Origin of the sequence: Arthrobacter sp. NQ7 (assembly GCF_029581595.2) — a bacterium.
GTDB classification, from domain to species: Bacteria; Actinomycetota; Actinomycetes; order Actinomycetales; family Micrococcaceae; genus Arthrobacter; species Arthrobacter phenanthrenivorans_B.
In genome coordinates, this window is sequence record NZ_JARFXU020000005.1 from 112650 (window position 1) to 169778 (window position 57129).

At 66.6% G+C, this 57129-nt stretch carries 54 protein-coding genes and 1 tRNA gene (1 of these 55 cut by a window edge); 36 read left to right on the forward strand and 19 right to left on the reverse strand.

The window, feature by feature from the left end:
- The 16 genes from PUN71_RS08145 to PUN71_RS08220 form a co-directional block, all read left to right on the forward strand.
- Positions 1 to 595 carry the 3' portion of a DedA family protein gene (locus PUN71_RS08145; protein WP_277798001.1) on the forward strand. 131 nt of this gene lie to the left of the window's left edge, so the window shows 595 of its 726 coding nt (coding positions 132-726); the start codon falls outside the window, past its left edge; the stop codon is at positions 593 to 595.
- A 53-nt stretch (positions 596 to 648) separates the two neighbouring features.
- Complete coding sequence (locus tag PUN71_RS08150; protein WP_277798002.1) at positions 649 to 1785, forward strand: adenosine deaminase; 1137 nt, start codon at positions 649 to 651, stop codon at positions 1783 to 1785.
- Positions 1786 to 1846: 61 nt separating this feature from the next.
- Complete coding sequence (locus tag PUN71_RS08155) at positions 1847 to 2419, forward strand: MazG nucleotide pyrophosphohydrolase domain-containing protein (protein WP_277798003.1); 573 nt, start codon at positions 1847 to 1849, stop codon at positions 2417 to 2419.
- Positions 2420 to 2537: 118 nt separating this feature from the next.
- Positions 2538 to 3818 carry a phosphopyruvate hydratase gene (gene eno / locus PUN71_RS08160; RefSeq protein WP_277798004.1) on the forward strand — a complete coding sequence of 427 codons (1281 nt, stop codon included), beginning with the start codon at positions 2538 to 2540 and terminating at the stop codon, positions 3816 to 3818.
- A 138-nt stretch (positions 3819 to 3956) separates the two neighbouring features.
- Positions 3957 to 4637, forward strand: coding sequence for an FtsB family cell division protein (locus PUN71_RS08165; protein WP_277798005.1), 681 nt, complete (start codon positions 3957 to 3959; stop codon positions 4635 to 4637).
- Positions 4638 to 4664: 27 nt separating this feature from the next.
- The gene (locus tag PUN71_RS08170; protein ID WP_277798006.1) at positions 4665 to 5336 is read left to right on the forward strand and encodes a DUF501 domain-containing protein; all 672 of its coding nucleotides are present in this window, start codon (positions 4665 to 4667) and stop codon (positions 5334 to 5336) included.
- Positions 5333 to 6280, forward strand: a complete 948-nt coding sequence (locus PUN71_RS08175) for a Ppx/GppA phosphatase family protein (protein ID WP_277798007.1) — start codon at positions 5333 to 5335, stop codon at positions 6278 to 6280. Before PUN71_RS08170 ends, PUN71_RS08175 begins: the two co-directional genes overlap by 4 nt.
- A 4-nt stretch (positions 6281 to 6284) precedes the next feature.
- Complete coding sequence (locus PUN71_RS08180; RefSeq protein WP_277798008.1) at positions 6285 to 7694, forward strand: S8 family serine peptidase; 1410 nt, start codon at positions 6285 to 6287, stop codon at positions 7692 to 7694.
- A gap of 34 nt (positions 7695 to 7728) precedes the next feature.
- Positions 7729 to 9189, forward strand: a complete 1461-nt coding sequence (locus PUN71_RS08185; RefSeq protein WP_277798009.1) for an NAD(P)/FAD-dependent oxidoreductase — start codon at positions 7729 to 7731, stop codon at positions 9187 to 9189.
- 115 nt (positions 9190 to 9304) lie between these two features.
- Positions 9305 to 9378: transfer RNA gene (locus tag PUN71_RS08190), tRNA-Leu, on the forward strand.
- A gap of 242 nt (positions 9379 to 9620) precedes the next feature.
- A complete protein-coding gene (locus PUN71_RS08195; RefSeq protein WP_043450501.1) occupies positions 9621 to 10853 on the forward strand; it encodes a branched-chain amino acid ABC transporter substrate-binding protein in 1233 nt (410 codons plus the stop codon).
- 156 nt (positions 10854 to 11009) lie between these two features.
- Positions 11010 to 12017 carry a branched-chain amino acid ABC transporter permease gene (locus tag PUN71_RS08200; RefSeq protein ID WP_043450499.1) on the forward strand — a complete coding sequence of 336 codons (1008 nt, stop codon included), beginning with the start codon at positions 11010 to 11012 and terminating at the stop codon, positions 12015 to 12017.
- A complete protein-coding gene (locus tag PUN71_RS08205) occupies positions 12014 to 13261 on the forward strand; it encodes a branched-chain amino acid ABC transporter permease (protein ID WP_277798010.1) in 1248 nt (415 codons plus the stop codon). The genes PUN71_RS08200 and PUN71_RS08205 overlap by 4 nt, the downstream gene beginning before the upstream one ends.
- Positions 13258 to 14205: an ABC transporter ATP-binding protein gene (locus PUN71_RS08210; protein WP_043450496.1), complete on the forward strand. Its 948-nt coding sequence runs from the start codon at positions 13258 to 13260 to the stop codon at positions 14203 to 14205. The genes PUN71_RS08205 and PUN71_RS08210 overlap by 4 nt, the downstream gene beginning before the upstream one ends.
- Entirely contained in the window at positions 14192 to 14905 is a 714-nt protein-coding gene (locus PUN71_RS08215; protein WP_043450494.1) for an ABC transporter ATP-binding protein, read from the forward strand. Before PUN71_RS08210 ends, PUN71_RS08215 begins: the two co-directional genes overlap by 14 nt.
- A 151-nt stretch (positions 14906 to 15056) precedes the next feature.
- Positions 15057 to 15956 carry a Bax inhibitor-1/YccA family protein gene (locus PUN71_RS08220; RefSeq protein ID WP_043450493.1) on the forward strand — a complete coding sequence of 300 codons (900 nt, stop codon included), beginning with the start codon at positions 15057 to 15059 and terminating at the stop codon, positions 15954 to 15956.
- A gap of 89 nt (positions 15957 to 16045) precedes the next feature.
- Here PUN71_RS08220 and galK read toward each other — a convergent pair whose 3' ends face one another.
- Both galK and galT read right to left on the reverse strand, forming a co-directional pair.
- The gene (galK, locus tag PUN71_RS08225) at positions 16046 to 17227 is read right to left on the reverse strand and encodes a galactokinase (protein WP_277798011.1); all 1182 of its coding nucleotides are present in this window, start codon (positions 17225 to 17227) and stop codon (positions 16046 to 16048) included.
- A complete protein-coding gene (gene galT / locus PUN71_RS08230) occupies positions 17224 to 18378 on the reverse strand; it encodes a galactose-1-phosphate uridylyltransferase (protein WP_277798012.1) in 1155 nt (384 codons plus the stop codon). Before galT ends, galK begins: the two co-directional genes overlap by 4 nt.
- Positions 18379 to 18479: 101 nt before the next feature.
- Between galT and PUN71_RS08235 the strand changes: the two genes are divergently transcribed.
- The 4 genes from PUN71_RS08235 to PUN71_RS08250 are packed head-to-tail and all read left to right on the forward strand — an operon-like array spanning position 18480 to position 22675.
- The gene (locus PUN71_RS08235; protein ID WP_277798013.1) at positions 18480 to 19442 is read left to right on the forward strand and encodes an aldose 1-epimerase family protein; all 963 of its coding nucleotides are present in this window, start codon (positions 18480 to 18482) and stop codon (positions 19440 to 19442) included.
- Positions 19443 to 19478: 36 nt separating this feature from the next.
- Positions 19479 to 20810 (forward strand): AI-2E family transporter, encoded by a 1332-nt coding sequence (locus tag PUN71_RS08240; protein WP_277798014.1) that lies wholly within the window; start codon positions 19479 to 19481, stop codon positions 20808 to 20810.
- A gap of 3 nt (positions 20811 to 20813) precedes the next feature.
- Positions 20814 to 22052 carry a threonine ammonia-lyase gene (gene ilvA / locus PUN71_RS08245; protein ID WP_277798015.1) on the forward strand — a complete coding sequence of 413 codons (1239 nt, stop codon included), beginning with the start codon at positions 20814 to 20816 and terminating at the stop codon, positions 22050 to 22052.
- Between the two features lie 8 nt (positions 22053 to 22060).
- On the forward strand, positions 22061 to 22675 hold the full coding sequence (locus PUN71_RS08250) for a rhomboid family intramembrane serine protease (RefSeq protein ID WP_043454989.1): 615 nt from the start codon (positions 22061 to 22063) through the stop codon (positions 22673 to 22675).
- A gap of 127 nt (positions 22676 to 22802) precedes the next feature.
- On the opposite strand, the gene greA is transcribed toward PUN71_RS08250, so the two are convergent.
- Complete coding sequence (gene greA / locus PUN71_RS08255; RefSeq protein ID WP_043454990.1) at positions 22803 to 23297, reverse strand: transcription elongation factor GreA; 495 nt, start codon at positions 23295 to 23297, stop codon at positions 22803 to 22805.
- Positions 23298 to 23448: 151 nt separating this feature from the next.
- Positions 23449 to 23907 carry a DUF4307 domain-containing protein gene (locus tag PUN71_RS08260; RefSeq protein ID WP_043454991.1) on the reverse strand — a complete coding sequence of 153 codons (459 nt, stop codon included), beginning with the start codon at positions 23905 to 23907 and terminating at the stop codon, positions 23449 to 23451.
- A gap of 129 nt (positions 23908 to 24036) precedes the next feature.
- Between PUN71_RS08260 and mca the strand changes: the two genes are divergently transcribed.
- A complete protein-coding gene (gene mca / locus PUN71_RS08265; protein ID WP_043454993.1) occupies positions 24037 to 24942 on the forward strand; it encodes a mycothiol conjugate amidase Mca in 906 nt (301 codons plus the stop codon).
- 97 nt (positions 24943 to 25039) lie between these two features.
- Positions 25040 to 25396 carry a hypothetical protein gene (locus tag PUN71_RS08270; protein WP_277798016.1) on the forward strand — a complete coding sequence of 119 codons (357 nt, stop codon included), beginning with the start codon at positions 25040 to 25042 and terminating at the stop codon, positions 25394 to 25396.
- 104 nt (positions 25397 to 25500) lie between these two features.
- On the opposite strand, the gene trhA is transcribed toward PUN71_RS08270, so the two are convergent.
- A complete protein-coding gene (gene trhA / locus PUN71_RS08275; protein ID WP_436976214.1) occupies positions 25501 to 26244 on the reverse strand; it encodes a PAQR family membrane homeostasis protein TrhA in 744 nt (247 codons plus the stop codon).
- A 148-nt stretch (positions 26245 to 26392) separates the two neighbouring features.
- Between trhA and PUN71_RS08280 the strand changes: the two genes are divergently transcribed.
- Both PUN71_RS08280 and phoH2 read left to right on the forward strand, forming a co-directional pair.
- The gene (locus PUN71_RS08280; protein ID WP_043455018.1) at positions 26393 to 27154 is read left to right on the forward strand and encodes an isoprenyl transferase; all 762 of its coding nucleotides are present in this window, start codon (positions 26393 to 26395) and stop codon (positions 27152 to 27154) included.
- A gap of 239 nt (positions 27155 to 27393) precedes the next feature.
- Positions 27394 to 28812: an RNA 5'-3' helicase PhoH2 gene (phoH2, locus tag PUN71_RS08285; protein WP_277798017.1), complete on the forward strand. Its 1419-nt coding sequence runs from the start codon at positions 27394 to 27396 to the stop codon at positions 28810 to 28812.
- A gap of 256 nt (positions 28813 to 29068) precedes the next feature.
- Here phoH2 and PUN71_RS08290 read toward each other — a convergent pair whose 3' ends face one another.
- Both PUN71_RS08290 and PUN71_RS08295 read right to left on the reverse strand, forming a co-directional pair.
- Complete coding sequence (locus tag PUN71_RS08290) at positions 29069 to 29716, reverse strand: GNAT family N-acetyltransferase (protein WP_277798018.1); 648 nt, start codon at positions 29714 to 29716, stop codon at positions 29069 to 29071.
- Between the two features lie 42 nt (positions 29717 to 29758).
- On the reverse strand, positions 29759 to 30571 hold the full coding sequence (locus PUN71_RS08295; RefSeq protein WP_277798019.1) for a hypothetical protein: 813 nt from the start codon (positions 30569 to 30571) through the stop codon (positions 29759 to 29761).
- A gap of 60 nt (positions 30572 to 30631) precedes the next feature.
- Here PUN71_RS08295 and PUN71_RS08300 point away from each other — a divergent pair, with 60 nt between their 5' ends.
- Both PUN71_RS08300 and PUN71_RS08305 read left to right on the forward strand, forming a co-directional pair.
- On the forward strand, positions 30632 to 31177 hold the full coding sequence (locus PUN71_RS08300; protein ID WP_277798020.1) for a prepilin peptidase: 546 nt from the start codon (positions 30632 to 30634) through the stop codon (positions 31175 to 31177).
- 74 nt (positions 31178 to 31251) lie between these two features.
- The gene (locus PUN71_RS08305) at positions 31252 to 31722 is read left to right on the forward strand and encodes an NUDIX hydrolase (RefSeq protein WP_277798021.1); all 471 of its coding nucleotides are present in this window, start codon (positions 31252 to 31254) and stop codon (positions 31720 to 31722) included.
- 182 nt (positions 31723 to 31904) lie between these two features.
- On the opposite strand, the gene PUN71_RS08310 is transcribed toward PUN71_RS08305, so the two are convergent.
- The 5 genes from PUN71_RS08310 to PUN71_RS08330 form a co-directional block, all read right to left on the reverse strand.
- Positions 31905 to 33587 carry an MDR family MFS transporter gene (locus PUN71_RS08310; protein WP_277798022.1) on the reverse strand — a complete coding sequence of 561 codons (1683 nt, stop codon included), beginning with the start codon at positions 33585 to 33587 and terminating at the stop codon, positions 31905 to 31907.
- Complete coding sequence (locus PUN71_RS08315) at positions 33584 to 34255, reverse strand: TetR/AcrR family transcriptional regulator (RefSeq protein WP_277798023.1); 672 nt, start codon at positions 34253 to 34255, stop codon at positions 33584 to 33586. The genes PUN71_RS08310 and PUN71_RS08315 overlap by 4 nt, the downstream gene beginning before the upstream one ends.
- Before the next feature lie 151 nt (positions 34256 to 34406).
- Positions 34407 to 35834 (reverse strand): class II fumarate hydratase, encoded by a 1428-nt coding sequence (locus PUN71_RS08320; protein ID WP_277798024.1) that lies wholly within the window; start codon positions 35832 to 35834, stop codon positions 34407 to 34409.
- An 87-nt stretch (positions 35835 to 35921) separates the two neighbouring features.
- Positions 35922 to 36536, reverse strand: coding sequence for a carbonic anhydrase (locus PUN71_RS08325; protein WP_043454963.1), 615 nt, complete (start codon positions 36534 to 36536; stop codon positions 35922 to 35924).
- Between the two features lie 9 nt (positions 36537 to 36545).
- Complete coding sequence (locus PUN71_RS08330; RefSeq protein WP_277798078.1) at positions 36546 to 37226, reverse strand: DUF4245 domain-containing protein; 681 nt, start codon at positions 37224 to 37226, stop codon at positions 36546 to 36548.
- 225 nt (positions 37227 to 37451) lie between these two features.
- Here PUN71_RS08330 and glpX point away from each other — a divergent pair, with 225 nt between their 5' ends.
- On the forward strand, positions 37452 to 38474 hold the full coding sequence (glpX, locus tag PUN71_RS08335) for a class II fructose-bisphosphatase (protein ID WP_205622291.1): 1023 nt from the start codon (positions 37452 to 37454) through the stop codon (positions 38472 to 38474).
- Between the two features lie 90 nt (positions 38475 to 38564).
- Entirely contained in the window at positions 38565 to 39620 is a 1056-nt protein-coding gene (locus tag PUN71_RS08340; protein WP_277798025.1) for a lipid II:glycine glycyltransferase FemX, read from the forward strand.
- Positions 39621 to 39696: 76 nt separating this feature from the next.
- Here PUN71_RS08340 and manA read toward each other — a convergent pair whose 3' ends face one another.
- From manA to PUN71_RS08360, 4 genes are all read right to left on the reverse strand, one after another.
- Positions 39697 to 40935, reverse strand: a complete 1239-nt coding sequence (gene manA, locus PUN71_RS08345; RefSeq protein ID WP_277798026.1) for a mannose-6-phosphate isomerase, class I — start codon at positions 40933 to 40935, stop codon at positions 39697 to 39699.
- 63 nt (positions 40936 to 40998) lie between these two features.
- Entirely contained in the window at positions 40999 to 42648 is a 1650-nt protein-coding gene (locus PUN71_RS08350; RefSeq protein ID WP_277798027.1) for an LCP family protein, read from the reverse strand.
- Between the two features lie 10 nt (positions 42649 to 42658).
- Entirely contained in the window at positions 42659 to 43243 is a 585-nt protein-coding gene (gene purE, locus PUN71_RS08355) for a 5-(carboxyamino)imidazole ribonucleotide mutase (RefSeq protein ID WP_277798028.1), read from the reverse strand.
- A complete protein-coding gene (locus PUN71_RS08360) occupies positions 43240 to 44436 on the reverse strand; it encodes a 5-(carboxyamino)imidazole ribonucleotide synthase (RefSeq protein ID WP_082007119.1) in 1197 nt (398 codons plus the stop codon). The genes purE and PUN71_RS08360 overlap by 4 nt, the downstream gene beginning before the upstream one ends.
- 173 nt (positions 44437 to 44609) lie before the next feature.
- On the opposite strand from PUN71_RS08360, the gene PUN71_RS08365 reads away from it, so the two are divergent.
- Positions 44610 to 45170: a GtrA family protein gene (locus tag PUN71_RS08365; RefSeq protein WP_043454949.1), complete on the forward strand. Its 561-nt coding sequence runs from the start codon at positions 44610 to 44612 to the stop codon at positions 45168 to 45170.
- Between the two features lie 123 nt (positions 45171 to 45293).
- Here PUN71_RS08365 and PUN71_RS08370 read toward each other — a convergent pair whose 3' ends face one another.
- Positions 45294 to 45995 (reverse strand): TIGR03089 family protein, encoded by a 702-nt coding sequence (locus tag PUN71_RS08370; protein ID WP_277798029.1) that lies wholly within the window; start codon positions 45993 to 45995, stop codon positions 45294 to 45296.
- A 390-nt stretch (positions 45996 to 46385) separates the two neighbouring features.
- Here PUN71_RS08370 and PUN71_RS08375 point away from each other — a divergent pair, with 390 nt between their 5' ends.
- Genes PUN71_RS08375 through PUN71_RS08385 form a run of 3 tightly spaced genes read left to right on the forward strand, consistent with a single transcriptional unit; the run spans position 46386 to position 52037 of the window.
- The gene (locus PUN71_RS08375; protein ID WP_277798030.1) at positions 46386 to 46919 is read left to right on the forward strand and encodes a WhiB family transcriptional regulator; all 534 of its coding nucleotides are present in this window, start codon (positions 46386 to 46388) and stop codon (positions 46917 to 46919) included.
- A gap of 29 nt (positions 46920 to 46948) precedes the next feature.
- The gene (locus PUN71_RS08380) at positions 46949 to 50323 is read left to right on the forward strand and encodes a glycosyltransferase family 2 protein (protein WP_502860306.1); all 3375 of its coding nucleotides are present in this window, start codon (positions 46949 to 46951) and stop codon (positions 50321 to 50323) included.
- Complete coding sequence (locus PUN71_RS08385; protein WP_277798031.1) at positions 50316 to 52037, forward strand: DUF5719 family protein; 1722 nt, start codon at positions 50316 to 50318, stop codon at positions 52035 to 52037. Before PUN71_RS08380 ends, PUN71_RS08385 begins: the two co-directional genes overlap by 8 nt.
- Positions 52038 to 52078: 41 nt before the next feature.
- On the opposite strand, the gene PUN71_RS08390 is transcribed toward PUN71_RS08385, so the two are convergent.
- Positions 52079 to 52591, reverse strand: a complete 513-nt coding sequence (locus PUN71_RS08390; RefSeq protein ID WP_043454944.1) for a metallopeptidase family protein — start codon at positions 52589 to 52591, stop codon at positions 52079 to 52081.
- Positions 52592 to 52707: 116 nt separating this feature from the next.
- Between PUN71_RS08390 and PUN71_RS08395 the strand changes: the two genes are divergently transcribed.
- The 4 genes from PUN71_RS08395 (at position 52708) to PUN71_RS08410 (ending at position 56246) form a co-directional block, all read left to right on the forward strand.
- Entirely contained in the window at positions 52708 to 53094 is a 387-nt protein-coding gene (locus tag PUN71_RS08395; RefSeq protein ID WP_043454943.1) for a DUF3499 domain-containing protein, read from the forward strand.
- A gap of 79 nt (positions 53095 to 53173) precedes the next feature.
- Positions 53174 to 53401 carry a Trm112 family protein gene (locus PUN71_RS08400; RefSeq protein WP_043454978.1) on the forward strand — a complete coding sequence of 76 codons (228 nt, stop codon included), beginning with the start codon at positions 53174 to 53176 and terminating at the stop codon, positions 53399 to 53401.
- A gap of 75 nt (positions 53402 to 53476) precedes the next feature.
- Positions 53477 to 54943 (forward strand): adenosylhomocysteinase, encoded by a 1467-nt coding sequence (ahcY, locus tag PUN71_RS08405; RefSeq protein WP_043454941.1) that lies wholly within the window; start codon positions 53477 to 53479, stop codon positions 54941 to 54943.
- 64 nt (positions 54944 to 55007) lie between these two features.
- Complete coding sequence (locus PUN71_RS08410) at positions 55008 to 56246, forward strand: L,D-transpeptidase (protein ID WP_277798032.1); 1239 nt, start codon at positions 55008 to 55010, stop codon at positions 56244 to 56246.
- A gap of 1 nt (position 56247) precedes the next feature.
- On the opposite strand, the gene PUN71_RS08415 is transcribed toward PUN71_RS08410, so the two are convergent.
- Entirely contained in the window at positions 56248 to 57048 is an 801-nt protein-coding gene (locus PUN71_RS08415; RefSeq protein ID WP_277798033.1) for an RDD family protein, read from the reverse strand.
- Positions 57049 to 57129 lie beyond the last annotated feature (81 nt).

The window sequence follows — 57129 nt, forward strand, 5'->3', positions numbered from 1 at the left end:
GGCCTTTTCGCGGCACAGCGGCGAACCCAATCTCTGGATTCTCGGCCTCACCGCCCTGATCGGCGCCATCTGTGGTGACAACATGGCCTACATGCTGGGCCGCAAGATCGGCTTGGACCGCTGGGGCTGGATGCGCCGCCCCAAGGTCCGGAAAGTCTTTGCGTGGGCCCGCTATGAACTGGAAAAGCGTGGCGCGGTACTGATCTTCACCGCCCGGTACATTCCCTGGGGCCGTGTGGCGGTCAATTACGTGGCAGGCAGCACCGGATTCTCGCACCGCAGGTTCTTCGTCTTTGACGCCTTCGCCTGCGTGACCTGGGTGGGGTACTCCCTGGGCATTGGCCTGCTGGCCAGTTCGTTCCCGTGGCTGCACCACAACCCCCTGCTGAGCGCCGGTATCGCCGTCGTGTTCGCCATCGTCCTCGGGGTGGTCATCGACCATTTGCTGCGCTGGTGGCACAAACGGCTGGGCCGCCACGACGCATCCGAAGCGGACAGCTGGAACGGGGAATCCTCCGGCCCCGGCCAGGACAGCCGGCCCGGCACCCAGGCCCTGGTGGTGCCCTCGGCGGAAGCCGGCCCAGCCGTCAAGTAGCGGCCGGCCGTGAACGGCTGGCTTTGAACTGCGCCCCACCCTAAGGTGGGAACGTGACTGAGCCCATTGTTGACGCTGCCCCTGCCATCGATTTTGACCTGAAGAGCCTGCCCAAGGTCTCCCTTCATGACCACCTGGACGGAGGACTCCGTCCGGCCACCATCATCGAACTGGCGGAGGCCGTGGGCCACACGCTCCCGTCCACCGACCCCGTGGCCCTGGGCCAGTGGTTCCGCGAATCCGCTGACTCAGGCTCGCTGGTCCGGTACCTGGAGACCTTCGACCACACCGTGGCCGTCATGCAGACCTACGACGGCCTGTTCCGGGTGGCGAAGGAATTCGTCGAGGACCTCGCCGATGACGGCGTGGTGTACGGCGAGGTCCGCTGGGCACCCGAGCAGCACCTGCAGAAGGGCCTCAGCCTCGACGAAGCCGTCGAAGCCGTGCAGGAAGGCCTCGAAGCCGGCGTCGAAGCCGTGTCCGAGTCAGGGCGCGAGATCCAGGTGGGCCAGCTGATCACGGCCATGCGCCACGCGGACCGCGGCCAGGAGATCGCTGAACTGGCCGTCCGCCACCGCAACAAGGGCGCCGTGGGCTTCGACATCGCCGGGGCCGAGGACGGCTTCCTGCCCAGCCGCTTCAGGGACGCCTTCACCTACCTCGCCCAGCACAACTTCCCGGCCACCGTGCATGCAGGCGAGGCCGCAGGACTTGAGAGCATCCAGTCCGCGCTGGTGGACGGACGGGCCCTCCGGCTGGGCCACGGCGTACGCATCGCCGAAGACATCATGGTGGAATTCGACGACGACGAGGAAGCAGGAGACACCGTGGGCCTTGTAACCCTCGGCGACCTCTCCAGCTGGGTCCGCGACCGCGGCATCGCCCTGGAAATCTGCCCGTCCTCCAACCTCCAAACCGGCGCCATTGCCGAATTCGGCGAAGGCATCGAGAGCCACCCCCTGGACATGCTCTACCAGCTGGGCTTCAACGTCACCATCAACACGGACAACCGCCTGATGAGCGGCGTTACTCTCACGGATGAGTTCAACCTGCTGGTGGAAACCTTCGACTACGACCTCGACGACCTGCTGGAGCTGACCCTCAACGCTGCCGAGGCGTCCTTCCTGCCGCTGGAGGAAAAGGAAGCGCTGGTGGAGTACATCAACGACGCCTACGCCAACCTTGGCTGAGCAGCCGCCCGTCGAGAGGCTGGTTCAGGTGATAGGGCAGCTGCGCGAACACTGCCCGTGGATGGGTGCGCTGTCCCACCGCTCCCTGGTGGAATACCTCCTCGAGGAGGCCTACGAGGTCGCCGAAACCATCGAGGAAGGCCACCCGGACGCCGAACTCCAGGAGGAGCTGGGTGACGTGCTGCTCCAGGTGGTGCTGCACGCCCGGCTGGCCGAGGAACGCGGCGCGTTCACGTTCGACGACGTCGCACGCGGTCTGGGTGCCAAAATGGTCCGCCGGAACCCGCATGTCTTCAGGCCCGACGGCTCGCTTCAGGACAGCTTTCCCGCAACCGTGGAGGAAATTGAACAGAAGTGGGATGCGGTCAAGCGCGCCGAACGGCCGGAGCGCCGCACCGCCTTTGAGGGTATTCCGGACGCTCTCCCCGCGCTGGCAAAGGCCCGGAAATCGCTGGACCGTGCCGCCCGTGCAGGACTCGGGCTGCCCGCGGCCACTCCCGTCCCTGGAAACGAGGAGGAGCTCGGAGACCTGCTCCTCGCCGTCGTACGGTCCGCCCGGGACCACGGCATGGACGCCGAACGTGCCCTGCGGGCCGCAGTCCGCCGCTACCAGGACGGCCATGCGCCATCATGACGTCCGGGCCTTGACCCGTTTGAGTAACCCGGAGCACTCTCGACTACGCTAGTCCCTGACGAGTACGTCGAGTTTTCTGCCTGATTCCCCCCGTTAATCGCCCATAAGGAGCAAATTCATGGCGCTTATCGATGCCATCCACGCCCGCGAGATCCTCGATTCCCGCGGCAACCCCACCGTAGAAGTCGAAGTCCTGCTCTCCGACGGCCAGATCGGCCGCGCGGCTGTCCCCTCCGGTGCTTCCACCGGTGAGCACGAGGCCGTCGAACTGCGCGACGGCGACAAGGGCCGCTACCTGGGCAAGGGCGTGCAGAAGGCCGTCGACGCCGTCATCGACCAGATCGCCCCGGCCCTGACCGGCTTTGACGCCACCGACCAGCGCAGCATCGACCAGGCCATGCTGGACCTGGACGGCACCCCCAACAAGGGCAAGCTGGGCGCCAACGCCATCCTCGGCGTCTCCCTGGCCGTCGCCAACGCGGCCGCCGCCTCGGCCGACCTGCCCCTGTACAAGTACCTGGGCGGCCCCAACGCACACGTCCTGCCCGTGCCGCTGATGAACATCCTCAACGGTGGATCCCACGCCGACTCCGACGTCGACATCCAGGAATTCATGATCGCCCCGATCGGCGCCGAAACCTTCTCCGAGGGCCTGCGCTGGGGCGTTGAGGTCTACCACAACCTCAAGTCCGTCCTCAAGGAAAAGGGCCTGTCCACCGGCCTCGGCGACGAAGGCGGCTTCGCGCCCAACCTGCCCTCCAACCGCGCAGCACTGGACCTGATCCAGGAAGCCATCAAGAACGCCGGCTACACCCCGGGCAAGGACATCGCCCTGGCGCTGGACGTCGCCTCCTCCGAGTTCTACAAGGACGGCGCCTACCAGTTCGAAGGCAAGGCCCTCTCCGCCACCGAGATGAGCGCCTACTACGCCGAGCTCGTGGACGCCTACCCGCTGGTCTCCATCGAGGACCCGCTGGACGAGAACGACTGGGACGGCTGGAAGACCCTCACCGACACCATCGGCGACAAGGTCCAGCTGGTGGGTGACGACCTCTTCGTCACCAACCCCGCCATCCTGCAGCGCGGCATCGACACCAGGACCGCCAACTCGCTGCTGGTCAAGGTCAACCAGATCGGCTCCCTGACCGAGACCCTGGACGCCGTCAGCCTGGCCCAGCGCGCCGGCTACACCACCATCACCTCGCACCGCTCCGGCGAAACCGAGGACACCACCATCGCCGACATCGCCGTGGCCACCAACGCCGGCCAGATCAAGACCGGTGCTCCCGCCCGCTCCGAGCGCGTCGCCAAGTACAACCAGCTGCTCCGCATCGAAGAGGAACTGGACGACGCCGCACGTTACGCAGGACGCAGCGCGTTCCCGCGTTTCAAGGGCTAGTAACCGCCTAAACCCCGCCGCGGTGGCTATGGTTGAAAGACCATAGCCACCGCTGTTGTTTGCAGCAGCAGTGTTCGTCAGCTTTGTTCGTCCAGCACAGATCGTGGCGGCCCCGGCAGGCTGCGTTTCAGGAGTGTCATGGCTACCCGCCGCCCCAAAGTTCCCAAGGTCGCCCCCACCCGTCCAGCCAAGGAAACGGCCGACGACGGATCCTCCGGCGGCGCGGAGGTCATCAGGGCGGATTTCCGGCCGGGCAAGGGCACGGCAGCGCAAGACACCGCACCCGCACGAGGCAACCACGGCCGTGGAACCCCGGGCCAGGCCCCCACGGGAAAGGCCAAGGACGGGAAAGACGCCAAGCCGTCCACGGGGCGGAAGGGCAGCAGCCCGACCGGGGCGCAGGACGAACGGACGGACGAGGGCGGGCACCACCCCGTCCCCGCCAAGGCGTTCTCCGGCCGCATGCTGGCGCTGGCCGTGGTGATGATTGCCATCACCATCATGCTCGCGCCTACCGTGAAGATCTTCTTCGACAAAAAAGCCGAAATCGACGCGCTGAATGCCGATATCGCCGCACGCCAGGCCGAGGGCGACGCCCTCCGGCAGCAGGTTTCGCGCTGGCAGGACCCCAACTACGTCAAACAGCAGGCCCGCGACCGCATTAACATGGTTATGCCGGGCGAAACCGGCTACTGGGTTTTTGGCAGCGATGAGCCGGCCGGACAAAACAGTAGCCCCGCCGCAGCATCACAAGACCCCGCCGATCTGCCGTGGGTGGATTCCCTGTGGGAGTCCATCAGGCGCGCGGCCACAGACTGAACCGCACAGGAAGGACGGCCCGCGACAGTGGAACACAACACGGCAGCCGCCCGGGATGAGTCCCGCCAACCAACAGCACACGACCTTGAAGTACTGAGCAGGCAGCTGGGGCGCCCCGTCCGCGACGTCGTGGAAATTCCGGCGCGCTGCGTCTGCGGGAACCCGCTCGTCGCCGCCACTGCCCCCCGCCTCAGCAACGGAACTCCGTTCCCCACCACCTTCTACCTGACCCACCCGGTGATCACGTCCGCGGTTTCCAGGCTTGAAGCGGCGGGTGTCATGAACACCATGAACGAACAACTGGCCGCTGACCCAGCACTCGCCACCGCTTACCGCGGGGCCCACGAAGAGTACCTGGCCGCCCGCGATGCCATCGGGCAGCGGTCCGGGATCGGTGCGGTTCCGGAAATCGACGGTGTCTCGGCCGGCGGGATGCCCACGCGGGTCAAATGCCTGCACGTCCTGGTGGGTCACTCCCTGGCCGCAGGCAGCGGCGTGAACCCCCTCGGCGACCAGGCCCTGGCGATGATCAGCGAGTGGTGGACCGCCGACAAGTGCTACTGCGACGGTGCCTGGGACACCACCGGGGAGGCCCCTTCCCGGGACCTGAGCCGGCACGGGCCGCAGGGCCTGCCGGACATCGTTGGCCGGCCCGCCCCGGTACGGAAGTCCGCCGCCGCCACGGAGGCCCCGGAATGACCCGTGTGGCCGCCATCGACTGCGGCACCAACTCCATCCGGCTCCTGATCGCGGACATCGACCGCAGCAACGGCAGCCCGGCACTTACGGATGTGGTCCGGGAAATGCGCGTGGTCCGGCTGGGCCAGGGCGTGGACGCCACGGGCGAGCTGGCTCCGGAAGCACTGGAGCGCACCCTTGCCGCCACCGCCGACTACGCCCGCCTGATCCAGGAGCACGGGGCCGAACGGATCCGCTTCGTGGCCACCTCCGCCAGCCGGGACGCCCGCAACCGGCATGTCTTCGTGGACGGCGTCAGGCATTTGCTCGGCGTGGAACCTGAGGTTATTTCCGGCGACGAGGAAGCAGCATTGTCCTTCGCCGGTGCCAGCAGCGTCCTGCCCATCCTCGACGGGCACCAAGTGCTTGTGGTGGACCTCGGCGGCGGAAGCACCGAATTCGTCCTCGGCACCGCAGCCGGTGTCACCGCCGCCAAGTCCGTGGACGTCGGCTGCGTCCGACTGACCGAACGGCACCTTCAAAGCGACCCTCCCACAGCCGAACAAATCGCCGCCGCCGAAGCCGACGTGGACGCGGCCATGGAAAAAGCCCGGCTCGAGGTGCCCCTGGAACGCGCCACCGCCGTCGTCGGTGTTGCCGGGTCCGTCACCACCATCACCGCGCATGCGCTCCGCCTGCCCGCCTACTCCCCGGAAGCCATCCACGGCACCGTGCTGCCCATCGCGGACATCCGCGCCGCCGCCACCGACCTGCTGGGAATGACCCGGGACAACCGCGCGGCGCTGCCGTACATGCACCCCGGCCGCGTCGACGTGATCGGCGCCGGGGGACTGGTGTGGCGGCGGATCCTGGAGCGGATGGGGGAGCTGAGCGGCGGAAAGATCACCGGGGCAACCGCAAGCGAGCACGACATCCTCGACGGCATCGCACTGAGCAACGGCTAGGTTCATGCACCCGACTCCAGCATCCACCCCGCCCGTGCACCGTGCCCTGGCGGCCGTTATGTCCGTTCTCCTGGCCGCATGCTGCGTATGTGCCGGCATCTTTACCGCGCCCGCCGCCCAGGCTGACGAATGGCGCGACAAAGAATACTGGCTGGCCGACTCCGGCATCACCAAGGCCTGGGAAGTGTCCAAGGGCGCCGGCGTGAAGGTGGCAGTCATCGACAGCGGAATCGATGCCAAGCACCCCGATCTCAAGGGCGCGGTTGCAGGCGGATACGACGCGTCCGGCTCAGGCCAGCCGGACGGCCAGAAGAGCGTGGGTTCCAAACCTGAGCACGGCACCCTGGTGGCCACCATGCTCGCAGGCCGCGGACACCAGCCGGCCAGCGCCAGCCCAAGCCCCAGCCCCGGACCGGCAGGAACACCCCCGGACGGCATCATGGGCGTGGCGCCGGAAGCCCAGCTCATGTCCGTTTCCACCTGGCTGGGCTCACCCAACCCCTCCGGCAAGAGCGACCAGGACCAGATTCCCGAAGCAGTCCGCTGGGCCGTGGACAACGGCGCCAAGGTCATCAACATCTCGCTTGGCAGCACCACGCCCCAATGGCCGCAAAGCTGGGACGCCGCCTTCCTCTACGCCGAGCAAAAGGACGTGGTCATCGTCGCCGCTGCCGGCAACCGGGTGGGCGGCAATACCCAGGTAGGTGCCCCGGCCACGATCCCCGGCGTCCTCACGGTGGCCGGCCTGGACCGGAAGAACCTGGCCAGTGTGGATGCTTCGTCCCAGGGCATCAGCATCGGCGTGGCCGCTCCTGCCGAAAACCTCCTGGGCGGGCTGCCCGGGGGCGGCTACGCGGAGTGGGCCGGCACGTCCGGTTCCACGCCGATCGTTGCCGGCGTCGCCGCACTGATCCGTTCCAGATGGCCGGACATGAGCGCCGAACAGGTGATCAACAGAATTGTTTCCACGGCAAAGGACGCCGGCGCCCCGGGCAAGGACCCGTTGTACGGTTACGGCATCCTCAACGCCGAGGCAGCGCTCAAGGCCGACGTCCCCGAGGTATCAACAAACCCGCTCGGCACCATCGCCGAATGGATCCGGGTACACCGCCGGGGCAACGCCGCTCCCGCCACCCCGCTGCCCACCGCCACGTCAGTGCCCAGCGCGGCGCCGACGCTGCCCGAAGCCACGGTGCCGGCAGCCAAGGCGCCGTCGCAGCGGGACAGTGCCATTGGCGCCGCCGTCGTGATCGGTTTTGGGGCACTCTTCGTGGCGATCATCGCGGCCGCTGCTATCCAGATCCGGAGGGCCGCCCGCAACCCATCCCTTGCCAGGGAAGAAGCCGACACGGGAGTGGTGGACCGGGTGCAAACGCGCCGGAATCCGCAGATTACGGACCACCGGCCTAGTTAGTGAAGATTTTCACAAACTGCGCTATCCTTAAACTATGGCAACCACCCCACAGCTCCAGGACCGTCCCAGGGTACTCGTCGTCGGCGGCGGGTACGTCGGCCTGTACGTAGCACTGAAACTGCAGAAGAAGATCGCAAACGCCGGTGGCATCGTCACCGTCGTCGATCCGCTGCCCTACATGACCTACCAGCCCTTCCTCCCCGAGGTCGCCGGCGGCAACATCGAAGCCCGCCACGCAGTGGTGTCCCACCGCCAGCACCTCAAGCAGACGGAGCTGATCCAGGGCCGCGTCACCTCAATTGACCATGAAAACCGCACGGCTGTGGTGGCTCCCGCCGACGGCGGCGAAAACTTTGAAATTCCCTACTTTGACGTCGTGCTCGCAGCCGGCGCCATCACCCGCACCTTCCCGATCAAGGGCCTGGCGGACAAGGGCATCGGCCTGAAGACCATTGAGGAAGCTGTTGCACTGCGCAACAAGCTGCTGGAGCGCATCGAGGTTGCCTCCACCATGACCGACCCCGCAGCGCGCGCCAAGGCCCTCACCTTCGTGGTGGTCGGCGGTGGCTTCGCCGGGATCGAATGCATCACCGAAATGGAAGACCTCGCCCGCGCCGCGGTCCGGAACAACCCCCGCATCAAGCAGGAGGAAGTCCGCTTCGTCCTGGTCGAGGCCATGGGCCGGATCATGCCCGAGGTCACCGCCAAGCAGGCAGACTGGGTGGTTGAGCACCTGCGCAGCCGCGGCATCGAAGTCCTGCTGAACACCTCGCTGGACAGCGCCGAAGGCACCCTGAAGCTCATCAACCTCCCGGACAAGACCCCCGCCCAGGAATTCGAGGCGGACACCCTCGTCTGGACCGCCGGCGTGCAGGCGAACCCGATGGTCCGCTCCACCGATTTCCCGCTGGAGCCCCGTGGCCGCGTCCGCGTCCTGCCGGACCTGCGGATCGCCGGCGATGAAGGCATCATTGAGAACGCCTGGGCAGCCGGCGACATCGCCGCCGTCCCGGACCTCACCGGCAAGGGCCTGCCCGACGGCACCTGCGTCCCCAACGCCCAGCACGCCCTGCGCCAGGCCAAGCGCCTCGCCAAGAACCTGTGGGCCTCGCGCTGGGACAAGCCGCTGACGGACTACAAGCACAAGAACCTGGGTGCCGTGGCCGGTTTCGGCGAGTGGAAGGGCGTTGCCAACATCAACCTCCTGGGCCGCATCGGCCTCAAGGGCGGACTCGCCTGGCTGGCCCACCGCGGCTACCACGGCATGGCCATGCCCACGTTCGAGCGCAAGTTCCGCGTCATCCTGAACTGGATCATCGGTTTCTTCGCCGGCCGCGACACCACCCAGCTGATGGACCTGGACAACCCGCGCGGCGCCTTCGTCGCAGCAGCCACCCCGGCTCCGAAGCCGGCAGCCGCGGCTGCTCCGGCCGGCGGCTCCGGCTCGACCGCTGTTTCCGCTCCCAAGGAAACGGTGTCGGCCAACGCCAAGTAGCGTTTGCCCGCTCCACGGAGCTTTACAGCGTCCGACGGCGGCCGTCCCCTCTCCGGGGCCGGCCGCCGTCGGCGTTTCCAGCCAATGCGTCCCGGGCAGGTACCATTGACCCGGCGCCCCAGTAGCCCAATTGGCAGAGGCAGCGGACTTAAAATCCGCGTGTTGTGGGTTCGAGTCCCACCTGGGGTACACCTGTCCCGGCCGCCGCGCCACCTTCCCGGACATCCGAAAGCCGCCTGTGAGCAGGCGGCTTTCGGCGTTTAATTCCCCACAGAAAACTACTGTTATAAGGCTGTGACCTCAGTCACTTAGTTTCGCTGGCATCTATGCACTAGCTTGAAGCTGAATCAGGAATTCCTGGTCCATTCCGGGCGCCGAAGCGCCCCATTGATCCGCACGCATCGCATGGCCCTGTTTCGGAAGGCAGACAAATGTACCGAAAGAAAGTCCTCACCTCGCTGGCGGCAGCAGCCACACTCAGCATGCTGCTGTCGGCCTGCGCCAACCAGTCGGGCACCGGCACCACCGAAAGCTCGGGCTCGTCCAGCAAGGTGAACATCCCCGCCATTTCGAAAGTTGATGTTCCTGCCGGTGCGGTGAAACCGGCCGGCGACGGCAAGGCTACCTGCCCCTCAACCACCACGCTTGCCTACGCCGGCGCCCAGACCGGTCCCAACGCCCAGCTCGGCGTCAACATCTTCAACGGCATCCAGCTGGCCATCGACCAGCACAACAAGGCCAACCCGGGCTGCCAGGTCCAGTTCAAGAAGTTCGATACCGAAGGTGACCCCAACAAGGCCACCGGCCCGGTCACGCAGCTCGTGAGCGAGCCGGACATCGTGGGCGTCATTGGCCTTCCGTTCTCGGGCGAGTCCAAGGCCACGGGCAACATCTTCGAGCAGAAGGGCCTGGTCCACATCACGCCGTCGGCCACCAACCCCAGCCTGACCCAGAACGGTTGGACCACCTTCTTCCGGGGCCTCGGCAATGACGCCGTCCAGGGTCCGGCGGCCGCCAAGTTCCTCACCGGAAAGCTCGGCGCCAAGAAGGTGTACCTCGTGCAGGACGACTCCGATTACGGCATTGGCCTGGGCACCTCCACCTCCGCCGGCCTCGGCAGCGCACTGGCGGGCACGGAGAAGGTGACCACCGGCCAGAAGGACTTCTCGGCCGTTATCTCAAAGATCATGAACGCCAAGGCAGATGCGGTGTTCTACGCCGGCTACTACGCCGAGGGTGCACCGTTCGACCAGCAGTTGGTCGGGAAGGGCTTCACGGGCACGTTCGTGGCACCCGATGGCGTGAAGGATGACCAGTTCATCAAGCAGGCCGGCGACGCGTCCAACAACGCGTACTTCACCTGCCCCTGCATCCCCGGTGAGCTGATCACCGATTTCGCATCGGCTTACAAGGACATCTCCAAGGGTGCAGAACCCGGAACGTACTCGATCGAAGGCTACGACGCCGCAACTGTTCTCCTGTCCGGCATCGACGCCGGCAAGCAGAGCCGCCCCGACCTGCTGGCCTGGGTTAAGGCATACGACAAGGACGGCCTGAGCAAGCACTACAAGTGGGATGCCAAGGGCGAGCTCCAGGCTCCGACCGTATACGGCTACAAGGTGGAAAACGGGAAGATCGTTCCCGTCGGTCCCATCGGCGAGTAGCAGCCCGGCACGAGGCAACGGCTGTGGGGGCCAGCATCAGCAGGCCCCCACAGCCTTTTCTTCGCTTGGCAGCAGCCCAGGACCACGTAACGTCACTAGACACAAGTCCCACGGCCGGGCCCAAAAGGCCGCGTTCAACTGGATCGAGATGTTTCCATGCTTCCCTCACTTGTCCCTTTACTTCCCACCGAAAACGACTGGATCACCTTCGACATTCCGTCCCTGGTCGAGAACTTCTGGAGCGCAACCTTTGACGGCCTCACCTTCGGGGCGATCTACGCGCTTGTAGCGCTCGGCTACACCCTGGTTTACGGCGTGCTGAACCTGATCAACTTCGCCCACTCGGAAGTCTTCATTGTCGGCTGCTATGCCGTCTTCTTCACCCTCAGCAGCCTGGGCTTCGGGCCCTCGGTTCCCAGGCTCGATATTTGGGCCATCATCCTGAACCTGCTGCTTGCGCTGATCCTGGCGATGGTTGCATCTGCCGTGACCGCGTTCCTGCTGGAACGGATCGCGTACAAGCCACTGCGGCAACGGAATGCGCCCCGCCTGGTCTTCCTGATCACCGCCATCGGCGCTTCCTTCACCATCCAGTACCTCATCTACCTGTGGCGCGGTCCCAGCCCGGAGCTTGCCCTGACCATGTTCCGGCCGACGCCCATCTTCGACGTCTTCGGCACCATCATCGACAGCCAGCAGCTGGTCATCATCATCGCGGCCGTGATCATGATGGTGGGCATCGACAGGTTCATCAGCAAGTCCCGCACCGGGCGCGGCATCCGGGCCGTCGCCCAGGACCCGGACACCGCAACATTGATGGGCGTCAACAAAGAGCGCATCATTATTACCACCTTCGTCATCGGAGGCCTGCTCGCAGGAGCCGCCGCATTGTTCTACGTTATGAAAATCCCGTCCGGTGTCCAGTACAGCGGCGGCTTTGTCCTGGGAATCAAGGCGTTCGCAGCGGCGGTGCTCGGCGGTATCGGAAACGTCCGCGGGGCGCTGCTGGGCGGCCTGCTGCTGGGCCTGATCGGCAACTACGGCCAGATCCTGCTCGGCAACTCGCAGTGGACCGACGTCGTGGCGTTCGTGGTGCTGGTGCTCGTGCTGCTGCTGCGGCCCGAAGGCATCCTGGGAACCTCCCTTGGAAGGAGCAAAGCATGAGCATGACCGACGGCCCGACGCCGCTGCAGACAGCAGCCGCGGAACAGGCAGCGGAGGAACGCGAAGCCTCAGCGAAAGCCGCAGGCAAGAGCGCGCTCCGGCAGCGAGGGGGGCGCAAAGGCGGATATTTCTCCGACCGCTGGCATGCCTTGTCCCGGCAGCAGCAGTGGGCATTCCTGGTCATCGTGGTGGTCCTGGCCTACCTGCTGCCGTTGATCAACCCGCCCATCATCACCACGGAGCCCGGCAACAACTTCGCCCTGGCCTGCTTTGACATGGCCCGGTTCGCGCTCATCGCCGTAGGCCTGAACGTCGTGGTGGGATACGCAGGCCTGCTGGACCTGGGATACGTGGCCTTCTTCGCGGTGGGCTCCTACTGCGCGGCGATGCTGACCAGCCCGGACTCGCCCTTCCTGCACATCCCGTACCTGTGGACCATTCCCGTGGCCATGGCCGTGACCATGTTCTTCGGCGTGGTGCTGGGCGTGCCAACCCTGCGCCTCAGGGGCGACTACCTTGCCATCGTGACGCTCGGCTTCGGCGAAATCGTGCGCATCCTTGCCACGATCATCCCCGCGATGAAGGGCCAGGTGGGCTTCCAGAACGTGGGCCACCCGCCGGGCACCGAACCTGACGGAACACCGATCTTCTCCAACTCGAACGGCGTGCCCTGGTACTGGCTGACGTTGACTATCATCATCATCGTCACCCTCCTGGTGGGCAACCTGGAGCGCAGCCGTGTTGGCCGTGCCTGGATCGCCATCCGCGAAGATGAGGACGCCGCGGAAATCATGGGCGTGCCCACCTTCAAGTACAAGGTCTGGGCCTTCGCCATTGGCGCTGCCATCGGCGGCCTGTCCGGTGCCTTGTTCGCCGGCCAGGTGGGCTTCGTCAACAACCAGAAATTCGACGTCACCACGTCCATCCTGTTCCTGGCCGCCGTCGTCCTTGGCGGCGCCGGCAACAAGGTCGGCGCCATCCTTGGCGGGGCCCTGGTCAGCTACATCCCCCTGAGGTTCACGGCCATCGCCGAGTACAAGTACCTGATCTTCGGGGTCGCGCTGGTGCTCATCATGATCTTCCGGTCCCAGGGGCTGCTCCCGGCACGCCAGCGCCTGCTTGCGTACGGCCGCACGGCAATGAACAGGGTCATCAGCCGCGATACCTCGGGAGCCAAAGACACTGACAAGCCCGCAGCAGGTCCCGATGCAGGCGCTGCAGCACAGAGAGGGGCGGAGGCATGAGCTCCGAGGACAGGCACAGCGGCTCCAGCAGCGTGGAGGAACAGCCGGCACAGGACGGTTCCGCGGCTGTTGCGCCCGAAATCGACATAGAGGCCCTGGCCGAGGCCGGGGTGGACCAGGAACTTGCCGAGAAAGTGGCGCCGGACCGCGACATCGCGGTCGCAGTTGGCGACAACATCGTGGAGGTGCAGAACCTCACCATCAAGTTCGGCGGCCTGGTGGCACTGGACAACATCAGCTTCAACATCAAGCGTGGTGAGATCCTGGGGCTCATCGGCCCCAACGGCGCCGGAAAGACCACCTGCTTCAATGCGATGACCGGCGTCTACAAGCCCACCAGCGGGAAGGTGGTCCTGGAAGGCCAGGTCCTGAACGGAATCAAGCAGCACAAGATTACCCGGCTGGGCCTGTCCCGGACCTTCCAGAACATCCGCCTTTTCGGGGAAATGACAGCCCTGGAGAACGTGGTGGTTGGCCTGGATGCCCGGCACCGCACCAGCGTCGGCGGGGCATTGCTGCGCCTGCCCACGCACATCAGGGAAGAGAAGTCTGCCATCGAGCGCGGCATGGCCCTGCTCGATTTCGTGGGCATCAGCACCCACGCGCATGTCCTTTCACGGCAGTTGCCGTACGGGTACCAGCGCAGGCTTGAAATCGCACGGGCACTGGCCACCGATCCGAAGGTGCTGTGCCTGGATGAGCCCGCTGCCGGCTTCAACCCGGCGGAGAAGGAAGAACTGATGGCCCTCATCCGCACCATCAGGGATGAGGGCTACACGGTGCTGCTCATTGAGCACGACATGAAACTCGTGATGGGAGTGACAGACCGGATCGTCGTGCTGGAATTCGGGAAGAAGATCGCGGATGGTTTGCCCCGGGAGATCCGTGAAGACCCCCGCGTAATTGCCGCCTACCTAGGAGAGCCCGAAGATGACGTTGCTTGAGCTTGAGAACGTTTCCGTCCACTACGGCCGGATCCAGGCGCTGCGGGACATCTCCTTCACCGTGGAGGAAGGCGAGGTGGTGGCCCTGATCGGTGCCAACGGTGCCGGCAAGACCACCACCATGCGCACCATCTCCGGCCTGCTGAACTGCTCGGAAGGCAAAATTACTTTCGCCGGGCAGGACATCACCAAGATGAAGGCCCACATCCGGGTGGTTCACGGAATTTCCCAGGCGCCCGAGGGACGCGGGATCTTCCCGGGCATGACCGTGATGGAAAACCTCGACATGGGAACTTTTGGCCGCAAGGACAGAAGCGGTGTTGCCAAGGACCTGGACCGCGTCTTTGACCTCTTTCCGCGCCTGAAGGAGCGGGAAAAGCAGTTTGGCGGAACCATGTCGGGCGGCGAGCAGCAGATGCTGGCCATCGGGCGCGCCCTGATGTCCAACCCGAAGCTGCTGCTGCTGGACGAGCCCTCCATGGGACTGGCCCCGCAGTTCATCCGCCAGATTTTCAGGATCATCAAGGAGATCAACAACCAGGGCACCACCGTCCTGATGGTGGAGCAGAACGCCAACCAGGCCCTGGCCGGGGCGCACCGGGCCTTCGTGCTGGAAACCGGCGAAATCACGCACAGCGGCAGCGGGAAAGAGCTGCTGGAGGATCCCTCCATCAAGGAGGCCTACCTGGGCGTGGGGTAGCCGGCCCGGCGGGGCCCGGTGCAGATCCGGACGAAACGGTCACGGTTCGGTTGCAACCGGGCCCCCTGGGAACTTCTCCAGCAGGCCCCTCGTGGGAATTGGTAGCGTAACCACACAACCATCACCCACACCCACATGGAGGAATCCCGCAATGGCACTTGGCGGCAACCCGATCTTCAACGGAAAGAATTTCCGTGGAGCCACCCAGGCACCGCCTGTCCCGCAGGCTCCCTATGGCGCGTCGTACGGCCAGGGCCCTTACGGCCAACAGCCTTATGGCCAGGCACCATACGGTCAGCAGGGCTGGGGCACCCAGCCGCAGTCCATGACGGACGAACAGCTGCGCCAGATGTACAGCCAGCCGTCGGCAGGCCCGGCGGACACGGGCCGGATGACCTTCGACGACGTCATCATGAAGACCGCAGCCTGCCTTGGTGCAGTGCTGGTAGGCGCGGCCATCACCCTCACGGTCGGGCTGTCGCTGGCCTCCATGCTCATGATTGTCGGAGCCCTGGGCGGCTTTGTCCTGGCCCTGGTCAATACCTTCAAGAAGCAGCCCTCACCGGCCCTGATCCTTGCCTATGCAGCCCTCGAAGGGCTGTTCCTCGGCGGCCTGACCCGGATCCTGGATACCCAGTACCCCGGGGTCGGCCTGCAGGCAGTGATCGGCACGCTGTCGGTATTCGCCGTCACCCTGCTGCTCTTCAAGAGCGGCAAGGTCCGCGCCACGCCCAAGGCGATGCGCTTCTTCATGATTGCCCTTGCCGGCTACGCCCTGTTCTCGGTGGTCAACCTGGTCATGATGCTCACGGGCGTCACCAACGAACCATTCGGCCTGCGGAGCGGCATCGTCGGCGTCCTCATCGGCCTGCTGGCCATCGGCCTGGCGGCGTTCTCGCTGGTCATGGACTTCACCAGCATTGAGGAGGGCGTCCGCAACGGCGCCCCGCAGCGGTTCTCCTGGACGGCGGCGTTCGGCCTGACCGTCACGCTTGTCTGGCTGTACGTGGAGATCATCCGCCTGCTGGCCATCCTCCGCGGCGACGACTAGGCACCCATGCGCCTGCCGCCGTCGTAAGAAACGACAGTGGGCCCCACCAGCTGATGCTGGTGGGGCCCACTGTCGTTTATGGGAGCAACCTACGCGAGGCGCATGGCGCCGGCGGCAGGGGAGACGGTGAAGATGTCCGGCGCGGTGAAGCCGGCCCTGGCAAAGGCCTTGGCGACTGCGTCACGTACCTCCTGCTCGGCAGCGACAGGTGTCAGTGCAATCGCCGCCCCGCCAAACCCGCCGCCGGTCATCCGGGCGCCGATGGCGCCATGGGCGCGCGAGGTATCGACGGCGAGATCCAGCTCCGGGCAGGAGATCTCGAAATCGTCCCGCATTGAGGCGTGGCTGGCGTCCAGCAGGGGCCCAATGGCGCCCGGGCCGGGCCCGGCCAGGAGCTCGACCGCCTGGAGCACCCTGTCGTTCTCGGTCACCACGTGGCGCACCCGGCGGAAGGTGACCTCGTCCAGCAGGCCGCTGGCCTCCGCCAGATCGGCCACCTCCACGTCCCTCAGCGCCTTCACGCCCAGCACCTCCGCCCCAAGCTCGCAGGACGCCCGGCGCGAGGCGTAGCCCCCGTCCGCATGGGAGTGCGACACCTTGGTGTCGATCACCAGGAGCACCAGGCCTGCGGGTTCGGTCTCGAAGGGAACCAGGCTCGCCGTTTGGTCCCTGCAGTCCAGGAAGACGGCGTGGCCCTTTGCGCCACGCAGGGAGGCGGACTGGTCCATGATCCCCGTGGGAGCGCCCACAAAGTCGTTTTCCGCCCGCTGGGTTGCCAGCACCATGTCCTGGGCCTCCAGGCCGGCCCCCGTGAGCTCGTTGAGAGCGGTGATGACGGCGCATTCGATGGCGTGCGACGACGACAGGCCGGCTCCCAGCGGAACGTTGGAATCCAGCAGCAGATCGATGCCCGGGACATCGATGCCCCGTTCCCGCAGGGCCCACATCACGCCGAGTGGGTACTTGGTCCAGCCCTTGGCCGTTCCGGGTTGCACGGACTCCAGGGATGTTGTGACCACGCCTTGGTCGCCATAGGTGGACAGGAGCCGCACGGTGCTGTCCCCGCGGACGCCCACGGCCACCCGCGCGGTGCGGTCGATGGCGAACGGCAGCACGAAGCCTTCGTTGTAGTCGGTGTGTTCTCCGATCAGGTTCACCCGGCCTGGCGCCTGCCACACGCCGTCCGGGGCGTTGCCGAACTCCTGCTCGAAACGGGCGCTGAGATCCTTCCCGGTGGACGTTGCCGTGGTGCCATGATCCTGAATGCTCACGCGGAGGCTCCTTCCGGGGCGGCCGCCAGGGAGGCGGCATGGGCCGACGGCGGCAGGGCAACCGTACGCAGCCGTTCCGCCACATCTTCGGGGGTGGTGTCGTTGATGAAGGCGCCCATGGCCGCCTCCGATCCTGCCAGGTACTTCAGCTTATCGGCCGCCCGGCGGGGCGAGGTCAGCTGGAGGTGGAGGTAGCCCGCGGGCCGCAGCACGTCGTCCAGCGGCGCCTGGTGCCACGCGGAAATGTAGGGCGTGGGCGTGGGGTAGAGGGCATCCACCCGCTTCAGCAGGTCCAGGTAGACCTCCGCCAGCTCGTCCTTTTCCTCTCCGCCCAGTGCTGCCAGGTCCGGTACCTGCCGGTGGGGGACCAGATGGATCTCCAGGGGCCACCGCGCTGCGAAGGGAACGTAGGCGCTGAAATGCGTCCCTTCCAGGACCATCCTGCTGCCGTCCTCCCGCTCGGCGCGCAGCAGCGAACCGGTCAACGTGTCGCTGCCGTCCTTTGCGTCGTAGTACTTGCGGGCGGCAGCGCCGAGGACGCCGGCCCGGGGCGTGACATAGGGGTAGGCGTAGATCTGGCCATGCGGGTGGTGCAGCGTTACCCCGATGTCCGCGCCCCGGTTCTCGAACGGGAAGACCTGCTTGATGCCGGACATGGCGCTCAGGGCAGCGGTGCGGTGGGACCATGCTTCGATGACCGTCCGCGACCGTACCGGGCTCAGGCCGCTGAAGGATCCGGTGTGCTCGGGCGTGAATGACACCACTTCACAGCGGCCGTAGGCAGGGCCTTTCGTTCCCCATGCGGCGTCTTCGGGCACCGGCCCGAGTGCCGGGCCCAGGGAGGGGAAACGGTTTTCGAAGACCACGACGTCGTAATCGGCTGCCGGGATCTCCGTGGCGTTGCCGGGGGTGGTGGGACAGATAGGACACTGGTCTGCCGGCGGCAGGTGGGTGCGCGCCTGGCGGTGGGCGGCAACCGCCACCCATTCGCGGGTCAGCGCGTCGAAGCGTACCTCGCCGGGTTCCCCGCGCGGGGGAAGCCCACGGTGGTCGGTGGTGAGGTGGTCTGCCCTCGACGTGCGGGTGCCTGCATCGTCGAAGTAGATCAGCTCCCGGCCGTCCGAGAGCTTGGTACTGGTAATCCCTGTCATATCAAAAGTTTGGCATAAACGATCAAGAATGAATAGTTAACAACAAAAAGTAACAGGAGCCCTGATGGAGCCGAAGGGCTGCCCGTTGTACGGTAAAGCCCATGACAGCCTCTTCCGAACAGGAAATTCCCGCACCTGAAACCGCCCGCGCCTGCGCCACCGGCCGGCAATACGAGCTTCGCCGCGGCGACGCCGTGGCGGTGGTCACCGAACTCGCCGCCGGCCTCCGCTCCTTCAGCCGGGGCGGCGTCCTGCTGACCGAGACCTATGGTGATGACGAGATTGCCCCCGGTGGTGCCGGAATAACGCTGGCGCCCTGGGCCAACAGGGTGGAGGACGGGGTGTGGTTCCTCGACGGCAGGAAGCAGCAGCTCGACATCACCGAGGTGTCCCGCAACAACGCAAGCCATGGGCTGCTCCGGAACGCCGGCTATACACTGGTGGGGCAGTCGGAGCATTCCGTGGCGCTGGAGGCCACAGTTTTTCCGCAGCACGGCTATCCGTTCCTGGTCCGGCACCGGGTGGAATACCGGCTGTCCGGAGACCTGGGGCTGGAAGTCCGCCAGACCCTGAGCAATGACGGAACGGCGTCGGCGCCGTTCGTCCTGGGTGCGCACCCTTACCTCAGGGTGGGGGATGCCGCGGTGGAGGAGCTGCAGCTGACGGTGGCAGCCGGCACCAGGCTGGTGACGGACGAGCGGCTGATTCCGCGCAGCCCGGCACCGGTTGACGGGGACACCGATTTCCGTTCCGGCCAACACATCGCCGGCCTGGCGGTGGACGTCGCCCTGACGGATCTGCAATTCGACGGCGGCAGGGCCAGGCACACCCTCGCTGCGGCCGACGGCAGTGCGGTGTCGCTGTGGCAGGACGAAAACTGCCGCTATGTCCACGTCTACGTCAGCACGGTATACCCGGGCCGGCACCGCGCCGTGGCCGTGGAGCCCATGACCGGGCCGGCGAATGCGTTCAACTCGGGCGACGGCCTGCGGTGGCTGGCTCCCGGCGGGTCCTTCAGCATGGAATGGGGCATCGATTACCGGCCCGGCACGGCGGCGGGGTAGTTTCCCATTGGGCGGCGGCTGGGGAAGTATTGGGATATGAAGCCAAACGAGGATGACGTCACCCTGGCCCGCCCGGTCCCCGCGCCGGCACCCGCTGCGGCTGCACCCTTGCGTGTCCTGACCGACCGCGAACTGGACAAGGACATTCCCTACGGGATCCGCATCGCCGCCTCCTGGTCGTGGCGGCTGGGGCTGATCCTCCTGATGGCAGGGATTCTGGTGTGGCTGCTCAGCCACATCACCCTGCTGATCATCCCCATCATGGTGGCTGCCCTCCTCGCCGGGCTCCTCAGCCCCGTCACCGCCTGGCTCAAGCGGCGCGGACTTCCCGCCGGGCTCGCCGTCGCCGCGACTGTCCTGGGCTTCGTCGGCGTCATTGTCGGGGCGCTGGCACTGGTCGGCAGGCAGCTTGCCGTGGGCTTCGGCGAGCTCTATTCGCAGGCGCTTGAAGGCGTGCGCCAGGTCCAGGACTGGCTTTCAGCCGGCCCCCTCCACCTGACCGCCGCGCAGATCGACCAGTACGTCAAGGAAGTCACGGACGCGCTGCAGAACAACAGCAGCAGCATCCTCAGCGGTGCCCTGTCCTTCGGCAGCACCGCAGGCCACTTCGCCGCGGGAATGCTGCTCTCGCTGTTCATCCTGATCTTCTTCCTCCTGGAAGGTGACCGGATCTGGGCCTTCCTGGTCCGGATGCTTCCCCGCAAGGCCCGGGCCGCCACCTTCGGGGCGGGCCGCAAGGGCTGGGCCTCCATGGTCAGTTATGCCCGGATCCAGATGTTCGTGGCCGCCGTCGACGCCCTCGGCATCGGCGTAGGCGCCGCCATCATCGGCGTTCCGCTCGCCCTCCCGCTGGGCGTGCTGGTCTTCCTCGGCTCGTTCATTCCGGTGGTCGGTGCCCTGGTGACCGGCGTCGTCGCGGTCCTCCTGGCCCTGGTGGCCAACGGCCCCATCAACGCCCTGATCATGCTGGCCATCGTCCTGCTGGTCCAGCAACTCGAAGGCCATATCCTGCAGCCCCTGGTCATGGGCAAGGCAGTATCCCTCCACCCGGTGGCAGTGATCCTCAGCGTCGCGGCCGGATCCTACCTCGCGGGCATCCCCGGGGCCCTGTTCTCGGTACCCATCCTGGCCGTAGCAAACTCGGCCGTTCGCTACATCGCCGCCAGAACGTGGGAACATGAACAAGTGCCGGTTATTGCCGGAAGGCCCATCACAGCCGGAACAGGCGGGGACAACACCATCGAGGATGTTGAACCGCCCTCAGCATCCGACGCCAACGGGGATGCGGCGGCCGGCACTGCAGCCGAACACCGTGATGCCCGCACGTCCTCCCCGGAGGGCACGGGGGCAGATCCCAGAGGAGAGTAGTCCGTGAAGATCCTTGAAACCCTTCCCGTCACACTGGACGATGTCCTTGAGGCGCAGAAGCTGCTTGACGGGATTATTGCGCGCACTCCCGTGGAATCATCCCGGGCCCTGGGCGGCCTGGTAGGCGGTGACGTCTACTTCAAATGCGAGAACCTGCAGCGCGCCGGCTCGTTCAAGGTGCGCGGCGCCTACGTCAGGATGGCGCGGCTTTCCGCGGACGAGAAGAAGCGCGGAGTTGTGGCTGCCTCGGCCGGCAACCACGCACAGGGTGTTGCCGTTGCTGCCAAGAGCCTGGGCATCAAGGCCCGCATCTACATGCCCCTGGGAGTGGCGCTGCCCAAGCTGGCTGCAACCCGCAGCCACGGCGCGGAAGTGGTCCTGCACGGACACAACGTGGACGAGGCGCTCGCGGAAGCCCAGCGCTACAGCAACGAAACCGGGATGGTCTTCGTGCATCCCTTCGACAACGTGGACGTCGTCTCCGGCCAGGGCACCGTGGGCCTGGAAATCCTCGAGCAGGTGCCCAACGTGGACACCGTGCTCATGGGTGTGGGCGGTGGGGGCCTCCTGGCCGGGGTCGCCGTCGCCATCAAGGCGCGCGCCAGGGAACTTGGCCGGGAGATCCGGATCATCGGGGTTCAGGCGGAGAACGCCGCCGCCTACCCGCCGTCGCTTGCCGCCGATGCCCTGGTGCCGCTGAAGAAGGTCTCCACCATGGCGGACGGCATCGCGGTGGGCCGGCCGGGGCAGCTGCCCTTCAGTATCATCCGGGAACTCGTCGATGACGTCGTCACGGTCAGCGAAGACTCCCTGGCCCGTGCACTGATCTTCCTGCTGGAACGGGCCAAGATGGTGGTTGAACCCGCAGGGGCCGTGGGCGTGGCAGCACTCATGGACGGCAAGATCGAAAATCCCGGAACCACCGTAGCGGTGCTCTCCGGCGGAAACATCGATCCCATGTTGATGCTGAAAGTGATCCAGCGCGGCCTCTCAGCCGCAGGCCGCTACATGACCGTCCGCATGATGCTTGACGACCGGCCCGGCTCGCTGGCAACGATCGCCCGCATCATTGCAGAGAACGACGCCAACGTCACCGGCCTGGACCACACGAGGGTGGGCGGTTCCATCAGCATGGGCGATGTTTCAATCACCGTGAACCTCGAAACCAAGGGGCACCAGCACGGTGAGCAGGTCCTCAGCGCCCTCCGTGCCGAGGGCTTCCAGCCAATCGTCGTGCACTAGGAGCTGCGGTGGCGGGACTGATGGGTAACGGCCGGCCTGCGCGGCAGGACATTGCCTCCCGCGCAAAGGGCGGCCTCGTGGTTCTGGGCGGCTTCGTGGCCCTGCTGTTCGCCATTGAGGTGGTGAACAGCCTGATGATGGGAGCTCTCATCCGGACCTTCGGCCTGCGGCCCCGGAGCCCGGACGGGCTGCTGGACATCTTCACTTTCCCGCTGCTGCACGCAAACCTGAACCACCTCCTCTCCAACAGCCTGCCGCTGGTCATCTTTGGCTTCCTGGTGTTCCTCTCCGGGCTCCGCGTTTTCCTCACCGCGCTGGCCTTCAGCTGGCTGGGCAGCGGGCTCACCGTCTGGCTCATCGGGAATGGCGTCACCGTGGGTGCCTCGGGCCTGGTGTTCGGGCTTTTCGCCTTCCTGCTGGTGCGCGGGTTCTTCAACCGCAGCTGGCGGCAAATCCTGCTGGCTGTGGTCCTCTTCATGGGCTACGGCAGCATCCTGCTGGGAGCGCTGCCCTTCGTGGCCGGCTACGTAAGCTGGCAGGCGCACCTGGGCGGCGCAGCGGGTGGCATCATTGCCGCCCTGTTGCTCCGTCCACGGAACACTGCGGTAGTGCGGGGAACCTGACGGCGCCCCCTGCGCAGGAGCCTGGATGTCAGGCAGTTGAGGCCCAGGCAGTACTTAAACGAAAAGCGGCGGCCGCCCCGAGGGGACGGCCGCCGCTTTCGGCTTCAGTGGTGCCGGCAGGGTGGCGCTAGGCAGCGTAGGGCTTGGCGGAGAGAATCTCCACGGTGATGTCCTTGCCGTTCGGTGCGGCGTAGCTGAGGGTCTCGCCCTCCTTGTGGCCCAGGATGGCTGCTCCCAGCGGAGACTTTTCGCTGAAGACATCCAGGTCAGAGTCGCCGGCGATCTCGCGTGAACCCAGCAGGAACGTCTCTTCGTCGCCGGCAATCCTGGCAACCACGATCATGCCGGGCTCCACGATGCCGTCATCGGCAGGCGCTTCACCCACATGGGCGTCACGGAGCAGCACCGTCAGCTGGCGGATGCGGGCCTCGATCTTGCCCTGCTCCTCCTTGGCCGCGTGGTAGCCCCCGTTTTCCTTGAGGTCCCCCTCTTGCCGCGCTGCTTCAATCTTCTGGACGATCTCCGCCCGGCCTGCGCCGGAAAGGTGGTCCAGCTCTGCCTTCAGGCGGTCAAAAGCTTCCTGGGTGAGCCAGGCTGCAGATGCGCTGTTGGTGGTAGACACGGACTTCTCCTCTAGTGGTCCTACATGCAAAAGACCCCGCCACGGTGGCCACTTGTGGAACAGTAACCAGCTCAGCGGGGTAAAGGTATCTCTCCATTGTAGTCAATCCTCTGGAGATAACCCAACAGGGGTGCGTCGCACATCACACGCGTCAGGAGGACGCGTCAGGAATCCAGCAGCTGTCCACCACGCCGGACACGGACTCCGACTCCGTGCGCACGGTGACGCGCTGGGCTACCGTCCTGCCGCCGTCGGCCGTCCCATCCGCAGCTGTCGGCGGAATGTCCACTACCTTCCAGCCCACCACGGCAAACTTCGAATCCAGTGCCTTCACGGCACATTTGACGGGGTTGGAAGGTTCCCGGGTCACCTGGAAGTCCACCTCGGCGAGGGTGGCATCCGTGGTGCTGTAGCCCACATCCTTGAACGTGACCCCCGACAGCGAGTTCGAGGTGGTCACCCACGCCAGGAACCCGATTCCCGCGACCAGCGCCACGGCGACGGCAGCCCGGGCGGCGGCGGGGGAGAGCCGGCGCTTTTTAGCACCATACCGATTGGCTAGGCTAGTGTCTGCGGGCGCGGGATGGGCCGGCTGGTCCGGGGAAGTCACCAGACCAGTTTAGTGCCCTTTCCGCCGGCGCTTTGCGGTGGCTGCGGCCGCCGGCTTGGCAGGGCACCCGCACCACACCATCCACAAGCTGCCCCCACCGCAGAAGAAGAATAAGGAGCCGTCTCCACCATGACAGCGTCCAGCAACTCCCAGGCGCCGCTCCGGCTGCTCGCGGTCCATGCCCACCCGGATGACGAATCCAGCAAGGGCGCCGCGACCATGGCGATGTATGCGGCAGCCGGCGTGGATGTCCTGGTAGCCACGTGCACGGACGGGTCCCGCGGCGACATCCAGAACCCCGCGGTGGAAGGCGAACCCCATCCTAAACGGGACATGGCCGGTGCGCGCCGGCTGGAGATGCAGCGTGCCGCCGCCATCCTGGGCATCCGCCAGCGGTGGCTCGGCTTCGTTGACTCGGGCCTTCCCGAAGGTGATCCGCTGCCGCCGCTGCCCGCCGGGTCATTCGCGACGCTGCCCTTGCACCAGGCTGCCGCGCCCCTGGTCCGGCTGGTGCGTTCGTTCAAGCCGCACGTCATCCTGAGCTATGACGAGAACGGCGGCTATCCCCACCCGGACCACATCATGGCGCACAAGGTGGCCGTGGAGGCCTTTGAAGCCGCCGGTGATCCGGACCGCTACCCCGAGACGGGGGAGGCCTGGGAGCCGAGCAAGCTGTACTACGACCGCGCCTTCAGCCCGGAGCGTTTCCGTTCCCTGCATTTCGCACTGGAGGAGGCAGGCCTGCAGTCGCCGTATGCCGAGCGCCTGGCCGCATGGCTGGAGGCCGACGCGGAGGGGCATACCCCTCCGCCGGCAAAGCATCCCACCACCACCCAGATAGACTGCGGCGACTTTTTCGAGGTGCGCGACGACGCCTTGCGGGCCCACCGGACCCAGGTGGATCCCCTGGGATTCTTCTTTGCCGTCTCGCCCGAGATGCAGCGCCGCGCGTGGCCGTGGGAAGACTACTCGCTGATCCATTCCCGGGTGCCTTCCGAGCTTCCCGAAAAGGACCTGTTCGCGGGGCTAAGATAGACCGGCAGGCTATTTCTATCCCGTGTAGAAGATAGGCGCGGCGACGGCCGGTCCCGCCCGCTTCCTGCTGCATCCGTTCCACCAGAAGGTTTCAACCGTGCATTCTCTGCTCCTCAGCCTCGCCACGACCCCCACTCCGCTGCCCACGCCCACGTTGCGGGAAGGGATTTCCGAGGACCAGGTCACCCCGGGCCTGCTGGGATTCATCATGACGGCATTCTTCGTGGTGGCCACCGCGTTGCTCATCGTCGACATGGTGCGCCGCATCCGCCGCGTGCGCTACCGTGCGCAGGTGGAGGAGGAGCGCCTGGCGGCAGCCGCTGCGGCGGATGTGGATGCCGCGGACGCGCAGGACGGGCTCGACGGCCGGAACGGGTTCGACGGCGGCACGCGCCAGGCAGCGCCCGGCACCAACGGAGAAGGGCCGGCGGCAGGCGGGGCGCCGCGCGAATAACCGGCGTTCCCTGGGCAGTCCACGCCACTACAGGCAGGAAAATGCCCTGCCGGGCCGTCCATGTCTGCGGGCGGCCGCGATCCCGCCCTGCTGGTGCAGCCCGCCTAGTCCAGGACGGCCAGGGCGATAGCCACAAAATGGGCCGCGAACGCAAGCACGGTGAAGGCGTGGAACAGCTCGTGGAACCCGAAATGGCTGTAGCTGAAGTTGGGTTTCTTGAGCGCGTAGAAGACCGCCCCCGCGATGTACAGGACGCCGCCAACGCAGATCAGCACGGCGGCGGGGATGCTGGCCTGGAAGAACTGCGGCAGGTAGAACAGTGCCCCGCAGCCCAGGGCTATGTAAATGGGAACGTAGAGCCAGCGCGGCGCGTCTGTCCACAGCAGCCGGAAGAGGACGCCAAGGATGGCTCCGGCCCAGATGACCCACAGGAGCACCACGGCCTGCGGGCGTTCCAGGAGTGTCCAGGCCAGCGGCGTATAGGTGCCGGCGATCACCAGCATGATGTTGGTGTGGTCCAGCCGTTTCAGGACGAGCTTCACCCTGGGCGACCAGTTGCCCCGGTGGTAGACGGCGCTGACGCCGAACAGCAAGACGCCGGTTGCGGCATAGACGGCGGTGGTGATCCTGCGGTCCGCCGTGGGTGCCAGCACCACCAGGATGATGCCGGCCACCAGGGCGAGCGGGGCAGTCACCGTGTGGATCCAGCCCCGCCACTTCGGCTTGATCATCAACAGTTCAGCCAGCCGTACGGCCGCATCATCCACGACGCTGGTTCCCTGGTCCGTGCGCGCGTCCGGGTCCTCCGGCTGCGGCGCGGGGATGGCCTGCGGGGAGTCGCTGTTCATGGCACCAGAATAACTTACGGAGCAGTAGGTTACCGGCTAGTAACAAGATTGAACGTGGGCGGAGGGGCCGCTGCCGGTGACCGGTCCTCCCGGGCGGTAGCCTAGGATGTGGATGTACGTACGGCAGGAAAGTCAGGTGAGTGGACGCGTGGAGTTGCCCGGGTTCCTCTATGGCTTCTACGAGCGCCGCCTGCTCAAGGACCTGCCGCGCGACCGGATACCCCGGCACATCGGCGTCATGGTGGACGGCAACCGGCGCTGGGCCAAGCAGTTCAATGCCCCCACCAGCCAAGGCCACCAGGCCGGCGCCGACAAGATCCACGAGTTCCTTGGCTGGTGCCAGGAGTTGGGCGTCAAAGTGGTGACGCTGTACATGCTGTCCACCGACAACATGAACCGCTCCAGCGAGGAACTGGACCTCCTGATGGGCATCATCGCCAACACCCTGGACCGGCTTGACGAGGACGCGAACATCTCCGTGCATGCCATGGGTGCCCCCGAACTGCTGCCGGACTACCTGGCCGAACGGCTCAACAAGCTCACGGCCAGGACCCCTGTGCGGGAGAAAATCCACGTCAATGTGGCCGTGGGGTACGGCGGCCGCCGTGAGATCGTCGACGCCGTCCGCGAACTCCTGCACGACGCCGTAGCCAAGGGGATGGACATCAACAAGCTGGCGGATGACCTCTGCGTTGATGACATCTCGCGCTTCCTGTACACCCGCGGCCAGCCGGACCCCGACCTGGTCATCAGGACTTCAGGGGAGCAGCGGCTTTCGGGCTTCCTGATGTGGCAGAGCGCCTACTCCGAGTTCTACTTCTGCGAGGCGTTGTGGCCCGCCTTCCGCAAGGTTGATTTCCTCCGCGCCCTGCGTGACTACGCGGGCCGGCAGCGCCGCTTTGGCGCCTGAAGCTCCCGGTTCATAACGAGTTCACACACCGGCAAGGAAAATCGCCGGGAAATGGTTGCGGAAATTACCCCGAATGGATTTACGTTATAAGCATCAGCAGGCAAAACCGCCGGCTGATCGGGGAGGCCAGTACATGGAGCGAAACATCGCACCGGTTGTATGGGAGGCCGGACCCGGCCTCCTGGCCGAGCCGCCTCACCAATAACAATTCCGGGCTGGTGCCCGGGGCTGGAGTCGATGTGGCTACTTCTGAAAAACTGCCCGAGGTCCTGGTTGGACAGGGCGGAAAAGCTACCTCTCGCGCCGAGCGAGCCACCATTGAAACCGGCGCAGCATCTGAAGCTGCGGCCGGTTTTGCTGTCTCCGGAAGGGAAGCCGACATCCACACCTTCGTCATTGACACTTCCGTCCTGCTCTCCGATCCCCGGGCACTGCTGCGGTTCGCCGAACATGAGGTGGTTGTTCCCGTTGTGGTCATTACCGAACTCGAAGCCAAACGCCACGATCCGGAACTTGGGTACTTTGCGCGCAAGGCCCTTCGGCTCCTGGACGACCTTCGGGTCAAGCACGGCGGTCTCAACCAGCCCCTCCCCATTGGGGACGAGGGCGGCACGCTGATGGTGGAACTCAACCACATCTCCGCAGAGGTCCTGCCGCTGGGCTTCCGCAGCGGGGACAATGACAGCCGGATCCTCGCCGTGGCCAAGAACCTGGCCAACGAGGGACGGAACGTCACGGTTGTCTCAAAGGACCTGCCCATGCGGGTCAAGGCGTCCGCCATGGGACTGACCGCCGACGAGTACCGCAACGAGCTGGTCAAGGACTCCGGCTGGACGGGCGTTGCCGAAATCGAAGCGGACGAACAGGAAATCTCCACCCTCTACGGCCACGAACCCGTCTTCATCCCCGCGGCAGCCGAACTTCCCGTCAACACCGGGCTGGTCCTGCTCTCCAACCGCGGCTCTGCCCTCGGCCGGGTAGGCGCGGACAAACAGGTCCGCCTGGTCAAGGGAGACCGGGATGTGTTCGGCCTCCATGGGCGCTCGGCAGAGCAGCGGCTGGCTATCGACATGCTGATGGACCCGGCGGTGGGCATCGTGTCCATTGGTGGCCGGGCCGGCACCGGCAAGTCGGCCCTTGCCCTCTGCGCCGGCCTTGAGGCGGTGCTGGAACGCCGCGAGCACCGCAAGGTCATTGTGTTCCGGCCCCTCTACGCTGTGGGCGGCCAGGAACTCGGCTACCTGCCCGGTTCGGAATCCGAAAAGATGAACCCCTGGGCCCAAGCAGTGTTCGACACCCTGGGTGCCCTGGTCAGCCAGGAAGTGGTGGAGGAGGTCATGGACCGCGGCATGCTCGAGGTCATGCCCCTCACCCACATCCGCGGACGCTCCCTACATGACGCCTTCGTGATCGTCGACGAAGCCCAGTCCCTGGAAAAGAACGTGCTGCTGACCGTCATGAGCCGCATCGGCCAGAACTCCAAGATCGTGCTCACCCACGACGTCGCCCAGCGCGACAACCTCCGGGTCGGCCGCCACGACGGAATCGCCGCCGTCGTCGAAACCCTGAAAGGACACCCGCTCTTCGGCCACGTCACCCTGACCCGCTCCGAACGCTCGCCGATCGCAGCACTGGTGACGGAGCTTCTGGAAGGCTAAGTCGCCGAGGAAAGGGGCCGTGGCCGGGTTCGCCGGGCCACGGCCCTTTGTGCGTGTCTGTGGCCCCGTCCGGACTTGTGCAGAGGCGCACCTCCACGCATGGACAGCCACAAGCCGGGTCACGGCCCTTCTCGCAGGAGCGCATCGCGGCGCATCGGACGCCGCAGGTCGCCCAGCGACCGAAGGTGGCCCTATGCGCTCTGTCTAAGCGACGGAGAAGGACCGTGGCCCGGCGGACCCAGCCACGGACAGGCACTCAGCGCACGCCGAGGAACTTCGCTGCTGACTCGTGGCCGTTGACCTTCAGCTTCCAGTCCGGGCGGTTGAAGGTTTCCGGGGTGAGGCGGACGTGCTGGACGGTTTGGACTTCCTTGCCCCATACCTTGCGGGAGATGCCGTTCAGTTCGTAGCCGAGGGAACGGGACACACCCAAGGAGGCGCTGTTCCAGGCGGCCGCCTCTGACTCGGCAACCTCCGCGCCCAGCCAGTCAAAGGCCCAGAGGACGACGGCGGCCCGCATCTCCTTGCCCAGGCCCCGCCCCTGGACGGTCTGCTTCAACCAGGAACCGGTGGTGACCGTCCGGAGGGCTGCGAAGTCTTTGGCACCAACGTCCTGGCAGCCGACGAACTGGCCCCCATGCCAGATCCCGAGGAGCAGGGTCCAGTTTTCGGGGCTGCACTCCGTGCGGCAGCGCCAGTACCAGCGGGCCATGTTGGGACCCAATTCATCGTGGGGCAGTTCGGTCCAGGGGGTGCTGAACGGATTCTTGCCGGCGTGGTGGATTCCCTCCCGGGCCGCGGCCACGGCCGCCGGGATGTCCTCGTCGGTGATGGGACGGAGCTCCAGCCGGGGAGATGCAAGCCTGAGGTCGAACAGCGGCCAGATGGGGCTCATGGAAGTCATCCGCGAAGCCTAGCCGATCGCTGCCGCGGGTACCTGTCACCCTCAGGCCGGGATGTCCCAGCTGACATGCCGGCGGACGTCCGTCGGGTTCATGGACTCGGCCAGGAACAGGTCATCGGGCATGTACTCGTCCACGGCGATGATATGGATCCAATGGCCATATTCCCCGGTTGCCTCTTCCAATGACTGGCTGGACACGCAGACTCCGGTGGCTGCATCGATTCGGAGGCGGGACATGCCGGGAAGGCAAAGGGGGGCGGCCGGATCCGTGGGCCGGTAGGCCACGTTCGGGACTGCGACTGCCTCAAGGGCAGGACGGCCCTCGTGCCCGGCGTACCGGACCTCCCGGAGGTCCAGGGCGTTGCTGCCGGGGAACTCGATGGGCACGGGAGCGTTCCCCGCAAGCTCCACAGGGTCCAGCGCAGCCGAAAACCGGCCGTTGCCGAACCCGGGTTCGCCGTAAGCCGCTTCCGGCCGGCGGCGTACCAGCCCATCGCCGTCGTAGACGGGAGTGACCAAAGAGGGCGGGAGGAGCCAGGACTTGCGGGTGGCACTCACGTAGAGGACATCCCTGGAATCGTTGATTCCTGTGGTGGTGTGCAGGACAAGTCCGCCAGGGCTTTCGAGGCGGAGCGCACCCGGACGGCGGAGCCATGCGCGCACGAAGGGTGCGCCCGGCGCGGGTGCAGAATCAAAGGCCCGGTCCCAGTACTCAAACCGCAGCGACTGCCACTTCCAGGGGGAAGAGCGGCACAGGTTCCGGAAGGTGGCGGCCAGGTCCGCGGAAGCCGCAACGCCGGCAGATGCTGCAGGAAGGCCCGGAACAGGCCGGCGCCGGGAGTCCCAGGTGGACATATCCACATCTTACGCGGCGTCGTTGGGGCTGGGATGGGTGGATCCAGTAGCATCCGAGGGGTGATCGGACGACTCGGTGAACTGTGGCAGCACACCCCGCCCGCCTTCTGGCTGGTCCTGGCCGCCTGCCTGTATTTCGCGGTGATGGCAGTCCGGCTCACCATCATCGATGTCCGGCACCACCTGCTGCCAAACCGGATTGTCTTCCCGTCCTATGCCGTGGCCGGGGTCCTCCTCCTGGCGGCCGCCGCCGTGGCATGGGCCGGCCCTGAACCTGCCGGCGTGACGCCGGGGGGCCTTATCGCCGCACCGGCTTTCCGCATCGTGGCCGGCGGCGCCATCCTGTGGCTCTTCTACTTCATCCTGCGCTTCATCTATCCTCCCGGCATGGGCTTCGGTGACGTGAAGCTGGCCGGAGTGCTCGGAATGTACCTTGGGTACCTCAGCTGGGGGCACCTGTTCGCGGGAACCTTCCTGGCCTTCCTGCTCGGCGGCCTATGGTCCATTGCCCTCCTGGCGGCCAGGCGCAGCACCCTGAAGTCGGCCATCCCGTTCGGCCCGTTCATGCTTGCCGGAGCCGCTGCAGCCATGTTGCTGCCCGCCTGAGGGTCCAGTGCCTGGCCTACCGGCAGCGGTCGCCCTGGCCGCCGGCGGCCAGGGCCATTCGGTAGGCTGGCGGTATGCCTGCTCCCGAATACGTCCTGAAACTGCGCGAGAAGATCGGCAACGATCCCATCTGGGTCCCAGGGGTCCGGGGCGTGGTGGTGGATGACGGCGGGAAGATCCTGCTGGCCCAGCGGTCGGACAACCGGCAGTGGGCCCTCGTCAGTGGCATGCTGGACCCGGGGGAGCAGCCTGCACGCGGGCTGGTCCGGGAAATCTTCGAGGAAACAGCTGTGGTGGCCGAACCGGAACGCGTGGTGTCGGTTGGCGCGGTGGGGCCGGTCACCTACCCGAACGGGGATGTCTGCGAGTTCCTGGACGTGGTGTTCCTCTGCCGCTACGTTTCCGGCGAGGCCAGGGTCAACGACGACGAGTCCCTGGCCGTCGGCTGGTTCAGCGTGGACGACCTTCCCGAACTCATGCCCGGCCACTTGACCAGTATCCGCCAGGCCCTCGCGCCCTCCGGCGCCGTCCATTTCGAACCCTGACGCCACCGGCCGAATCCAACCGCCACCGCCCGGGAAAGGCCGGGTAACGGCCACAGGGCCGCCGCAACCCCCAAGATTGCGGCGGCCCTGCAGCCATTCACGCCGGTGGTCGTCCGCCGGCGTGCGTTCCCGGGGGCGTGGGCAGCCAAGCTGCCGCGGCCAAGCCCGGTGTCCGGCAGGCGTCACCGGCCCGGGGAGACCAACTCGCCGTCGTCGTCCTTTACGCCGGCAGCGGGCCCGGTTTCGCGACCGGGGGCGGACGTGCCGGCGAGCCCGGCGGCCAGCCGCTCCGCCTCCTCCCCGCCCACGGCCTCGCCGCGCGCCACCATGCCGGCGGTGTCCGACAGCGGGATCTGCTTCAGCGTGATGGCCAGCAGCAGCGCAACGGCGATGAACGGCAGCAGGTACCAGAACACCGGTGCCAGCGAATCGGCATAGGCATTCACGATAGCGTCCCGCAGCTGTTCGGGGAGCTGGCTCAACGCCTGCGGATCCAGGGTCCGGGTGGACTGCCCTGCCTGCTCGGCGGAAGCTCCTGCACCCGTGAAGGCATTGGTCAGCGCCTCGGAAAGACGGGTGGTGAAAATCGAGCCGAACACCGCAACACCCATGGCCGCCCCCACCTCGCGGAAGTAGTTGTTGGTGCTGGTGGCGGTTCCAATTTGGTCCGCCGGCACGGAGTTCTGGACCACCAGGACCACTACCTGCATGATCAGGCCCAGGCCGGCACCGAAGACGAACAGCTGGAGGCAGATCACCCAGATGGGCGTGCTGGCTGCGAGGGTGGTCATCCACAGCATGGCGGCCATGGTCAGCGCGGCGCCCAGAATGGGGAACAGCTTGTACTTGCCGGTCTTGGAGATCCGGATGCCCGAGTAGATGGAGGTTCCCATGAGGCCTGCCATCATCGGCAGCATCAGCAGGCCTGATTCGGCAGCGGAGGTCCCGGAGGACATCTGCAGGAAGGTGGGAACGAACGCGATGGCGGAGAACATGCCCAGCCCCAGGGTGAAGCCGATCGCCGTGGCGTTGATGAAGATCCGGTTCCGGAACAGGCTCAGCGGAATGATGGGGTCCTCGGCGCGGCGCTCCACCATCACGAACGCGGCGGCAGAGACGACCAGGCCGGCGCCGAAGGCCCAGGTGAGCGGCGAATCCCAGCCTTCGTCCTTCTTGCCGCCGAAGTCGGTGAAGAAGATCAGGCAGGTAGTGGCGGCGGAGAGCAGGATGACGCCCAGGATGTCGATCCGCTTTTCCGCCTTTTTGTTGGGGAGTGTCAGGGCGAACCAGGCGATGGCGAAGGCGGCAAGGCCCACGGGGATGTTGATGTAGAAGGCCCATTCCCAGGTGAGGTGGTCCACGAAGAAGCCGCCCAGGAGCGGGCCGGCCACGGCGGAGAGGCCGAAGATGGCACCCAGGGGACCCATGTATTTGCCGCGCTCCTTGGCGGGCACGATGTCGGCGATGATGGCCTGGGAAAGGATCATGAGTCCGCCGCCGCCCAGGCCCTGGATGGCGCGGAAAATGACGAAGCCCCAGAAATCGGTGGCAAGGGCGCAACCCACGGAGGCCAGCGTGAAGAGCGCGATGGCCACCAGGAAGAGGTTGCGCCGGCCCAGGATGTCACCGAATTTGCCGTAGATGGGCATGACGATGGTGGTGGCCAGCAGGTAGGCGGTGGTGATCCAGGCCTGGTGTTCCACGCCGCCCAGCTTGCCCACGATGGTGGGCATCGCGGTGGAGACGATGGTCTGGTCCAGGCTGGAGAGGAGCATGCCCGCAATCAGTGCGGAGAAGATGATCCAGATGCGTTTTTGGGTCAGCAGGAGCGGTCCTGCAGGCGCCTTGGCGGTGGCGGTACTCATGGTTGTCCTTTTGCGGCGGTGGTATCCGGGATGTCGAACGGTTGGGAAAACAGGAGGCTGGCGGCTGCGATGTTCTCCAGCAGCAGGTCCCGGTAGCTGCGGGTGTTGCCGTCGGAGAAATACGCCATGCTGCTCTTGCGCGCGATGGTGCTGAGCAGCACGACGGCCATCTGCACGACGGGGTGGTCCGGGGCCACGCCTTCCCGGCGGGCAACGTCCCTGGCGAACTGGGCCTCCCGCTGTTCGGTGACTCCGATGATCTTCAGGATGAGCTGCGGCTCCTTGTGGACCACGCCGATCAGTTGGCGGGTTTCCTCTTCGGACGCGGCCATGCCCTCGGCCAGGCGGAGGGAGAGCCTCACCAGGTCACGGAACAGGGTGGCCGAGATTTCGCCGCCCGGGGAGTCCGCGCCGCCGGCGACGAATTCTTCGATGACGTCGGCCGGGATGTCATCTTCGGCGTGACCGATAATGGCGTCTTCCTTGGTGGGGAAGTAGTTGAAGAAGGTCCGGCGGGAGATGCCGGCGGCCCCGCACACTTCCTCCACGGTGTAGCCGTTCAGGCCGTGTTCTGCCGTGAGGGCCCGGGCCGCAGCCGTGATGGCACCGCGGGTGGCGGCACGTTTCCGCTGCCGCAGCCCGGATTCAGAAGTTGCACTATCAGACACAAAGTAAAGTTTTGCACTCAATAGTGATTAGTGCAAGTTTACTGGGAATCCGGCGGGGCCGGGTTCCCAGGGGCTTAAAGTCCGACGGCGGCCGGCACCTTCCGTTCGAAGGGTGCCGGCCGCCGTCGGGCGTCCTGGAGGCGGTGGGGACTTAGGCCTTGTGGGCCGGTGCCGTCATGGTGGTGACGTCCAGTGCCTTGTCCAGGTCGGCCTCGGAGACCTTGCCGTCGCCGTCGCCGACGAAGCCGAGTTTCTCGGTGGCCTGGCGGATGGTCAGGCCCTCCTTGACGGCGGTCTTGGCGATCTTGGCGGCGTTCTCGTAGCCGATGTATTTGTTCAGCGGCGTGACGATGGAGGGGGAGGCCTCGGCCAGGAAGCGGGCGCGCTCCACGTTGGCGGTGATGCCGTCGATCATCTTGTCCGCCATGACGCGGCTGGTGTTGGCCAGCAGACGGATGGACTCCAGCAGGTTGGCGGCCATCACCGGGATGCCGACGTTGAGCTCGAAGGCGCCGTTGGTGCCGGACCAGGCGATGGCGGTGTCGTTGCCGATGACCTGGGCGGCCACCATGATGGAGGCCTCGCAGATGACCGGGTTGACCTTGCCGGGCATGATCGAGGAGCCGGGCTGCAGGTCGGGGATGGCGATTTCGCCGAGGCCGGTGTTGGGGCCGGAACCCATCCAGCGAAGATCGTTGTTGATCTTCATGAAGGAGATGGCGATGTTCCGAAGCTGGCTGGAGGCCTCGATCAGGCCGTCCCGGTTGGCCTGGGCCTCGAAGTGGTCGCGGGCCTCGGTCAGGGGCAGCCCGGTGTCCGTTGCCAGCAGCTCGATGACGCGCTCCGGGAAGCCGGCCGGGGTGTTGATGCCGGTGCCCACGGCCGTGCCGCCCAGCGGAACCTCGGCAACGCGGGGGAGCGAGGCGTTGATGCGCTCGATGCCGTAGCGGACCTGCGCGGCGTAGCCGCCGAACTCCTGGCCCAGGGTCACCGGGGTGGCGTCCATGAGGTGGGTGCGGCCGGACTTGACGACGTCCTTGAATTCAGCGGCCTTGCGCTCCAGCGACTCGGCAAGGTAGCCCAGGGCGGGAATGAGGTCGTTGATCAGCGCCGAGGTGGCAGCCACGTGGACCGAGGTGGGGAAGACGTCGTTGGAGGACTGCGATGCGTTGACGTGGTCGTTCGGGTGGACAACCTTGTCGCTGCCCGCGGCCTGCAGTGCGCGCGTGGCCAGTTCGGCGATGACCTCGTTGGTGTTCATGTTCGAGGAGGTGCCGGAACCGGTCTGGAAGACGTCGATGGGGAAGTCGCCGTCGTACTTGCCGGCAGCTACCTCGTCTGCAGCGTCTGCAATCGCCTTGGCCAGCTCGCCGTCGAGCACGCCCAGTTCTGCGTTGGCCTCGGCGGCGGCCTTCTTGACCCGGGCGAGCGCTTCAATGTGGGTGCGCTCCAGGGTCTTGCCGGAAATGGGGAAGTTCTCCACTGCCCGCTGCGTCTGCGCGCGGTACAGTGCGTTCACGGGGACGCGGACTTCGCCCATCGTGTCATGTTCAATGCGGAACTCTTCAGTGGAAGTCATGGGGCTAGCTTATGGCGATCCGGCGCCCCATCGAAAACCGTTAAGGCACTGGCGCCGGCGGCCCGGGGGGCCGCCGGCGCCAGGCTGCTAGAGCTCTCCGATTCCGTAAACCAAGTCCGCGCGGCCTTCTGCCAGCCGGTAGGAAAGGCCGACGACGGCGGTGCGGCCGCCCTCGATTGCGTCGGAAATCACACGCGAGCTGTCGGCGAGGCGCTGCGACGTCTGCTTGACGTGCTCCACCACCATGTCATTGACCTCGGGCTGGTCATTGCGCAGGGACGTCAGGACGGAGGGCGTGATGCGTTCCACGAGGTCGCGGATGAAGCCCGCCGGCATTTCGCCGGTCTCCACGGCGTCCTTGGTGGCAGTCACGGCGCCGCAGCTGTCGTGCCCAAGAATGACGATCAGCGGCACGTTCAGCACACCGACGCTGTATTCAAGGGAACCCAGGACGGCGTCATCGATCACCTGGCCGGCGGTGCGGACCACGAAGACATCGCCCAGGCCGACGTCGAAGATGATTTCCGCGGCGAGCCGGGAGTCGGAGCAGCCGAAGATCACCGCGAAGGGGCTCTGCGTCTCCACCAGTGATGAGCGGCGCGAAGCATTCTGGTTCGGATGCGAGGACTCGCCGTTTACGAAACGTTCGTTGCCTTCGCGCAGGCGGCGCCAGGCCAGTGCAGGGGTCAGGTTAGTCGTCACGGCCCCACCTTACGGCGTGGGGGCCGCCGAGGGTGAAACTGTGACGGCCGGGTTGCTGTCGAGGGAGCTGACGACGGCGGCAGCGAGTGCCGCGAATTCGTCCAGTTGTGCCGCGCCGGAGAGGATGACGGTGCTGCCGCGGTAGTTCAGCACCATCGACTTTTCACCCTTGCCGGTGTCCCGCAGTTCCCATTCCTGGCCGCCGGCATTCCGGGACCCGGTGACCGGGGCGTTCTTCGTCTGCTGGAGGAGCCAGGTGGGGTTCGCGCTCCTGGTCTGCACCAGGGCAATAAAGGATGTCTTGGGGGTGAGGTAGCCGACCTCCCAGGTGGGGACGCCGTTGCCGGTGCCTGCCTCCCAACGGGCATAGTTCGCGCGGAAGGCGTTGCCGGTGTCCGGCGCGACGGGTGTGAATCCGGCCACATCCGCCGCGTTCCTGGCCACCGACGCAACGTCGATGTCCGGCCGGTACCCCTCGGTCTTGGGCTGCGGATTCATGAGCACGACGGGCAGGAACGCCGCAATGCTCAGCACCAGGGCAATGATCATGCCGATCACCGAGGCGTTGGCGCGCTTGGCGGCGGCCGCCGGAATGACGGGCTTAACCGGGGCGTCCGCACTGCTGCCGGCGGCGCCGGTGCGCCCTTCGGGCTTGGCCTGGCCGGAGCTTGGACTGGTGGCTTCCTGCATGTCATTCACCCCTCTATAGTCGCCCATCCCGGAGCCTCACTTCCATTCGGGCCTTGGCGGGGACGCCCGTACGCCGGCGGGGTACATTGCGGGGCCGCGTCACGGGCCGCCGCCGGCGCGGCGCCGCGACTATGATCGGTAGCAGAGGAATCACCGTTCTGCTGCACCGGCAGGCGGGTTCAATGATCGCCACTCGAAGAAGAGGTTCACGTGTCACCAGCGTCCATGACCCAGAAGTACTCCACGATTTCACCGTCCCTTGCGGTGGGCCACGACGAGCCGGACCGCAACCTCGCCCTCGAGCTTGTCCGCGTCACGGAGGCCGCGGCCATCGCCGGTGGCCACTGGGTGGGCTTCGGCGACAAGAACACTGCGGACGGCGCCGCCGTCGACGCCATGCGTTCTTTCCTGCAGACCGTCCACTTCAACGGCGTCGTGGTGATCGGCGAAGGCGAAAAGGACGAAGCCCCCATGCTGTTCAACGGTGAGCGCGTTGGCGACGGCACCGGCCCCGAGGTGGACGTGGCCGTGGACCCCATCGACGGAACCCGGTTGACCGCCCTGGGCATCAACAACGCCCTGGCCGTCCTGGCCGTTGCCGAGCGCGGCTCCATGTTCGATCCCTCTGCCGTGTTCTACATGGAAAAGCTGGTGACCGGCCCGGAGGCCGCCGACATGGTTGACCTGCGCCTGCCGGTCAAGCAGAACCTGCACCTGATTGCCAAGGCCAAGGGCGTCAAGGTCAACCAGCTCAATGTGATGATCCTCGACCGTGACCGCCACCGCCCGCTGGTGGAGGAGATCCGTGAAGCCGGCGCGCGCACCAAGTTCATCATGGACGGCGACGTTGCCGGCGCCATCGCAGCCGCCCGCTCGGGCACCGGTGTGGACGCCCTCATGGGCATCGGCGGCACCCCGGAAGGCATCGTGGCGGCCTGCGCCATCAAGTCCCTGGGCGGCGTCATCCAGGGCCGCCTCTGGCCCACCAGCGACGAGGAGAAGCAGAAGGCCCTCGACGCCGGCCACGACCTCGAGCGGGTGCTTTCCACCAACGACCTGGTCTCCAGCGACAACTGCTACTTCGCCGCCACCGGCATCACCGACGGCGACCTCCTCAAGGGCGTGCGTTACTCCAAGGACAAGGTGCTCACCCAGTCCATCGTGATGCGCTCCAAGTCGGGCACCATCCGTTTCGTTGACGGCGAGCACCGCGCCGACAAGTGGGAAGGTTACGCCCGCAAGAGCTGACCTGCCCCCAGCGCCTGGCACTGAAGCCCCGGGAGCGCCGAGCGCGTTCCCGGGGCTTCGGCATTAACGCGTTGGTATAGGGTTTAAGCCATGATTCCTGCCGTTGTTCCCTGCACTGACCGCGCCCTTTGGGACGAAAACGTCGATAAGTTCCAGGGGCATCCGCAACAGCTCTGGGGCTGGGGCGAAACCAAGGCAATGCACGGCTGGTCGGTGGACAGGGTCCTGGTGAAGGCCGGGGACCGGACCATCGGTGCTGCCCAGCTGCTGGTCCGGAAGCTTCCCGCGCCCTTCCGCGCCCTGGTCTACGTTCCCCGTGGTCCCATGTGCGCCGTGGAGAATACGCAGGAAGTGCTCAACCGGCTCGCTGAGCACGCGGCCCTCCGGCACCGGGGCGTGGCCCTCAGCATCGAACCGGACTGGGACCGGGATTCCCCCTATGCCGGCGCCGTCGCCGCAGCGGGCTTCCGGGAATCCACCAACACCGTACTCATCCCGCGCACCCTCATCCTTGACCTGACCCGGTCCGATGACGAACTGATGGCGGAAATGTCCAAGTCCACGCGGGCCAACATCCGCAAGGCCATGCGCAGCGACGTGGAATTCCGGAAGGTCAAGAACGAGTCCGAACTGGAACAAGTGCTGGCCATCTACCGCCAGACGGCGGAGCGGGCGGGCTTCGGTATCCACGAGGACCAGTATTACCGCGACATTTTCCGGAACCTCGGTGACGCCTCCCCGATCATTGGGGCGTTCGACGGTGAGCAGCTGCTGGCGTTCACCTGGCTGTCGCGCAGCGGAACCACGGCGTTCGAGCTGTACGGCGGGGTGTCCGCCGAAGGGCAGAAACAGCGCGTGAACTACGGCGTGAAATGGGCCGCACTGACGTCCATGCGCGAGGACGGCTGCAGCCGGTACGACTTCAACGGCCTGCTCAACGACGGCATCTCCGATTTCAAGAAGCAGTTCGCCAAGCACGAGGACATGCTGCTGGGCACATGGGAGAAGCCGCTCTCGCCGTTCTACCCCGCGTACGCCAAGTCCATGCCGCTGGCCCGCCGGGGCCTCCAGCAGGCACGCCAGCTGCTGAAAGGCGCAGCCGGGCGGGTGCGCCCACTGGTCCGGAAACTGCGTCCGGCAAACTGACCGGGCCCAACACGCAAGGGCGACGGCGGCACTCCGGGAAGTGCCGCCGTCGCCCTTCTTCTTGTGGTTGCGCCGGTTAGAGGCCCGTGGTGACGGCGAAGGCCAGCGCCGGTCCCGTGCTGCCGGCCGCACGGTGGACGTTGACGGGAGCTTCGGCGGCCGGGATGAAGGCACTGCCGCCCCGGGACAATGCCAGGTCGCCCTTGGGGGAGTCCAGGTACACGTCTCCGGCTACGACGATGACCACCGCCGCTCCGGCCTGGGCGAGCGGAACCGGTCCTGCATCGGGGCCAAGCTCGATGCGCTGCAGCTGGAACTCACGGAACGGCGGACGGAACAGTTCCTGGTCCATTCCTGTCGTATCGGCGGCCAGCATGGGAACGGCCACGGGATGGAAGTCGATGGTGCGCAGCAGTTCCGGGACATCCACATGTTTGGGTGTCAGGCCGCCGCGCAGCACGTTGTCCGATGACGCCATGACCTCAACGCCCAGCCCGTGCAGGTAGGCGTGCACGTTGCCGGCAGGAAGATAAACGGCTTCACCGGGCTTCAATGAAATGCGGTTCAACAGCAGGGAAATCAGGACGCCGGGATCGCCGGGGTACTTCTCGTTGAGGCTGATGGCCGTGCCCAGCTCGGCCTGGTAGGGCTCCAGCGGTGTCTTCAGCAGGGCCGCCACCACCAGTGCCGTTTCCTCTGCCACGCCCTGGCCGCCCGTGATCAGGCGCTCGAAGGCCCGGCGGAGTCCGGCCCCTTCATCCTCGGCGGCCAGGTCCTCAAGGAGTGCCTGGACCAGCCGCGGCTGCCCGTCTTCGGGGAAGGCGTGCGCGACGTGCTCCAGGATGGTCCGGGTTTCTGCCGCGGGCCTGAATCCGCACAGCGCCTCGAAGGGCGTGAGCGCGAAGATCATCTCCGGTTTGTGGTTGTCGTCCTTGTAGTTCCGGCTGGGGGAGTGCGGGTCCACGCCGGCCTGGGCTTCCCTGGCAAAACCCTCCCGTGCCTGTTCGAGGCTTGGGTGGACCTGGAGCGAAAGAGGCTGTGCGGCCGCAAGGATCTTGGCAAGGAACGGCAGCCGGGGCCCGAAGGCGGCCACGGACTCCGCGCCCAGGAAGTGCTCCGGGTCGGAGGAAATCAGGGCGTCCAGCGGCTGCCTGCTCCCATCCTCCGGCAGGTGCGCCACCGACGGCGAGTCGGGGTGCGCGCCAATCCAGAGCTCGGCTTCCGGATGCCCCGACTCGTCACGCCCCAGCAGCGAGGCGATCGCCGTCGTCGAACCCCAGGCATAGTCCCGAAGGACGTTGTCAATCTCGTACAAAACTCTTCCGTTCCTTGATGGATGGACGCAGGTGGGTGGGCGCCGACGGATTGCGGCCGGCTGCTAGAGCGGGGCGCACTGTCCGTTGGTGGCCACGAGCTGGCGGATGGCCTCTTCATCGCCGGCAAGTTTGAGCTGGGTGAGCATCTCTTCGGTGATCGGCTCGCCGTCAGGCGTGGTGGTCACGGGCGTGAAGTCCGACGGCGACGGCTGCTTGGCTGCCGTGACCGTTCCGGGCAGCGTGGCAGGCAGGGCCGCTGCCGCCTGGACGTGTCCGGTGCCGGCGGCCGGTACGGCCATCACATCGTCGGATCGGCCGGCCGACTGGGAGCCCTTGGCGGACGCCGAGGCCAGGAGCTGGTCCACTTTGTCGTGGATCTGGTCGAAATCGGGGTTGGTGGAGAACGACGGGTCAAAGTCCGGCGGCCCGATGGTGAGCCGCTTGACGTCCTTGCCCCGCGCCTTGATCGCCAGGTCAAGGAAGCTGCCGAGCTGGGCCGAGGAAATGTTGGACTCCACCACTTTGGTGCCGGCGCTGGCGATGTCCTCGAACTTCGACAGCAGGGTGGCCGGGTCAAGCTGCTTCAGCATGGCCTGCTGGACGCACTGCTGGCGCTGGATGCGTGAGTAGTCGTCCACATACTCGCGGGACCGCCCGTACCAGAGGGCCTGGGCGCCGTTGAGCGTCTGGTCACCGGCGGGGATCCAGCCCAGGGGCATGCCGTGGGTCTTGGTGGCTTCATCGAAATAGCCGCTCATGGGGACCCAGCCGCCGGCCTTGATCCGGATGCCTCCCATCGCGTCGATCAGCGTTGAGAAGCCCTGCATGTCAACCAGCACATAAGCCTGGATCTGCATGCCCAGGGTCCCGGAAACGGCTTCCATCGTGGCCTGGGCGCCGGGATCGTCCACGCCCGGGTAAAGGTCGGCGTGCTCGTTGGTGACCTCGGTGTTGATCGCATTGATCAGGCATTCGTCGCCGCAGTTGTAGCCGTCGGGGTAGAGGGCGCGCATGGGCGAGTTCTCGCTGAACTGGGCATTCTGGAAGTTCCGGGGGACGGAAATAATGGCCGTCTGCCCGGTCTCGGCGTCCACGCTCAGGACCGAGAGGCTGTCAGGGCGGCGGCCGGTACGGTCATCGCCGGCGTCGCCGCCCATCATCAGGAAGTTGTAACGCCCGTCTACGGGTTTCAAGGCAGGGCCCGAACCGAAGATGCTGCCGATGGCATTGCGGCCCACGTTGAGCAGATAGGCCGAATAGCCCACGGAGCCGCTGCCCAGGACCAGAGCCAGCACCAGGGCAATTCCGACGCCGGGCCGGGCCTTTGGCGCCAGCAGCACGGGGCGGATGAGCCGGAGGGTATTGAGGAACAGGAAGGCCCAACCGAGGGCCAGGGCAGCCAGCAGGACCACCAGGACCAGGGACGTGACCGGGTTGGTAATGATGCTGATGGCCAGGCTTCGGTCGACCAGCAGGAGAACCCCGGCCAGGAGGAGGACGGCCCACGCGCACAGTGTGACGCGGAGTGCCGCACGTCCCAGTTTCCGATCGCCTGCCACCAGTTGAGCGCTGCCGGGCACCAGCAGCGTCAGGAGGACCAGGACGAACGCCCGCTTGGTGCGGACCGCGGAGGAAGCGCTGACCGGATAACGGACCGGGTCCGTCATGGACGGACCGGAGCCGGTGTTCAGGACGCTGCTGCTGCTGGCCATGTCCGCCGCCCTAACGGCTGCCCCGAGGTGCGCTGGAGCCGCCGGGGAAGACTTCACTGACTTTCTGCCGCAGGTTTGCGCCCTTGCGGGAGGCGACGGCGTTAAGGTCGGCGGCGAAATCCAGGAGGTCCCGGCGGAGGGAGGCAGCCAGTTCGTCCGTTCCGGACGCGAGCATCCGCACGGCCAGGAGACCTGCGTTGCGGGCGCCCGCAATCGAGACCGTCGCCACGGGGACGCCCGCCGGCATCTGGACGATGGACAGCAGGGAATCCATCCCGTCCAGGGTCTTCAAGGGGACGGGAACCCCGATCACGGGCAGCGGTGTGACACTGGCGAGCATGCCGGGAAGGTGGGCAGCGCCGCCGGCGCCGGCGATGATGACGCGGAGGCCGCGTTCATGGGCGGTCTGGCCGTACCGGATCATCTCGGTGGGCATCCGGTGGGCAGAGACCACATCCGCTTCGAAGGGGATGCCAAACTCGGCAAGGGCGTCAGCCGCGGCCTCCATGACAGGCCAGTCCGAATCTGAACCCATGACGAGCCCCACCAGGGGGCCGGCGCCGGAACCGGCGGCTGGGGTGGCTTCGGCGCTCATGCGTTCTCCTCAAAGATTACGGATGCTTCTTCGGTGCCGACCCGGCCGTCGCGGATGATTCCCGCCACGGCGGCGGCGCGGCGGCGGACCGACTCAACTTCCGCGGTGGATGCGCCCACCAGGTTGACATGGCCGATCTTACGTCCGGGCCGGACGGATTTGCCGTAGCAGTGGACTTTGGCAGCCGGTTCGGCCGCCAGCGCCATGGGGTAGGCGGAGTAGAGGTCCTGGTTTCCGCCGCCCAGGAAGTTCTTCATGACCGTTACCGGTGCCAGTGCGTCGGTGGCGCCCAGGGGCAGGTTCAGGACAGCGCGGAGGTGCTGCTCGAACTGGCTGGTGATGGAGCCGTCCTGGGTCCAGTGGCCCGTGTTGTGCGGCCGCATGGCCAGTTCATTGATGAGGAACCCTGCTCCGGTGCCCGGAGTTTCGAAGAGTTCAACGGCCAGGACGCCGGTTACGTCCAGTTCGGCCGCGATGCGCAAGGCGGCGTCCTCCGCGGCGGCGGCGACCTCCAGCGGGATGTCGAGTGCCGGCGCAATCACCTCGTCGCAGACACCATCCACCTGGATGGTGTGCACGACCGGCCAGGCCCGGGCCTCGCCGTCGGGGGTCCGCGCCACGAGCGCGGAGAGTTCACGGGTGAATTCGACCTTCGCCTCGGCAAGGAGGGGACTCATGGCGGCGAACCAGTCAGCGGCCTCGGCGGCTTCCTCCGGCGAGGCCACGATCCTGACACCCTTGCCGTCGTATCCGCCGCGGGGGGTCTTCAAGACCACAGGCCAGCCGGTTTCCTCGCCGAACCGAACCAGCGCGTCCACGTCCGCCACGGACGCCCAGGCGGGGTTCGGGAGTTCCAGGCGGTCGATGGCGGCACGCATGACCAGTTTGTCCTGGGCGTGGACCAGGGCATCGGGACCTGGCTGCACATTGACCCCGGCCTCCTGGAGGGCACGCAAATGGGAGGTCGGCACATGCTCATGGTCGAACGTCATCACGTCCAGCCCCTGGGAAAAGTCCAGGAGCGTCTGGAGGTCCTTATAGTCACCCACCGGCGTGGCGGGCACCGCTGAGACCGCTGAGACGTCCTCACCCTCGGCGAGGACACGGAGTTCAAAGCCAAGTGCTGTAGCGGCAGGGGCCATCATTCGCGCGAGCTGGCCGCCGCCAACCACGCCTATCACTGGAAAAGTCACATCTGCCAGCCTACCGAAGACGGGCACGATCCCGCTTTTATGGCCCGGTGGGCGCGGGGGATTTCCCCTGGAGGTGGCATTGGCCACCTGCTGTCCGGGGCATACTCCAAGCTTTGGGGGCTAAAATGGACCCTTGGCCGAGTGGCCCACAGTTCGGACGGCCATGGAGGGTCATGTTTAGCGCACTTGCAGATCGTATCCGGGGGCTCGCCTCACTCTTTTGGCGCGAGGTGGCCAAGTTTGGTGCGGTTGGCGGTGTGGCGTTCGTCATCGACAACGGCCTGACCTATTACCTGATGCACGGCCCCATGTCCGACAGCGAGGCGAAGGCCCGGTTCGTCGGTGCCACGGTAGCCACCGTCTTCTCGTGGATTGCGAACCGTTTCTGGACCTTCCGCCACCGGCGCCAGGCCAACGTGCTCCGCGAGTTTGTCATGTTCGTCATCATCAACGGCATTGGCATCGGCATTTCCACCGGGTTCACGGCGCTGGCCAAATACGGGCTGGGTATTGACGACAAGAACCTGCTGTTCCTCGCCGGGGTCGCCGGCATCCTGGTGGCCACCGTCGTCCGCTTCTTCGCGTACCGCTTCCTGGTGTTCAACCAGGAACTGGACCAGGAGCCGGAGTTCTCCCACGACCACGAGATCCTCGAAGCGCATCCCCACAAGGAACACGCACAGGCAGCCGAACGCCCGGCTTCCGCGCCCGCCGAGGGCGGCCCCAAGGCCTAGGACACCGCCTGCCCGGGCCTTCCACCGGCAAGACGGGGCTCGCCGCCCGGCAACCGGCAAGGCGTGGCTCGCCGCACCATTCTGGAGGCATTCCGCCGCGGAGCGCGGTCCGTTCGTCCCGGGCTACGCGCCGTGGATGCGCTCGGCCGCGAGGAGCTTGTCCGTGAGCGCCACGTCCGGGTGGGTCAGCACCACCGACCCGCCCTGCTGCCACGCTCCCAGGGCATTGGCCAGGGCCGCTTCCAGGCCGTCGGCGGCGGGCACATGCAGCCTGGTGCCTTCACTGTGCGGCTGGGCAAAATCCGTGATCAGCTCCCGGTGGAGGATTGTGCGCCCGTCACCGGTGTGGACGGCGGCCGCCGACGGATCGGGGTCCGAATGCGCCATGAAGACGTCCCCGTGGGAGCGCACCTCAGCGGCGTAGTCCAGCCACCCGCCGGGAAGGTCCCCTGGCCAGCGCATGGCGAGGGCGGGAAGCGCTACCGCAACGACGGCGTCGTACTGCTCCCTTGCCCCGTCCGGGTCGTCCGTGGCAAGGAAGTCCGCCGGGCCGCCGTCGAGGACAGCCTCCAGTCCCAACTGCCACCCGGCCAGCGCCCAGACCATGGCTTTCCAATGGGCCGGCAGCGCCAGCCGCAGCCGCATGCCGGGCTCGGCGTCCAGTTCGTCCTGGAGCAGGTTGCTGGTTTTCGCCACCCAGTTGTCCAACACCCGGCCGGACAGTTCCACCCGTTCCCCGTCCGGTCCGTACCACGTCAGTCGCGGCGCAGTGGAATTGCCGGATCGCAGGCTGCCCATGAGGTCGATTACGGGGATAGTCGTCATGGCTTCATCCTGCCACTCGGGAAACCCGGGGTCATCCGCCTCCGCGTCACGCATCCGACCAACAGCGCCAATGTGATGTTAATCACGGGCTTTGCTAAGCGTGCTTGCTATTTGCGCCCCGGGCGGGTATTTTTCGCGCCAGTACGGACATCTGTCCGCCCATTCCTCCCCGAAGGGCGGTGTTGAGGCACCGGCGCCAGCGGGCCGGGCCAAAATCCCGGGCGTGGCGTGCGCAAATTTCTTCGCTGCGACTGTCTATTATCCCGGCAACGGCTTGACTCACCCTAGTTACACACGTGTAATTAGGTATCTAAAGCAATTGCGTAAATACCGGCACACAACCGAGTGTCCACGTATCCAGGCAGTGGCTGAAACATCAGGAGGGTCGCCGTGGGGCAAGCAGAGCGTATCCAGGAAGATGCCGTCGTAGCCGGCCAGGCAACGGCAAAGTACCGTGCGCGGGGGGTGCCAAGTGATTGGTACGTGGATCCCGCCGATCCTGATGCTGCAGAGCGGTATAACAGGAATTCCACCAGCGTCCTGGAGGACCAGGCCACGGCGTTCCTTGCAGCGCACGAAGCGCTCCTTGACGGCGGCGCGGAACCCGAAGACGATCTTGATCCTCCAATGGAGCTCGCCGCAGCCGGGACCCCCCAGCCGGTGTGGATTGGGTTGCCGCTGCAGCAGGACTTCGACGACGAAGGTGAGCTGGGCTGGCAGACTGACGCTCTGTGCGCACAGACCGATCCGGAAGCCTTCTTCCCCGAAAAGGGCGGCTCCACCCGCGATGCCAAAAAGGTGTGCGGCGCCTGCAACGTCAGGTCGCAGTGCCTGGAGTACGCGCTGGCCAATGACGAGCGGTTTGGCATCTGGGGAGGCCTGTCCGAGCGTGAGCGCCGGCGGCTAAGGAAGCGAGCAATCTAATTCTTCAGGATGTCCATGTCACTGCCGTTGTGGTCGCCCACAACGGCAGTGCCTATCTGCCCAGAACCCTTTCAGCCCTGGCGGCCCAGACCCGGCCGGTCGACCGCGCCATCGGCGTGGACACCGGATCCGCCGACGACTCCTACGGCGTCCTCACCCAGGCCCTGGGTGAGGAAGGGGTCGTCAGCCATCCCCGGGGCAAAGGCGGCATGGGTTCCGCCGTCTCTGCTGCGCTGGCATCGCTGTCCCCGTTCAACGGAAACACGGAGGAAGGCAGGACCGAATGGATCTGGCTCCTGCACGATGACGCTGCACCAGCGCCGGAAGCACTCGCTGAACTGCTCGGGGCGGTGGAACGTGCCCCGTCCGTCACTGTTGCCGGCTGCAAGCAACTGGATTGGCATTCGCCGCGGCGGCTGCTGGACGTAGGCCTTTCCACCAGCAGGTGGGCCGAACGCCTCACGCTCATCGACGCCGACGAAATGGACCAGGGCCAGTACGACGGCCGCACCGACACCTTTGCCGTGAACTCCGCAGGCATGCTGGTGCGCCGCGACGTCTGGGAGGGGCTGGGCGGTTTCGACCCAGCCCTGCCGGGCAGCGGCGACGACGTTGATTTCTGCTGGCGCAACCGCCTCGCCGGCCACCGCGTCGTGGTGGTTCCGGCAGCCCGGATGTTCCACGTTGCGCACCGCCCGCAGGCGCTCGGAAATCCCTCCGCGGCACGCAAGGCCCAGGTCCACCTGCGCCTGAAGCACAGCCCGCTGTGGATGGTGCCCGTACACGCGGTCGGTGCCTTGCTGGGAAGCATCTTCAAGCTGGTCCTGAGCATCGTGGTCAAGGATCCCGGCCATGGCATCTCCCAGCTCCTCGCCACCTGCGCGGCCCTGGGCCGGCCGGACGCCGTTGCGAAGGCACGGCGGGCCGCAAAGCGTACACGGCGCATTCGGCGCTCCGTCATCCGCAAACTCCAGACGCCCCGCCGGGAAGTGTGGAGCCATCGCCGGTCCTTGATGGAGGCGCTGGGATCGGACGGCTCCGCCGCCGACCACCTGGTGCAGGACCCGCTGGCGCACCAGCCCACCGGTGATGCATCAGACGATTTTGCCGCCCTCGCCACGAGTAAGCGCGGCTGGGTGGGCAACGGCGCACTGGCCGCCGTCATCATCGCCTCGGTGGCATCGCTCCTTGCCCTGACAGGACTGTTCCGTGCTGCCGCCGTAACCGGGGGAGCCCTGATTCCCGTCTCCGCCGGCCTGGGGGACATCTGGCACAACGCGTCCAGCTGGTGGGTCAGCCTGGGTGCAGGCCTTCCCGGCCACGGCGACCCCTTTGACTATGTCCTCTGGATCATCGGCGTGCTCGGGGCAGGCGACGCCAACCCAGCCATGGCGTGGCTGCTGCTCCTTGGCGCCCCGCTGGCCGGACTCACAGCCTGGTTCGCAGCCGGCGGAGTGACGGTACGCCGCCGCCTCCGCTTCGTCGCCGCCGTGACGTGGGCTGCCGCACCGGCGCTCCAGGCTGCCCTCAACCAGGGACGGGCGGGCGCGCTGATCGCGCACATCATGCTGCCGCTGGTCGTCCTGGGCCTGCTGCGGGCAACCGGATCGGCCGTCGGCCATGGCCGCTTCAACGCCGCATCCGCTCCTGACGTCCGGCCCGACGAACAGCCCCCGGCCAAAGCGGGCATCAACGGCGTGCCCTCATGGACGGCTGCAGCGGCCGCCGGCCTGGCGCTGGCGGTCACCACGGCAGCGGCACCATCCCTGCTGGTCCCGGCTACCGTGGTGATCGTGCTCTGTGGCATCCTGCTGGGCCGGCGCGGCCGGACAGTGTGGTGGGCGCTGTTGCCCAGTGCAGCCTTGTTCATTCCCTTCGCCTTGTCCACCCTGGACCGGCCACGCGCCCTCCTGGCCGATCCCGGTCTGCCCCTCGGCTTTGACGCGGCCCCGCTCTGGCAGCAGCTTCTGGGCCAGCCGCTTGCCTTCGACCCCGCACGGGGCCTCCGCGGGCTCGCCCTGTTCGCAGACGGCTCCGTCCCCTGGGGCCTGTTGCTGGCACTGCTCATCGCGGTGCCGATGCTGTTCCTCGCCATTGTCGGGCTCTTCAGCCCGGGCCGCCGGTCACGGACCGCGAGCTGGTTTTGGCTTGCTGCCGTACTCGCCCTGGCCGCCAGTTGGCTGGCCGGCCACGTGGCCACCGGCCTGAACGCGGGCGTGATGGTGACGCCTTTCACCGGCCCCGCGGTTTCCGCCGCTTCCTTTGCGCTCCTTTCCGCGGCACTCCTTGGGTGTGAACAACTGCTCGCCGCAGCCCAACGGCCAACGGCGAACGGAACCAAACCCAGGACAGCCGCCCGCGCAGCCGTTGCGCTGGGCCTGGTGCTGCTGCTGGCCGGGCCACTGGCTGGAATGGCTGCGTGGTCAGCGCAAAACCTGCTTCGTCCCGCAGCTGCGGCAAATCCCACCGGCACGGCTGTCCGGGAAGCCTCCGCCGCTCCCGGTTCGGCACCTGACGCACCCGGGGGAGCCTTGGGTACTCCGCGGCTGGTGGAAGCCACCGCGGGGCGCTCCCTCCCCGCGACAGCCATCGACCGCGGGACCGGGCCTGAACAGACCCGGACCCTTCTGCTCAGCACCGGCGATGACGGTACCTACAACGCGTCACTGATGCGTGGTTCCGGTACAACGCTGGACAGCCTCTCGGCCATCGCCTCCGCGCGGAACATCATAGGTACGCCGGGCGCGGAGGAGGTGCGTGAGGACGACGACGTCACTGCAGCTGTCCGGCGCGTCGTCGCCACCATGGTTGCGGGCCAGGGCGTTGACCCCCGGGCAGACCTCGAACAGCTGGGTGTCGGATTCGTGGTGCTGCGCTCGGCGGACACCGCCGCCCAACTGACCGCCAGCAGGATGGACGCCGTGCCCGGCCTCGTAGCCGTGGGGCAAACCGATGTCGGGTGGCTGTGGCGTATCAGCCCGCTGAACCAGGCCGTGCTCCAGGCAGCGGAGGTCGCCCACCGTGTGCGCATCGTGGATCCCCGCGGTGCCGCCACGAATCTGGTCGCCTCCGGAACGGTCGACGTCGACGCCGCTGTCCCTGCAGGCCCGGAGGGCAGGCTGGTGGTCCTTGCCGAGCGTGCCGACCCCGGGTGGAGCGCGTGGCTTGACGGCCGAAAGCTGACCGCCACGACGTCCGGCTGGTCCCAGGCCTTTACGCTTCCGGCCTCTGCCGGCCAGCTGACCGTCCGCTACGAAAACCCCTGGACATTCTGGGCGGCTGCCGCCCAGATCACGGTGATAGGCCTGACCGTCATCCTCGCCATCCCCATGCCGGCCCAGCGGCCGCGGACCGGCCTTTCCCGTGACGAGGGCTCCCTGCGTAAGGAACACCAGCATGCATGAGCACACCCCACCGGCCGCTGCCCAAAGTGCGGCCGCTGCGGAATCAACGGGTGCAAACCCGGGCCCGGCTGAAAAGCCGGGCCCTGACTCCGGGAAAGGCAGGGGAAGGAAACCGTCCAGCGGGGGTTCCACCCGCCTGCCGGGCGGCAACACCCGTGCTGCCTCCGTGGCCGGAGTGGCAGCCGGCGTCCTGATCTTCGCGGCAGCGGGAGCGGTAGTGGCCGCAGGGACTGCCGTGCCCGGGCCCGGCTCCAGCCGGGCCGTGCCGGCGGCCCAGGCCGCCGTTCCCGCCGGGGCCAGCGTGGGCGTGTGCCCCGGTCCGGCCCGGCTGCTGGAAGGCACCGACGCCGGCACCGACGCCCAGTTCCGCCCCGAGTCCGCAACGGCAGCAACCAGGGTCAGCGCGGCTGTGCTCAGTGCCGGAGGTGTGCTGCCCGGAAGCCGGCTCGCACGCCTCGACGGAACGGCCGCCGTCGACATTGCCAAAGCTCCCGGCCCAACGCCTGCTGCCGGCACTCCCCAGGAACTCCTTGCCGGGGTGGTGGCCGACCGCACGGTGGACCAGGTTAACGTCCTTCGCGCCGACGCCGTGGCCAACCAGAACGCGTCGGCAGCAGGTGCCATGAAATACACCGCGACCGACGGCGACCTCCAGGGCAGCGCCGCTGCGTCCTGCTCGCAACCCTTGAACGACCAGTGGCTGGCCGGTGCCAGCACCGTGGTTGGCCGCACCTCCGTGCTGGCCCTCACCAACGCCTCCAGCACCCCGGCAACCGTGAGCCTTGAACTGTTCGGTTCAGGCGGCCAGATCCAGGCGCCCGGCAGCCGTGGACTCCTCGTTGCCCCCGGCACCACGCGCAGCGTGGTCCTCGCAGGCCTGGCACCCAACGAGGCACAGCTCAGCGTGCATGTCCGCAGCGCGGGCGGTCCGGTCGCGGCCACCATCCAGCAAAGCGTACTGCGCGGGCTCACACCCGGGGGCGTGGACTTCATCAGCCCAGGCACTGCGCCTGCCCTCCGCCAGGTCATGACCGGCGTGGACATCCAGGACCCCGCCGCGGTTGCTGCCCTGACGGCCCAGGCCGGGTACAAGGACGCCGGGCCTGCCCTGGAGCTGACGGTTCCCGGTGCAGCCGACGCCGTGGTGGAGATCAAACTGTACGGACGCGACGGCCAGCATGCGCTTCCATCCGGCGGCGTGATCACCGCGAAAGCCGGATCGACCACCGAGGTGCCGCTGGCCGGCGTGCCCGCGGGCCAGTACACCGTCGAGGCCTCGTCCGACGTCTCCATCGTCGCCGCCACGCGCATGGGCCGTGGGCTGCAGCCGGGACAGGCGTTGGACGTGGCATGGGCCGCATCCGCGGTCCGGCTCGGGAGCCAGCACGTCATCCCGGTGCCGAAGGGCGGCCTCCGGCAACTGGTGTTCGGGGCGCTGGACGCCAGGGCCACCATCACCTACGCCCCCATCACCGCCGACGGGAAGGTGCGTGCCAACGCCACCGCCGACATTGCCGGCGGGACAACCGCTTCCATTGCCGTCCCGGAACAGGCCGATGGGGCCGACGTTGTGGGGTACGTGGTGTCGGCCTCCGGTGACGCGGCCTACGGGGCGGTGCTGCTGGGGCAGGATGGCCGCAACGACGTCTCAGCCTTGGGCTTCCTGCCGGCTGCTGCGGGCCAGGAGACCGTTCCGGTCAGCCTGGGCTCCTAGCCCAGCCGAAGTCCCGCGACCCCGCCCACGGTACGCCCGCGTCAGTAACGGCGGCGGTAGACCGGGTCCAGCGTCTCAGGTGCCACGCCCAGCATTTCCGCGGTATGTTCGACCACGACGTCGTGGACCAGGTCCTGGAGCTCTTCGACGCTGGAGCAGGCCTGTTCCACCACCCGCCGGTACACCGTAATCATCGGACCCTCACCACCGGCAGCGGGGGTGTAGGCGCCCATGGGTGCGGCCGAGGCGTTGGCAGCCAGCTGTTCGAGGTCCGGGGGGATTTCGTCGACGCCGAACCGGACGCCGTCGAGCGTCTTGCCCCAGATATCGTGCAGCCGCTGGGCGGAGTCCAGCACCATATCGTCGAAGCGGTCGGCGCGGCTGCGGAATCCGGGGTGGGTGGGCAGCATTACCTCGCCCCTGAGCCCACGTCCATGACGGTTCCGGCGCCGCCTGAAGAAGCTTCTCCCGGCAGTCTCCACACCCGGGCCCGTGGGGGCATCCGGGTCAGCCAACCGGACCGAAAAATCTGATTCATGGTTCGATGACTGCATACATTGACTGTAAACCCGGTGGCGCGTTTAGGCGATACATCGCCGCAGCGGCGGGGGCGCGTCGGCCAGCCCGCAATGCGCGGCTTTTGAGCGTCGAAGGGGTAGTCTGTGATGTCGTGGGAGCTATTCGTCAGTGTTCAAGGTCTGCCTGCCGCCAGCCGGCGGTGGCCACCCTGACGTACGTCTACGCAGACTCCACCGCAGTCCTGGGTCCGTTGGCCACCTACGCGGAACCGCACTGCTACGACCTCTGTGAGCAGCACGCTGATTCGCTGACCGTCCCCCGGGGCTGGGAGGTCCTGCGCCTGGCCATGCCCTCCACACCCCAGCAGCCCGGACCCGATGACCTGCTGGCACTGGCGAACGCGGTCCGCGACGCCGCCGCGCTTCCGCCCGAGGCCCAGCCACCCGCCCAGCGCGCCCACCATTCTGCCCTTGAGGCGCCGGCGGGCAGCGAGGGGGTTCGCAGGGGCCACCTGCGGGTCCTGCGCGAACCTTCCTGACCCCCGTCTGGCGGTAGGCTGGATGCTGCACATCTTTTCCGCCACCGGCGCGAGCGCGCCCGCCAGGGAGCATGAACAAATGCCAAAGATCAGTCCCGAGCTGCTGTCCGTCCTGCGATGCCCCGTGACCGGCTCGCCCTTGGTCCAGGAGGGGGACGAACTCGTGGCCACCGCAGCCGGGGAGACGGGGGCCAGGAACCGCTACGCCATCGAGGACGGGATTCCCCTGCTGCTGCCCCCGGAGCTGCTCGCTGCAGCACTCTCGGCAGGTTCGGACCAGCACGATCCCGCCGTGGCACAGCAGTAGCCCACCCGCATCCGCCCGCACAAGAAGAGCCGAACGGGGACTGGACCAGGACCCGGACCAAGCAAAGGACCACCCATGACTTTTGAGTACAAGATCGCCGATATCTCCCTGGCGGAAGCCGGCCGGCACCAGATCCGGCTGGCGGAGCACGAGATGCCCGGCCTGATGTCCCTCCGTGAGGAGTTCGGTGCCAGCCAGCCGCTCAAGGGCGCCCGGATCGCCGGTTCGCTGCACATGACGGTGCAGACCGCGGTGTTGATTGAGACGCTCACTGCCCTTGGCGCAGAGGTCCGCTGGGCCTCCTGCAACATTTTCTCCACCCAGGACGAAGCCGCGGCGGCCGTTGTTGTGGGCAAGGGCACCGTTGAGGATCCCCAGGGCGTCCCGGTCTTCGCCTGGAAGGGTGAAACCCTTGAAGAATACTGGTGGACCGCCGAGCAGATCCTCACCTGGCCCGGTGCCGACACCAACCCTGAGCTTGGCCCCAACATGATCCTCGACGACGGCGGCGACGCCACCATGCTGGTCCACAAGGGTGTCGAATTCGAGGCCGTGGGCAACGTTCCCTCAGCCGACCCTGAGGATTCCGAGGAATACGGCATCTTCCTCGAGGTGCTTCGCCGTTCCCTCGCCGCCGACCCGCAGAAGTGGACCCGGACCGCGGCCACGATCAAGGGCGTCAGCGAGGAAACCACCACCGGCGTGCACCGCCTGTACCAGCTGGCCGACCAGGGCAAGCTGCTCTTCCCCGCCATCAACGTCAACGACTCCGTAACCAAGAGCAAGTTCGACAACAAGTACGGCATCCGCCACTCCCTGCCGGACGGCATCAACCGTGCCACGGACGTCCTCATGGGCGGCAAGGTCGCGGTCGTCTGCGGCTACGGCGACGTCGGCAAGGGGGCGGCGGAAGCGCTGCGCGGCCAGGGTTCGCGCGTCATCGTCACCGAGATCGATCCCATCTGCGCACTGCAGGCCGCCATGGACGGCTATCAGGTGGCCAAGCTGGAATCAGTCCTGGCCCAGGGCGACATCTTCATCACCACCACCGGCAACAAGGACGTCATCCTGGCCGAACACATGGCCGGCATGAAGAACAAGGCCATCGTGGGCAACATCGGCCACTTCGACAACGAGATCGACATCGCCGGCCTCGCCCGCATCCCCGGTGTCAAGAAGGTCGAAATCAAGCCCCAGGTCCACGAATGGGTCTTTGATGAAGGCACCGGCACGGAGCGCTCCATCATCGTTCTCTCCGAGGGCCGGCTGCTGAACCTGGGCAACGCGACCGGGCATCCGTCGTTCGTCATGAGCAACTCGTTCGCCAACCAGACCATCGCGCAGATCGAACTGTGGACGAAGCGGGACCAGAACGAGTACGGGAACCAGGTCTATGTGCTGCCCAAGGTCCTGGATGAGAAGGTGGCGCGGCTGCACCTGGACGCCCTGGGCGTGGAGCTCACGGAACTGACCAAGGAACAGGCAGAGTACCTGGACATCGACGCTGCGGGCCCGTACAAGCCTGAGCACTATCGTTACTGAGCCGTAAGGGCCCGGGCGCAGTTCAGCGCCCGGGCTGTTACGTCCTGCACGTAGGATCGAAATCATGGAGCCTGATGTAAAGCCCCGCCGCCGGGGGACTGCCACGAAAATCCTCGCCGTCGCCGCCGTCTGTGTCCTGGCGGCCGTGGGCGGGGTTTTCGCCGCCGTCGCTCCTGACCTTGCCGGCGGACCGCTTGAATCGGAGGCAGGCTCCGCACTGCGGACCTCACCGGGCATCGCCTTGCCCGTAGTGCCGCCGGTGGCCCTGGACGCGGCCCCGGCCAACGGTGCCAAACAGGTCAATCCTGCCGCTCCCGTTTCACTCAAGGTGGCCAACGGAACCATCCAGCGCGTCACCCTGGCCAGCACCGCCGGCAAAACCGTCGACGGCAGTATCGATCCCAGCGGGACGGCGTGGTCTGCCACCGCCCCCCTGGACTTCAATACCGAGTACAGCTACACATACGTGGTCAAGGATTCTGCAGGACGCGAGACCAGCACCACCCAGTCCTTCAACACCGTGTCCAGCTCGCACGAGGCCGACGCCGCCGTGTACCCGCTCAACGGCATGAAAGTGGGTGTTGGGCAGCCGCTCCAGATCATCTTCAGCGAACCGGTCACCAACCGGGCCGCCGTCGAAAAGGCCATCAAGATCACCACCACGGCCGGACAGACGGGGGCGTTCCACTGGTACAGCGACACCATGGTCCGGTACCGCCCGGAAAACTTCTGGGCAGCGAACTCCACCGTGACCATGGACATGCAGCTCTTCGGCGTCGATTTGGGCAACGGCCAGATCGCCAATTTCAACAAGAAAGTCAATGTCTCCATCGGAGACAAGAAGGTGGCCATCGCTGACGCCACGGCACACACATTCACCCTGAGCGTCAATGACCAGCCGGTCAAGACGCTGCCCGTCAGCATGGGCGACAAGCGCTTCCCCTCCGCCAAGGGATACGCGGTGCTGATGGAGAAGAACCGTTTTGACCACTTCAGGGCGGCGAGCATCGGGCTGAAGCCCGATGACCCCGCCTACTACGGTGAAGCCGACGTCGAATACACCATCCGCCTCACCCTCAGCGGCGCCTACATCCACCAGGCCCTGGAGTCCGCGTTTCCGTACATCGGAAACGCCAACGTCTCCCACGGCTGCATCGGATTCCTGCCCGACGGCGCGGCGTGGGTGTTCGACAACATGGGAACCGGTGACGTGGTCCAGATCATCAACACCGAAGGCGACTACGCGGCGAACACCGACGGGTTCGGCGACTGGAACATTCCCTGGAGCGAGTACGACAACTGATTCAGTCGCTGAAGGGCAGGCGCTGGAGACGGCGCCCCGTTTCCGTGTTCCGCCGGCGTAACTGCGACAACCTGGCATACTCCCGGTTCCTCCGCTCAGCGACGACGGCGGCCAGGAAGTCATCGGACCCGGTCCCGGGCGGCGGGGCCGGGGCCACGTGGGCGGACAGCTCGGCTGCAATGGATTGCGCCATGCCGGCCCGGGAAAAAGGAACCATCCTGCCTGCCTGGCGGATGAACTGGGCCGCCCTGCGGGCGGTGGCGTCGGGGATACGGCCGATGTCCGCCGTTGCCGCCCATGCCTGCAGGTGGGGCGGGACGAACACGTGGACGGCCTCCTCGGCCGGCACCCGGCTGCGCACCGAATACGTGCCGGCGAGGAGGTCCCCGAGCCGCCTCGACTTGTCATTGAAGAGCGCCACGGCGAAGGCAAGGCCGCCGAACGTCAGGTAGATCTCCAGGAATCCGGTCAGCCCGCGGATCACGGCGTGCCGGAACCGGATGGCACCGCCGTCGTCGCGGACCACCCTCAGGCCCGTGGCCAGCTTCCCCAGGGAGCGGCCCCGGCTCACTGTTTCCACGGCAACAGGCACGACAACCAGGCTGAAGACCACGGCAGCCAGGCCCAGGGCGCGGGCGGCGGCGGGATCCAGACCCGCGCCGGCGGCGGACAAGCCAACCATGAGCAGGATCAGCAGCACCACGTGGACGACGACGTCGATGGCAAGGCCCAGGGCCCGCGCGGCAAAGCTCGCGGGCCGGAGCTCCAGGACTACGGCCTCGCCGGTGATGATCGGGCTCACACTGCGTCCCTGCCCTTCGGAGCTGCTGTGTGTGGATGGACGGATGGTGTTCGGTCAAAGTCTACTGCCGGGCGTTAGGCT

What these genes read in the sequence shown, in the direction of transcription:
- PUN71_RS08370 (WP_277798029.1), bottom strand. Translation starts at nt 45,995, where the DNA reads ATGACGACTATCCCCGTAATCGACCTCATGGGCAGCCTGCGATCCGGC.
- mca (WP_043454993.1), top strand. Translation starts at nt 24,037, where the DNA reads ATGACAGCGTCCAGCAACTCCCAGGCGCCGCTCCGGCTGCTCGCGGTC.
- eno (WP_277798004.1), top strand. Translation starts at nt 2,538, where the DNA reads ATGGCGCTTATCGATGCCATCCACGCCCGCGAGATCCTCGATTCCCGC.
- PUN71_RS08200 (WP_043450499.1), top strand. Translation starts at nt 11,010, where the DNA reads ATGCTTCCCTCACTTGTCCCTTTACTTCCCACCGAAAACGACTGGATC.
- PUN71_RS08410 (WP_277798032.1), top strand. Translation starts at nt 55,008, where the DNA reads ATGGAGCCTGATGTAAAGCCCCGCCGCCGGGGGACTGCCACGAAAATC.
- PUN71_RS08210 (WP_043450496.1), top strand. Translation starts at nt 13,258, where the DNA reads ATGAGCTCCGAGGACAGGCACAGCGGCTCCAGCAGCGTGGAGGAACAG.
- PUN71_RS08175 (WP_277798007.1), top strand. Translation starts at nt 5,333, where the DNA reads ATGACCCGTGTGGCCGCCATCGACTGCGGCACCAACTCCATCCGGCTC.
- PUN71_RS08180 (WP_277798008.1), top strand. Translation starts at nt 6,285, where the DNA reads ATGCACCCGACTCCAGCATCCACCCCGCCCGTGCACCGTGCCCTGGCG.
- PUN71_RS08310 (WP_277798022.1), bottom strand. Translation starts at nt 33,587, where the DNA reads ATGAGTACCGCCACCGCCAAGGCGCCTGCAGGACCGCTCCTGCTGACC.
- ahcY (WP_043454941.1), top strand. Translation starts at nt 53,477, where the DNA reads ATGACTTTTGAGTACAAGATCGCCGATATCTCCCTGGCGGAAGCCGGC.
- PUN71_RS08195 (WP_043450501.1), top strand. Translation starts at nt 9,621, where the DNA reads ATGTACCGAAAGAAAGTCCTCACCTCGCTGGCGGCAGCAGCCACACTC.
- PUN71_RS08400 (WP_043454978.1), top strand. Translation starts at nt 53,174, where the DNA reads ATGCCAAAGATCAGTCCCGAGCTGCTGTCCGTCCTGCGATGCCCCGTG.
- PUN71_RS08220 (WP_043450493.1), top strand. Translation starts at nt 15,057, where the DNA reads ATGGCACTTGGCGGCAACCCGATCTTCAACGGAAAGAATTTCCGTGGA.
- PUN71_RS08385 (WP_277798031.1), top strand. Translation starts at nt 50,316, where the DNA reads ATGCATGAGCACACCCCACCGGCCGCTGCCCAAAGTGCGGCCGCTGCG.
- PUN71_RS08330 (WP_277798078.1), bottom strand. Translation starts at nt 37,226, where the DNA reads ATGCAGGAAGCCACCAGTCCAAGCTCCGGCCAGGCCAAGCCCGAAGGG.
- PUN71_RS08295 (WP_277798019.1), bottom strand. Translation starts at nt 30,571, where the DNA reads ATGTCCACCTGGGACTCCCGGCGCCGGCCTGTTCCGGGCCTTCCTGCA.
- PUN71_RS08350 (WP_277798027.1), bottom strand. Translation starts at nt 42,648, where the DNA reads ATGGCCAGCAGCAGCAGCGTCCTGAACACCGGCTCCGGTCCGTCCATG.
- glpX (WP_205622291.1), top strand. Translation starts at nt 37,452, where the DNA reads ATGACCCAGAAGTACTCCACGATTTCACCGTCCCTTGCGGTGGGCCAC.
- PUN71_RS08365 (WP_043454949.1), top strand. Translation starts at nt 44,610, where the DNA reads ATGTTTAGCGCACTTGCAGATCGTATCCGGGGGCTCGCCTCACTCTTT.
- purE (WP_277798028.1), bottom strand. Translation starts at nt 43,243, where the DNA reads ATGAGCGCCGAAGCCACCCCAGCCGCCGGTTCCGGCGCCGGCCCCCTG.
- galT (WP_277798012.1), bottom strand. Translation starts at nt 18,378, where the DNA reads ATGACAGGGATTACCAGTACCAAGCTCTCGGACGGCCGGGAGCTGATC.
- PUN71_RS08290 (WP_277798018.1), bottom strand. Translation starts at nt 29,716, where the DNA reads ATGACTTCCATGAGCCCCATCTGGCCGCTGTTCGACCTCAGGCTTGCA.
- PUN71_RS08155 (WP_277798003.1), top strand. Translation starts at nt 1,847, where the DNA reads ATGGGTGCGCTGTCCCACCGCTCCCTGGTGGAATACCTCCTCGAGGAG.
- trhA (WP_436976214.1), bottom strand. Translation starts at nt 26,244, where the DNA reads ATGAACAGCGACTCCCCGCAGGCCATCCCCGCGCCGCAGCCGGAGGAC.
- PUN71_RS08215 (WP_043450494.1), top strand. Translation starts at nt 14,192, where the DNA reads ATGACGTTGCTTGAGCTTGAGAACGTTTCCGTCCACTACGGCCGGATC.
- PUN71_RS08340 (WP_277798025.1), top strand. Translation starts at nt 38,565, where the DNA reads ATGATTCCTGCCGTTGTTCCCTGCACTGACCGCGCCCTTTGGGACGAA.
- PUN71_RS08235 (WP_277798013.1), top strand. Translation starts at nt 18,480, where the DNA reads ATGACAGCCTCTTCCGAACAGGAAATTCCCGCACCTGAAACCGCCCGC.
- PUN71_RS08390 (WP_043454944.1), bottom strand. Translation starts at nt 52,591, where the DNA reads ATGCAGTCATCGAACCATGAATCAGATTTTTCGGTCCGGTTGGCTGAC.
- PUN71_RS08320 (WP_277798024.1), bottom strand. Translation starts at nt 35,834, where the DNA reads ATGACTTCCACTGAAGAGTTCCGCATTGAACATGACACGATGGGCGAA.
- PUN71_RS08305 (WP_277798021.1), top strand. Translation starts at nt 31,252, where the DNA reads ATGCCTGCTCCCGAATACGTCCTGAAACTGCGCGAGAAGATCGGCAAC.
- PUN71_RS08240 (WP_277798014.1), top strand. Translation starts at nt 19,479, where the DNA reads ATGAAGCCAAACGAGGATGACGTCACCCTGGCCCGCCCGGTCCCCGCG.
- PUN71_RS08205 (WP_277798010.1), top strand. Translation starts at nt 12,014, where the DNA reads ATGAGCATGACCGACGGCCCGACGCCGCTGCAGACAGCAGCCGCGGAA.
- PUN71_RS08185 (WP_277798009.1), top strand. Translation starts at nt 7,729, where the DNA reads ATGGCAACCACCCCACAGCTCCAGGACCGTCCCAGGGTACTCGTCGTC.
- PUN71_RS08165 (WP_277798005.1), top strand. Translation starts at nt 3,957, where the DNA reads ATGGCTACCCGCCGCCCCAAAGTTCCCAAGGTCGCCCCCACCCGTCCA.